Source organism: Xanthomonas sp. BRIP62418, from assembly GCF_003993495.1.
Lineage (GTDB): Bacteria > Pseudomonadota > Gammaproteobacteria > Xanthomonadales > Xanthomonadaceae > Xanthomonas > Xanthomonas euroxanthea.
In genome coordinates this window covers 115,344-171,991 of the sequence record NZ_QEZG01000045.1, presented here as the reverse complement: position 1 = coordinate 171,991, position 56,648 = coordinate 115,344, and the positions used below count along the sequence as shown (strand labels likewise).

The following is a 56,648-nucleotide window of genomic DNA, read 5'->3' as shown; positions in this document are numbered from 1 at the left end:
AGCCGAAATGCTGAAGGTTGGGGATGGCGGCTTCCGGGCCGCCGAAACTGAAGCGGCGCATCTCACGCCTCAAGGCAGCGGGCGAGCTGTCTTGCAACGCTTCCATGGACTCCCTGGCTTGTTCCTCGTTTACCTCGGGAGTGAAGCTGACGCTCTTGGCCAGTGTCTTGGGGTGGACGAAGCGCGGGTGATTGGCATCGCGAAGATTTTCGTAAGCGAGTTTCCAGTTGTACCGGCCACGCCACGTGGTCACCATGACCTCGGTGTCATAGGCATTGGAACTGCTTTCCAGCAAGGCGATGAAGTCTGCCGAAAACTGTTCCTCGATCGGCATCGGGTCGGGATCGAGGTTGACGAACAGCAGGTTGCCCACCTCGCGCAGGGCGAACTCCCGCAATTTCAGGCCGCGTCTTTCTTCCTCGTCGAAGCCATACACAGCCGCGCACTCGGGGATGTTCTCAACCCGACCGTCTGCGTCGTACTTCCATGCATGGTAGGGACAGACCAACGGGCGCTTTCCCACCGCAGTGGTCTGCAGCAGCGCGCTGCGGTGCAGGCAGACGTTCTCGAACGCGCGCAGGCGGCCCTGGAAGTTCTGGATCAGCACCGGAATGCCAGCGAGCCTGCGGGTGATGAAGCAGTTGTTGTCGGGCAGCAGCGTCTTCAGCCCGGCAAACAGCCAGGCCTTGCGAAAGATCTTGCGCTGTTCGCGGGCGAAGATGTCCGTCGACAGGTAGTAGCTGGGGTGCATTCGCGATCGCATCGGCGCGGCTTCCTCAGGAATCCTTGTGGTAGATGACCCGGGCCGGGTTGCCGAACACGCTGGCGCCGGCCGGCACGTCCTTGACCACGACCGCGCCGGCACCGACCACGGCGCCGACGCCAATGTGGATGCCGGGCAGGATGGTGGCGTGCGGGTGCACGATGGCGCGCTCACCGATCCGCGCGCCGCCGCCGATGAAGGTCATCGCACCGATCTGCGCGTAGTCACCGACATGGACGTCGTGCCCAAGCATGGTATTGGCATGCACATTGGCGAAGTCGCCCAGCCACACGTCGGGGCTGAGCTGTACGCGATGGCACAGGAAGCAGCCCTGGCCGATGCGCACGCGCGGGCTCAGGAATGCACCGGTGAGGACCGGAATGAATTGCGCGCCTTGCGCCAGCAGCGGCTGCGCATAGCGCTGGCGCGCATGCGGATCGCCGATCGCGCAGACGAAGCGCTCTTCGTCCCGCGGCTGGTACGCGAGCGGGCTGCCGACGATGGCCAGATCGCAGCCGTGACCGTCCAGCATCTGCGGGCGCGTGTCGAGGAAGCCCACCGGACGCCACTGCGTTCCGCACGCCGGATCGCCCTGCATCTGCGCCAAGACCTCGCGACCCCATCCGCCGGCACCGATGATCAAGACCGGATGGGTCATAGGATCGAGCCGCCGTCCATGACCAGACTGGTCCCGGTGACCCAGCGGCTGGCGTCGGCCAGCAGGTAGATCGCGGCGTTGGCGACGTCCTGCGGCTCGCCCAGGCCCAGCGGATGCCGCGCCTTCTGCGCCTCGAGTTGGGCGGCGCCCCACATCGGCGTGACCACGGCCGAGGGGGAAATGCCGTTGACCCGGATCCTGCGCTTTGCCTGTTCGAGCGCCAGGCACTTGATGATGCCGATCAGGCCGGCCTTCATCGCCGAATACGGCCCCACGCCGCGCGTGCCAAGGTGCGCGGCAGTGGACAGCATGAACACGATCGAGCCCTGCGGGGCGATGGCGTTTGCCTGCAGCAGGCGCTGCGTCAGCATTACCGGAGCGAGGAAATTGACCGTGTACATCTCGGTCATCGCCGCCTCGGTCAGCTGCCGGATCGGGCAATGCTTCTGCATGCCCGCGCAGTGCACCACGCCATGCACCGTCGCGCCTGCCGAGACAACCAGCGCCTCGCGGTCGGCGGCGCTGGTCAGGTCGCCGAGCACGCCGACATGGCCCGTGCCCTGCAACTGCGCCTGGGTCTGCGCGAGGCGGTCCGTGTCGCGGCCGGCCAGGATGATGCGGGCGCCTCGCTGTGCGCAGGCAATGGCGATCTGCCGGCCGAGCCCCGACGACGCTCCCGTCACCAGGACCGTCTTGCCCTCGAGCGAGAACGCAGTGCGTGCCGGTGTAGTCATGCGTAGATATCCATCGGCACCGTGAGGCCGCCGTCCACCACGAAATAGGTACGCGTGATCCAGCGGCTCGCATCGGCCAGCAGGAACGTGGCGGCGTAAGCGACATCCTCCGGCTCGCCCATACCCAGCGGTGTCAGTTCGAACAGCCCTTCCATGTTGCCGCCGCTGCCCTGCAGGCCGTCCAGCAGCGGTGTGCGCACGTAGCCCGGGGCGATACAGTTGGCACGGATTCCGTTCTTGGCAACTTCCTGCGCCAGCGATCTCACCATGCCGAGCAGGGCACTCTTGCTGGCCGCGTACGCGCTGCTCGCCATTGGCCCGATGTGCGAAGCGACCGAAGCGACGAACACCAGCGAGCCGTTTGCGGCGATGCGCTTCTTTGCCAGCAGGCCGCGTGTCAGCAGCATCGGTGCGAAGGTGTTGCTGGAGAAGATGGTGTCCAGATGCGCCCGGTTGACCAGGCGCAGCGGCACCAGCCGGGAGATCCCGGCCGCATGTGCCATCCCGTCCAACACGCCGACCTCGGCGACCAGACGGTCGATGTCCTCCTGCCGGTCCAGGTCTGCCGCGATTGCCATGTGCCCGTCGCCTGGCAACGCCTCCAGGGTCGACGTCAACCGCACATGGTCACGTCCGTTGATCACCAGCTGGGCACCCAGCTCGGCGCAGGAAATCGCGATCTGGCGGCCGATACCCGAGGAAGCGCCGGTGACGAGGATGCGTTTGCCGGCAAGCGCGAAGGGGTCGGGAGCAATGCTCACGATTCGATGAGATCTGGAAAAGCGGCCCCTTCGATGTCGAGCAGGCAGGTGCCCCACGACAGCCCGATGCCGAAGCCGCATAGCAGCACGCGCTTGCGCCCTGATTCCAGGTCCTTGTTGATGCGTGCGGTCATGGTCACCGGCAGCGAGGCGCCGCTGGTATTACCGAAATCGCGCAGCGTCGAGGGCACCTTCTCCACCGGCAGGCCGAGCTTCTTGCGGATGGTCTCATTGATCATGCGGTTGGCCTGGTGGAACACGAAATAGTCGATCTCCTCCTTGGACACGCCCGCATACTCAAGCAGCTTCTGCACTGCCGGCGGGATGCGCTGGGTGGAGAAGCTCAGCACCGCCACGCCATCCAGGATCAGGTCCACGCCACGCTTCCAGGCACCATCCGCCTCGTCGCGGTACGGCACCAAGTGCTGGATGCCGACCGGTTCGCGGTGGCCGCCCACCGGCAGGATGATCGCCCTGTAGCCGCTCCCATCGCTGTTGAGGTCGAAATGCATCGGCGGCGCGTCGGCGCTGAATTCCAGCGCGGTGGCGGTGCCGGAATCGGAGAAGATCGGATCTTCCAGCGTGGCGCTGCGGTCACCGACCAGCAGCAGCCCTTTTTTGACGCCGCCGGCGGCGATCATCGAGCCGAGCAGGTTGATGCCGAACGGGTAGGCCGAGCAGCCCAGGTTGACGTCGAAGGCAACCGTGGCGTGCGACAGCCCCAGCCGGTCCTGCAGGATGATCGCGGTGGCCGGGATCGGATAATCCGGCGACTGGGTCACCACGATCAACGCATCGATCTCTTCGCGCTTCCACTGCAGCTTTTCCAGCAGCACCTGCGTCGCATCGAAGGCCATGTCGGAAAAGCACTGCCACTCCGACGCCATGCGGCGCGTCTCGATGCCGATGTTGCGCACCAGCCGCTCGCGCTCGGAGCGGATCTGCGGCCGGCAATCGGTGAGATTGGACACGACCCGCTTCGGCACGCAGGTCGCCATGCCGGCGAAGCGGACGTTGTGCAGCGTGGAGGTCGGCATGCTGCTTACGCCTCGGTCAGTTTGTAGAGATCGCCGACGGTGACGGCGGCGGTCAGGTCCTCGCCGGTGATGGTCTTGCCGTACTCCATGTCGAACATCACGATCACGCCCAGTGCGGCCAGCGAATCCCATTCCGGGAGTTCGAGCAGCACGGTGTCGGCGGTGACCTCGACCGGCTCCTGGAAGTCGGTGGCGGCGATGAAGTTCTCGATAAACGTTGCCTGGGTCATGCGATCTCGCCTGGTTGCCTGTTGAAGATGCGGGAGTCTGAAAAAAGCGTGGAGCGGGTTGCCGTCATGTCGCCTGTTGCCTGGCGATCAGATCGGCAATGGTATCGACCTGGTCGCGGGTCAGGCCAGGAAAGATCGGCAGGCACAGTACCTGTGCGGCCACCGAGCGCGCGACCGGCAGCCGTGCCGGCGCCGAGGAGGGCAGGGCGCGATACATCGGAAAATCGCTGATCAACGGATAGAAATAGCGCCGTACCAGGATGCCGTGCTCGCGCATCAACTGATACAGCGCATCGCGCGACAAAGGGTAGTCGTCCTGCACCAGAATCGGAAAGTACGCGTAGTTGGCACTGGCATGATCTGGCCGCGCCACGCAGCGCACGCCGCGGATATCGCTCAGGCGCTGCCGATACTGCGCGTCGATGGCGCTGCGCTGGGCGATGGCATGGTCGATGTGCTTGAGCTGCAGCAGGCCGAAGGCCGCGCTGATCTCATTCATCTTGCCGTTGATGCCGGGTGCCACCACCGTGGTCTCATCGACGAAGCCGAAATTCTTCAGATGCCCGATGCGCTGGTAGGTGCGTTCGTCGGGGCAGACGATGGCGCCACCTTCGAAGGTATTGAATACCTTGGTGGCGTGGAAGCTCAACGCGCTCAGGTCGCCGTGACGCAGGATCGAGCCCCCCTCGTCGCGCACCCCGAACGCATGCGCCGCGTCGTAGATCACCTTGAGGTTGTAGATGTCGGCGATGCGGGTGATGGCGGTGGTGTCGCAGGCAGTGCCGTAGCAGTGCACCGGCATGATGGCGGTGGTCTGGGGGGTGATGGCCGCCTCGATCTTGGACGGATCCATGTTGAGCGTCACCGGGTCGATATCCACGAACACCGGCGTGATGCCTTTCCACAACAGCGAATGCGCAGTGGCCACGAACGAGTAGGGCGTGGTGATCACCTCCCCGGTGATGCGCAGCGCCTGCAGGGCGGTGATCAACGCGGTGGTACCGTTGGTCAGCAGGGCCAGGTGCGGCACGCCCAGGTACTCGCACAACGCGCGTTCGAAGGCGCGATGCATGTCACCCCCATTGCTGACAATGCGGCTGTCCCAGATCTGCTCCAGGTAGGGCAGAAATTCTTCCAGCGGCGGCAGCAGCGGGCTGGTGACGGGGATGGGCATCAATGCCTCGGCAGGTGCTGGTGAATGTCGGGATTGCGCCGCAGCCGACGGCTGCGGACGGGGTGATCCTGCTGAAGCAAGTGCCGTGCCAGCAGGCGGGGCCAGGCAAGCGCCCCGCTCAGTTCGCCAGCTCGGTCTGCTCGCGATCGATGCCGTACTTGCGCAGCTTTTCCACCAGCGTGGTGCGGCGCAGGCCGAGCAGCTGCGCCGCATGCGCAACCACGCCCTGGGTGCGTTCCAGCGCCTCGTTGATCAGCGCCAGCTCGATGTTGGCCATGTGGCCCCGCAGGTCGATGCCATCGTCAGGCAGGCTGGAACTGGTCGCCGGCTCGGCATCGGCGGTCGCAGGCTGCAGGGTCACGACATTGCCCGGCAGCGCGACGGCTTCGACGGGGGCGGCAACCAGTGCCGGCTCCGGCACGGGCTCGACCGCAAGGGCCGAGGCAAAATCACCGCGGTAGCGTGCCGGCAAGTCCTGCACGCGTACCAAACCGCCTGGATGCAGCACCGCCAGGCGCTCGACCAGATTGGTCAGCTCGCGTACGTTGCCCGGCCAGTCGTAGCTGCGCAGCGCCTGCAGGGCCTCGTCGGCAAAGCGCACTTCGCCGCGTCCGGTGCGTGCCAGTTGCCCGGCGATGGTCTGCACCAGCATGGCCAGGTCGTCGACGCGTTCCCGCAGCGCCGGCATCTCGATCGGGAACACGTTGAGGCGATAGAACAGGTCCTCGCGGAACTGGCCGTCGCTGATGCGGGTTTCCAGGTTGCGGTGGGTCGCGGCGATCACGCGTACGTTGCAACGGATGGTCTGGCCCCCGCCGACGCGCTCGAAGCTGCGTTCCTGCAGCACGCGCAGCAGCTTGACCTGCATCGGCAGGCTCATGTCGCCGATCTCGTCCAGCAGCAGGGTGCCGCCCTCGGCCATTTCGAAGCGGCCCTTGCGGGTGCTCAGCGCGCCGGTGAAGGCGCCTTTTTCGTGGCCGAACAGCTCGCTTTCCAGCAGGTCCGGCGGGATCGCACCGCAGTTGATCGCCACGAACGGTCCGTCGCGCCGTGGCGAATGCTGGTGGATGGCGCGTGCCACGACCTCCTTGCCGGTCCCCGATTCGCCCAGCACCAGCACCGTGGTGTCGAAGGCGGCCACCTGGTCGATCAGGCGGCGCAGGCGGGTCACCGCCTCGCTGTTGCCGGTCGGGCCGGTGTCCTGCTGCACGCCGGCCTGGTGCTCGGCATCCAGGCGCTTGAGGCTGGCACGGCGCAGCAAGGCTTCCAGCTGTGTATGCCGCAGCGGCGTGTCCAGCGTCCAGACATTGGCTTCGTGCAGGCCGTGGGCCTGCGCAAACGCGCTCGGGCTGCCTTCCATCAGCAACACCGGTGGCGGCAGCTTGGCATCGGCCAGCCAGTCGAAGAACTTGTCGGCCTGTGCGGCATCCTGCGCCGAGCCCACCATCACCGCCATCCACTCGTCATGGCGATGGCGGCCAGGATTGATGTCGGCGCCGTCGGTGACCCAGCGTGGATTGAAGTCCATGAACTCGAGCAACGAGACGGTGCGCTCGGCGCGCACGGCATCGCTGTCGATCAACAGAATGCGGGACTCACTCATTCCTGGCTCCTTACCGTCAGGCCCTCCAGGATTGGCATGACTTCCTGGATATAGGACAGCTTGCTAACAAAATTGTCAGCACCCGCGCGAAGAGCGTGTTCACGATGCTCTGCATCGTCGAAGTGGCTCGCGATGACAATATACGGCGGATCGTCCTGCGTCTTGATCAGACGCGTTGCCTGCAGCCCGCCCATCTCCGGCATGGCCAGGTCCATCAGCACGACATTGGGGCGCAGCGACTCAGAGCGCTCGATCGCTTCCAGTCCATTGGCGGCACTGCCCACGATATCGAGCCACTCCACTTTGCGAAAATGACGCATCGCAGCGTTGATGAAGCCCTCGTGGTCGTCGACCAGCAGCACGGTGAGTTTGCTCATAGTAATCCTTATCCTGCCCGGGCAAGCGGCGGTTTGTTGGTGCGGCGGCGCTCGCGTGCCGGGGCGATGTCGAGTTGTTCGCGGTACTTGGCCACAGTGCGACGGGCAATGTTAACGCCCTGGCGCGACAACAGCCCGGCGATGGCTTCGTCGGCCAGCGGCCGGCCGGCCGGCTCGCTTTCGATCAGCCGGCGCACCATCGCCTTGACCGCCTGACCGGAAACGCTGGCGCCTTCCAGGCGCACCGCAAAGAAGTGCTTGAGCTCGAAGGTGCCGCGCGGGGTCTGGATGTATTTGCCGGTGGTGATGCGCGAAATCGTCGATTCGTGCATGCCGATCTCATCGGCGATTTCCTTCAGCGTCAGCGGTGCCATCGCTTCCTCACCGCGCACCAGGAACGTGGCCTGGCGTTCGACGATGGCGCGCGTGGCACGCAGCAGGGTCTCGTAGCGCATCGACAGGCCGCGGGTCAGCCAGCGCGCTTCCTGCAGCATGTCGCGCAGCGGCTGGGCGGCGTCGCCGGCCTCGGCCAGTGCACGCTCATGCACGGGGTTGATGCTCACCCGATGGGTGGTGGCCGGGTTCAATGCCACCCGCCAGCTGCCGTCGGCATGCCAGGCGAGCACGTCCGGAATCACGCTGGCGTTGCTTTCCTGCAGCAGGTCATCGCCGGGGCGCGGTTGCAGCGACAGGATCAGCCGGACCGCCTCGCGTGCATCGTCCACTTCGGCATCGTGCGCGCGCGCCAGCAGCGGATAGTCGTGGCTGGCCAGCAGGTCCAGGTCGCCGGCAAGGATGCGCGCGGCCAGATGACGCGCCGGCACGCGGCCGGGCAGGGCGCCCAGCTGGGCCTGCAGGCACTCGCGCAGGTCGCAGGCGGCCAGGCCGGCCGGGTCGCCGTGCAGCAGGCGCTGGCGGACCGCTTCCACTGCCTGCACGGTCATACCAAGCCGGGTCGCGCCGAGCTGCTGCAGCGTCGCCAGGGCCTCGGTCAGATAGCCGGCCTCGTCGGTCTGCTCCAGCCAGAACGCGGCGGCCCCCAATGCGGCCTCGTCCAGGTCCAGTGCCAGCTCGCGCAGGATGCGCACGTGCGGGTCGGTGGATTCGCCGGCTGCCACGCGCTGCATGCGGTCGTCGTCGCCATCGTTCCAGCTGCTGCTCGGCACGTCCCACATCGTGCTTTCCGGCAGTTCGTCGAAGGCGGCGACATCGGAGGCGCCATCGTCGCTGCTCGCGACGGCGTCGCTGTCGGCCAGCTCTTCCAGCTCCAGCAGTGGATTGGTTTCCAGCGCGCGACGGATTTCCAGTTCCAACTGCATGCCGTCCAACTGCAACAGACGGATCGACTGCAGCAACTGCGGGGTCAGATGCAGTTGCTGGCCAAGCTGGGCGGAAATGGTCGTCTTCATCGAAGCGCTTCCGGAAGGCGCCGCACGTGGCAGCGATGGAACGCATCTTGCAGGACAAGGCGACGGGTTTCTAATCAGGGAATCGCGTGAGGCAATTCGTGATTTTCCTGACAGCGCGTGGGGAATTCCCTGACGTACAAGACGGACTCAAGCGTGCTCGCCGGAATCCCGTCACTGTTTTGTTCGCTGGCGGCCGTTTCCGGTCATCGCCCGGCGGCCGGCCCTCAGACCAGTTCGTTGTGATGCTTGGCCGCCAGCAACACCAGATCGTTGGCACGCCGGCAACCGAGCGATTCCATCATGCGCGCGCGGTGGGTCTCCACCGTCTTGACGCTGATGCCGAGGTCGGCGGCGATTTCCTTGTTGCTCTGGCCGCGGCCGATCTCGCGCAGGATCTCGCGCTGGCGCGGCGACAAGGCGGCAATGCCGACCGGTTTTTCGCGGCCCAGCATCGGCGCGATCATCTTGGACGAAATCTGCGGGCTCAGGAACACCTGGCCGGCCGCCGCTGCACGCAGTGCCAGCTCCAGCTCCAGCGGCGCGGCATCCTTGACCACGAAGCCGACCGCGCCGCGATCCAGCGCATCGCGCACGTGCACCGGGTCGTCGTGCATCGACATCATCACCACGTGCGTACGCGGCGCAGCGCGCAACACATCGGTCATGGCATCCAGGCCGCTGCGGCCGGGCAGGGACAGATCCATCAACACCAGATCAGGCCGGTGCAGGGATGTCATGTCCAGGGCTTGCTGTGCGTTGCTGGCCTCACCCACGACATCGATGCCGGCGAAGGTTTGCAGCAGCCTGGACAAGCCGGCACGGACAAGGGTGTGATCGTCGACGATGATGACTCGCACGGCGCAGAAGAGACCTTTTTCAGTAAAGGGCACCTTAGCCGACCCGGCGCCCCGCGCCAACAGGCGGTATCAGCGCTGGCGGCGGGCGTCGGCGATCTGACGGCGATGCAGACGGAACAGATGACGTTCCAGCGCCTCCTGCAAGCCTGGCGAAAGCGGCGCAAACCGCAGCCAAAGCCAATGGTCGTGACCATCACTTGCGCTTGCCAGCACCTCGGCAGGAAGCTGTACCAGTTCAGGAAGCCAGTCGGACGGTTGCAGGCAAACACTCCCCAACGTGCCCGGCGGATGGCTGCTTGCGCAGCTCAGGCGGATTCCGCGCACCGACCACTGTACGTTCGCCTGGATCAGTCCGCTATCGCTATGCTGCACCAGACGGCCGATCAGGGCCAGCATCAGGTCGAGCTTGGCGTCCATGCGCTGCACCAGCAGCGGCAACTCGCCACGGTCTTCGCTGGTGTCTTCGCTGCGCAGGTCTTCCACCTGGCCCAGGCTGCGCAGCAGGGTTTCCGCAGCGCCGTGCGGGCCGGCATCGCTGCCGGCGCGGAAGCCGGCCGGCAGACGCACTTCGCAGCTGAGCGTGTCGGCGAACAGCGCGGCATCGGCCGATGGCGCGAGTGTGCCGAGCGCGGGCATCAGATCCGCCCGACCCGGGCGTAGGCGCGGCTGGCCGAGGAGGACGTGCGCTGCGCGCGGATCAGGTCCAGCAACTTGCGGCGGCGCTCGAGCATCATCCGCATCAGATCCTGCTGCATGGCCTGCAGCGCCTGCAGTGCGTCGCGGTCCTGGTCCAGGTCCGCCTGCTGCGCGTACTCGCGCAGGTGCAGATCGTGGGTGTCCAGCATGAACGGCATTACCTCAAATTCCTCCTGCGCCATGGCCAGGCGGATGTCGGCGATTTCGGCTTGAAGGCTCTGCGCGCTATGCATGGTCTGGCTCACGAAACGGCAGAAAGGCCGCGTTGATCGAGGGGGATGGAATTCCACGCCGAGTCGATTTCGCTGAGCAACTCCAGCGCTTCGGTCAACGCGGTTTCGTCGTTGTGCAGGTTGGCGGCAGTGAGCCGCTGCATCACGTAGTCGTAGAGCGCCGACAGGTTACCAGCGATCTCGCCACCGGCTTCGTGATCGAGCGAGCCGTTCAAGTGACCGACGATCGCGCAGGCTTCGCCGATGGCCTTGCCCTTGCGCGCCTGGTCGCCCTGCGCCAGGCAGGCCTGGGCCAGGCGGATGCGCTGGCAGGCGCCGGCGAACAGCAGCGACACCAGCTTGTGCGGGTCGGCTTCGGTCACGCTGGTGGACACGCCGACCTTGCGGTATTGCTCGGCATACTGACGATTGGAACCGTACATGGATGACTCCTCAATGGGCTGACCTTCGCGGGTCCCGGAGCGCTGCGCTCGGGCGACGACGCTCCTGCCGGAAGGCAAGGCCGATATCACGATAGGCCCTTCTTGTATCGGCAAGACCATTGCGGGACTTGAGGATCGTGATCACGAAAATCAGCCTGTCAGCAGGCTGCTGAGCGAACTGGTGCTGCTCTGCAGCTTGCTGATCATGGTTTCCATCGCGGTGAACTGGGCGGTGTAGCGATCGCTGAGCTTGGTCATGCGCGCGTCGAGGTCGTCCAGGTCAGACTCGTAGCCCTTGATCTGCTTGTTCAGGCTGTCCGAGCGCATGGTCAGGGTGCCGTCGTTGGCGTTGACGTTGCTGTCGAGCAGCTTGGTCATGGCCGAGCCGAACTTGCTGTCCTTGCCGAACACCTCGGCGGCGGCACCACCGTCCTCGGCGATGGCGGTATCGAACTTGCCGCCATCGAAGCTCATCACGCCATCCTTGTCGATGGTCAGGCCGAGCCCCTTGAGTTCGATGAGGTTGCCGCTGACCTGGCCGCGCAGCTGCTGCTGCAGGCCGCGCACCAGCGAGTCGCCGGTGAGTGCCGCGGCCGTCTTGGTGGTGGCGTCGTAGGCGCTGCTCTTGGCCAGCAAGGTGTTGGCGGTGTTGTAGGCGGCGGCGTACGCAGTCAGATTGGCCTTGAGGCTGCTGGTGTCGGCCGCAACGCCCAACGTGACCTTGGTGCCTTCGGCGGCCTTGGTGAGGTTGAGCACCACGCCCGGCACGATGTCGGTGACGGTGTTGGAGCTGGAGGTGCGTTCGAAGCCGTCCACGCGCACCAGCGCGTCGGTTGCGGCCACGGACTGGGTCAGGCCGCCGCTGACGCCGGGGCCGTAGGTGAGGCTGCTCAGGCTCGGGTCGCTGGCACTGACGGTCAGCGCGCCCTTGGTCCCGGAGTCGACCGCGTTGAACACCAGGTGCTGGCCGTCGTTGGCGGTCACCACGCTGGCGTTGACGCCCTTGCCGCCGGCCGCCTTGTTGATGGCCGCAGCGATGTCGGTGAGCTTGTCGGTGCCGCTGATGTCAACGGTGATCTTCTTGTCGCCATACCCGATCGTCAGCGTGCCGCTGCCGACAGTGGCATCGGCGACGAACGCGCCAGAGGCGAGCTTCTGCGCGCTGGCCAGCGAGACCACTTCCACCGAGTAGTTGCCCGGCGCGGCCGAGCTGGTGGTGGTGGCGGTGAAGCCGGTATCGGTGGGCACCGTTGCCTTGTAGGCATTGGTGTCGGCGCTGCTGATGACCTTGTCCAGCGCAGACTTGAGCGTGGTCATGCTGCTCTTGATCTGGCTGATCGCCGACAGCTGCGTCGTCGCAGCGGCTCCGGCCTTGTTGATGCGCGCCTGCTCCGGGTCTTTCTGCCGGGAAACCAGGGTGGACACCACGGTGGGGATGTCCAGACCGGAGCCGGAAGTGCTGATCACCGATGCCATGTTGCATTCCTCGTCTGGGCGTCCAAGCAAGGATGGACGCATGGGATTACGAGACGGGTATCGGCCGCCTCGGCGAGGACTTTAGCGGCGGCGAGCCCGTCTCGCTCACGAGGTTGGGTGATGCAATTTCCGTGCCGGCGATGCGTCAAGAAACCCGCGCCAGAAACCCGTGCTGCGCGATCGTGTCGAGTCTCTGCGGCTGAAAACATCGGCGCGCACAAAAAAGCCCCTCCGGAGAGGGGCTTTGGACTTGCTGCGACGCGCTGCCGATTACTGCAGCAGGCTCAGCACGTTCTGCGGAACCGACTTGGCCTGGGCCAGCATCGCGGTACCGGCCTGCTGCAGGATCTGCGTGCGGGTCAGCTCGGCGGTTTCCTTGGCGTAGTCGGTGTCGCGGATACGGCTACGCGAGGCCGACAGGTTTTCCGAGGTTGCGCTCAGGTTGGCGATGGTGGAGGTGAAGCGGTTCTGCACCGCACCCATGTCGGCGCGCGAGGAGTTGACCGCGGTCAGCGCCTTGTCGACGATTTCCAGGGCCTTCTGCGCGCCGGAGAACGTGGAGATGTCCAGGGTGCTCAGGGTCGAAGCGGTGGAGCCGGAAGCGGCCGAGGCGGTGGTGATGCCGGCGCCGACGGTGATGCCTGCGGCACTGGAGGTACCGGCGGTCAGCGAGGTGAAGTCCTGGCCAGCCTTCAGCGATTCGATCTGCACCGTACCGTCGGTCTTGATCGAGGCGTACATGCCGGTCTGGTCGAGCTTGTCGTTGATCGCCGCAGCCACCTTCTTGTTGACGTCGGCAGCGCTCTCGCCGACGCCGACCTTGACGTCCGCGATGGTGACGCTCTTGGCCGCACCGCTGGCGTCCTTGAACGACAGGCTCATGCCGCTGATCGAGCCGGAGGCGGTGGAGGTGCCGCTCACGCCAGCGCCGGAAACGGCGGCAGCGAAGTTGGCCTTGCCCAGCGAATCGACGTTGGCGTCGACGATGCTGTTGATGCCGATGGTCTGGCCGGCGTCGGCGCCGACCTGGAACAGCGCGCCGGAGAAGTCGCCGTTCAGCAGCTTGGTGCCGTTGAAGTTGGTCTGGTTGGCGACGCGGTCGATTTCGGCGGTGAGCTGCTTGACTTCGGAGTTCAGCGCGTCACGGTCGGTCGGCGAGTTGGTGGCGTTGGACGACTGCACCGACAGCTCGCGGATACGCTGCAGGTTGCTGCCGATTTCGACCATCGCGCCTTCAGCGGTCTGGGCCAGCGAGATACCGTCGTTGGCGTTGCGCGAGGCAACGTCCAGGCCGCGGATCTGCGTGGTGAAACGCTCGGAGATCGCCAGACCTGCGGCGTCGTCCTTGGCGCTGTTGATGCGCAGACCCGAGGACAGACGCTGGATGCTCGTCGACATGCTCGCGCTGCTGGTGTTGAGGTTACGCTGAGCGTTCAGCGACATTACGTTGGTGTTGATTACCTGTGCCATTTTGATTTCTCCTAAGCGATTTTTCCGGCAAGGGGGACTTGCCCGGAGCCTCCGCAGGGGGGCCATCAAGTTGGCCGTTGCCGCTGCTGAGATGAATAACGGCGTTGCGTCGGGAACCTTTAGCGAAATCCAGTGTTTTTTTGCTGTCTTTCTGCTGCAGGACGAAATACGGAAGCGTTGTGTAGCAAGGGGTTTGGTTTATTCGGCAGCACCCCGTCGATCTTTAGCGTTGGTATAACTTTTGACGAATAAACTCCGTCGGCCTGCGCAGGTGCGCGCGCGCAGGCGTGCAGAAAATGTGGGTTTTCTGCGGAAAATCAGCGGATCAGGTTAAACAACGACGACGACTGCATCTGCTGAAAAATCGTTTGGGCGGCCTGCAACGAGGCCTTCTCCAGTTCGTATTGCCCGAGCGCCGAGGCGAAATCCAGGTCGCGGATCGACGACAGGGTGGTCTTGAGGGTGACCTCGTTGGATTCGAGCAGCGAGTTGGCGTTATCGATCGCCGACAGCTGCGCGCCGCCGGAGGCGCGCGCATCGATCATCTTCGACGAGGCCTGTGCGATGTCGCGCATCGACGACTGCAGCGTGTTGATCATCGCCGCCTTCTGCGGCGGGGTCTGGGTGTCGGAATTGAGCGCGCCGATCAGGTCGTCGATGGTGGAGAACACGTCCTTGGTGGTGGAGGCGCCGATCTGGAAACTGTCGCCCACCGCCGGTGCACCGCTGATGCGCATGCGCACACCGGCCGCGTTGATGTCTTCGCCATCCTTGTAGGTGCCGGTCCCGACCACCGTATTGGTGCTGTCGCGCACCTCGTAGGTGTCTGCGGCGGTGAACTGCACGCTGTAGCTGCCGCCGTTCCAGCTGCCGGTGCTGGCATCACGGCTGAAATCCAGCAGCAGGCCGGTGCCGGTATTGGCGTTGTCGGGGTGCGCATCCACGGTGCCGTCGCCGGTGCGGATACGCATGAAGATTTCGCTGCCGGGCAGGGTGTCGCTGACAAAGGTGTCCGGCGCCACCTCGACCTGTTTCTGGGTCTGGTCGCCGTTGTAGGTGACGCCGCCATTGCTCTTGATGAACGGTGCGCTGCCATCGGCGCTGCCGCCGAACAGATAGCGCCCGGTGCCGTCGGTGCTGTTGGCCAGGCTGACCATGCTGTCGCGCAGCGCGGTCAGTTCCGAGGCGATCGCCTTGCGGTCGTCGGGGCTGAGCGAGGAATTGTTGGCCTGCACCGCCAATTCGGTGACGCGCGCCATTTTGTCGCCGGCCTGCGACAGGGTGTTTTCCTGCAGGCCGAGCCGGTTCTGCACGTTGTTGGCGTTCTCGCCAAAGCGCGTGATCGCCGCCAGCGCGCGATCTAGGCCGACCGCGGTGCCGGCGGCGACCGGGTCGTCCTTGGCGGTGACCAGGCGCTGCCCGCTGGCGAGCTGGGCCTGGATCTGGCTCAGCCGGGACTGCTTGGCCGTCATCGACGACACCGACTGGCTGTACATCATGCTGGTGGAGATACGGTCGGTCATCAGCGTACGGCGCCCAGGATGGCTTGGAAGATGGTGTCGGCGGTGGAAATCATCTGTGCGGCGGCCTGGTAGGCCTGCTGCAGCTTCAGCATGTTGGCGGCTTCCTCATCGAGGTTGACGCCGGAAATCGAGTCGCGGCTGGCCTGCGCCTGGTCGTTGATGACCTTCTGCGCATCCGAGGCGTAGCTGGCCGCGCGCGCAGCCGAGCCGACCGAGGTGGTCAGGCCCGACAGCGCGCCGTTGAGCGTGACCGTGCCGCCGCTGAGCGCCTTGGCGTCGTCGATCTTGGCCAGCAGCTTGACGTTGCCGTTGTCGCTGGAACCGGCGCCGGTGGGGCCGACCCCGAAGGTGTCGCCGGCCTTGGGCGCGCCGTCCAGCGCAAAGCTCCAGCCATTGGCGCTGATGGTCTGGCCGGCGGTGTAGGCGAACGGGCCGCTGCCATCGATGGTGTACTGGTTGGCGTCGATGAACTCCACCGAGGCCGGGGTCAGCAGCGCCGGGTTTTGCGCGTTGGTGACCTTGACGTCGCTGATCTTGCCGGTGCCCAGGTTGGCGAGCGTGGCGGTCGCCTTGACCGGGGTGGCCGCGGCAATCCGCGAGGGGTCGGTGATGGCCACCGACAGGCTGCCGGCCAACCCCGCGGTGGGCTGCAGCAGGAACTTGTCGCCGTTGGCCGGCGTGCCGCCCACCACCAGGCTGACGCCATTGAGCACCAGCGGATTGGCCGGGGTGCCGGCGCCGCTGATCGGCACCGCCGACCCGGTGCTGGCGTTGGTGGCCTTCCACGCAGTGCCGTCGAAGCTGAGCGTGACGTTCTGCCCATCCACCGCCGACATGTTGCTGAAGCTGGCGCTCAGCGACGCGCTGCCGGTATTGCTGGGATTGGCGGCAGTGGTGGGCGTGCCGATGTTGAAGAAGTTGCCGCCCATCGCGCCGTACAGGTCCATGCCTTGCGCGTGACCGGCGTTGAAGGTGCTGGCCATGCCCACGGCCAGGCGACCGAGTTCGGCCTGGGTCGGTTCCAGCACGCTGGTCCGGAACTCCAGCAGGCCGCCGATCTGCCCGCCCAGCGAGCTGGTGCTGAGGCTGACATTCTGGCCCTGGGTCTGCATCGCCACCTGCAGCTTGGTCGGCTGATACGGGTCGGCGACGGTGGTCAGCTTGGACGAGGTGGTTCCCACCACCAGGGCCTGGCCGCCGGCGGTGAAAACGTTCATGAAGCCGCCGTCCTGCATCACCGCGGTGCCGCCGGTGTAGCCGACCAGCTTGGACACCAGCGCATCGCGCTGGTCGAGCATGTCGGGCGAGGCGCTGTCGATGCTGCTGCCGATGGTGCCGTTGATCTTGGCGATCTGCTGGGTCAGGCGATTGACTTCGTCCACCGAGGAGGTCAGGCCGCTGTTGACCTCGTTGCTGAGGCTGTCCATCTGCCCGTTGAGCTGCTTGAAACGCGTGGCCAGCGAGTTGCCGCTGTCGAGCATGCTCTGCCGCTCGGCCGTGGACGAGGCATTGGACGACACCGCGCTGGTGGAATCGAAGAAGTTCGACCACAGCCCGGCCACATTGGTGGCGGTGTTGGAGTACAGGCTGTCGACGCGGTTGGACAGCGAGGACAGCTGCTGCAGCCGCGAGAGCTCGCCGCCGCTGTCGAGCAGGCGCGAGGTGGCCAGCTGGTCGGCCACACGGCTGACGTCGGTGATCTTGGCGCCATTGCCCACGAACGCGTAGCCCATGTCGGTAGGCGTGCGCGTTGCAAATTCCACACGTTGGCGGCTGTAGCCTTCGGTATTGATGTTGGCGACGTTATGGCTAACGGTCGACAACGCCCGTTGGAAGGCGATCAGCGCACTGGTCCCGGTGGACATGATGGACATGGGCGTTTACCTCAACGACGGATGGTGCCGAGCCCGGCAGGCTCGGCGGTGCTGGCATAGCGGTTGGACAGGTCGGCCGCCGCGTTGCCGATCGCGGCTACCGCACGGTCGATGGTCGGACCGTTGGCGATCGCCGCGATCTTGGCTGCGTAGCCCGGATCGGTGGCGTATCCAGCCTGTTGCAAGCCGCGTGCAAAACCCTTGATATCGGTGCCGGCCTGCAGCGCGGGCTGGTAACGACTGTTGTTCTTCAGCAGCCGCACGTAGTCGGCAAAGCTTTCCTCGGCCGAGCCGTAGGCACGGAAATCGGCGGTTTCGGTGGTTTTGACGCCATTGACGTATTCGTGGGTGCCGGTGGTGACCTTGTCGCCGCTCCAGCCGGTGGCCTTGATGCCGAACAGGTTGTTGGAGTTGCCGGCATTGCCGATACCGCGCCGGCCCCAGCCGGTTTCCAGCGCCGCCTGCGCCACCAGTGCACGCGGATCCACGCCCAGTTCGCGCGCGGCCTTCTGCGCATGCGTCCAGATCTTGGCCACGAAGCCTTCCGGGGTGCGCTCGCCCAGGCTGGCAGCGGCGCTGCTCGCCGCGCTCGCATTGACCGCGGCGTTGGCATCGGCGGCGTCGCTGGCGGCCACGTCGGCCCAGCGATCGTTGGCCGAGGGCCAGCTCAGTGCGGCCGCATCGTCGCTGCCGGCTTCGCTGCTGCCGGTACGCCCGGCGATCAGATCCAGCACCTGGCTCATGCCGATGCCGCCCAGGCCGCCTGCGCCGATGCCTGCCGCGCTGCCGATGCCTGCACCGACGCTGCCCGCAGCCCCATCACGGGCCGGCAGCGGCAACGAGGCGTCGCGCTTGCCGGCCACCAGCGCATAGGCCTTGGCGGCATCGGCGGTGCTGAGCGAGGTATTCAACGCCGGGCCACCGGTGTCGCCGCTCAGCTGCTTGGAGATCATCGCCGACAGGCCCAGCCCCTTGCCGTCGGTCAGCGACTTGGCCATCTGCTGGTCGTACATCTCGCGGAACATCTGGTTTTCGCCCGGAAACATCGGGTCGCCGGAGCTCGCATCGCGCATGCTCTTGACCAGCATCTGCGCGAACTGTCCTTCGAGCTGACGTGAGACCTTGTCGATCTTGGCGGGATCGGCCTTGGTGCTCGGGTTGAGATCAATGGGCGAGGCTGCGATACGCATGTCAGATCACCTCCAGCTCCGCCGTGAGCGCACCGGCTTGCTTGAGCGCTTCCAGGATGGCCACCAGGTCGCCGGGAGCGGCGCCCACTTCGTTGACCGCGCGTACGATCTGATCGAGCGTGGTGCCGCCTTCGAACTTGAACATGCGGCTGCCTTCGGAGGTGGCCGTGATCGTCGATTGCGGGGTCACCGCGGTGCGGCCGCCGCTGAAGGCGCCCGGCTGGCTGACATTAGTGTTCTCGCTGATGGTCACGGTGAGCGAGCCATGCGCGATCGCCGCCGGCATCACCCGCACCAGCTGGCCGATCACCACCGTGCCGGTGCGTGCGTTGACCACCACCTTGGCCGGCGCGTCGCCCGGAGAGAGTTCGACATTTTCCAGCCGCGCCAGCAGGCCGATACGCGCGCCGGGATCGGTCGGCGAGCGCACTGCCACGGTCACGCCGTCCACCGCACGCGCGGTCCCGGCACCGAAGCTGCTATCGATCGCCGCGACCATGCGCGAGACGGTGGTGAAATCGTTCTGGTGCAGGTTGAGGGTGATCTCGCCGCTGCCGGCAAACACGTCCGGCAAGGCGCGTTCGACGGTGGCGCCGTTGGGAATGCGACCGACGCTGGGAATGTTGACCGACACCCGCGAGCCGTCCTTGCCCTGCGCGCCGAAGCCACCGACCACCAGGTTGCCCTGCGCCATCGCGTAGACCTGGCCGTCGGCGCCTTTCAGCGGTGCCATCAGCAGCGAGCCGCCACGCAGCGACACCGCGTTGGCGATCGAGGACACGGTGATATCGATCGGCTGGCCGGGCTTGGCGAACGGCGGCAGTTCGGCATGGATGGCCACGGCCGCGACGTTCTTCAGCTGCGGATTGACGTTTGCCGGAACATTGACGCCCAGCTCGCCGAGCAGGTTCTTCAGGCTCTGCACGGTGAAGGGCGCCTGGCTGGTGCGGTCGCCGCTGCCGTCCAGGCCGACCACCAGGCCGTAACCGACCAGCGCGTTGCCGCGCACGCCGCCGACCTGGGCAAGATCCTTGATGCGCTCGGCCGAGGCCGGCGCGGCGATCGCACAGACCGCCACAGCGGCAGCCAGCAGACGGAAGGGCAGGGAAGACAGATTCATGGTCGCAGGCTCAGTAGGGCGACAGACGGGAATTGAAGAAGCGGCTCAGCCAGCCCATCGCGTTGGACTGCGCGATCGCGCCGCGGCCGCCGTAGGCGATGCGGGCGTCGGCCACCTTGCTCGAAGGCACGGTGTTGTCCGGGCCGATGTCGGCGGCGCGCACGATGCCCTGTACCTGCACCAGTTCGTCGCCCTGGGTCAGGCGCAGGTTCTTCTGCCCCTGGATCACCAGATTGCCGTTGGGCAGGCGCTGCATCACGGTGACGGTCACGCTGCCCTGCATGCGATTGCTCTGCGCGGTGTTGCCCTTGCCGGCAAACGTGCGGTCGCCGCTGGTGGAGTTGCGCAGCACATCGGTGCCGTTGACGGTGAGCGGAACGCCGAGCAGCGTGGGCGTGCTCATGTCCACGGTGTCGGCCTTGCTGACGCTGGTGTTGGCGGTGGACGAGGCGGTGGTGCTTTCCACCAGGTTCACCGTCAGCAGATCGCCGACATCGCGGGCGCGGCGGTCACCGTACAGATTCAGGCTCGGGCCGGCGGCATAGATCGCCCCGGCGGTGGGCTGCGCCACCGGCGCGACCACCGGCACGATCGGCGCCAGTTCGGCGAACGGCCGCACATCGCCGGCCGCCACGCAGCCGCCCAGCAGCGCGCTGCAGGCGATGGCGAGGCACAGGGAGGAAAGGGAAGGCAGGCGTGACATGGCGTGGGTTCCTGAGAGGGCAGCGACCGGCGGGCCGATCAGACGTTGTTGTTCAAGTAACCGAGCATCGAGTCGGTGGTGGAGATCGCCTTGGCATTCATTTCATAGGCGCGCTGGGTCTCGATCATGCTCACCAGCTCTTCCACCGTATTGACGTTGCTGCCTTCCAGCGCGCCCTGCACGGTGTTGCCCAGGCCGTTGAGGCCAGGGGTGCCGTTCTGCGCGGGGCCGGAGGCGGTGGTCTCGACGAACAGGTTCTCGCCCTTGGACTGCAGGCCCGAGGGATTGATGAAGTCGGTCAGCGTCAACGCACCGATTTCCTGCGCGGCGGCCTGGCCGGCCAGCGTCACGCTGATGGTGCCGTCGTTGCCGATGGTCAGCGACTGCGCGCCTTCGGGGATCTGGATGCCCGGCTGCAGCGGGTAGCCGCTGTTGGTGACCAGCTCGCCCTGCGCATTGATCTGGAAGGTGCCGTCGCGGGTATAGGCCGAGGTGCCGTCAGGCATCTGCACTTCGAAGAAGCCGCGGCCGTTGACCATCACGTCGAGCGCGCGGCCAGTCTGCTGCTGGCTGCCCTGGTCGAAGCCCTTGAAGGTGGAGACCACCCGCACGCCGGTACCCAGCTGCAGGCCGGTCGGCAGCTGCGTCTGCGCGGAGGTGGAGCCGCCCGGCGCACGCACCTGTTGGTACAACAGGTCTTCGAACGCCGCACGATCGCGCTTGAAGCCGGTGGTATTGGTATTGGCCAGGTTGTTGGAAATGACCGACATGCGCGTCTGCTGCGCATCCAGTCCGGTTTTGGCGACCCACAAAGCCTGATTCATGACCCGATTCCTCGTTAGACCCGGGGATGTGTTCCGGGTACGGGTGGGTATATGCACGTGCCGTGCCAAACCCGCGTCGGATTTTTGCCGGCTGTGCACTGGATCACGCGAAGCGGGCGCGACGGCCTGCGCGGGGCAGGGCTGGCGGCGGACAGGCAGCGGCTAGGCCGAAGCGGTGGAAACCTGCGCGGCAGATCAGGTGCGGAAGATCGGTCGCCGGTCAGCGATGTGTTCGACGACGTGTGAACCCTTGCCGCTGCGTGCGGAAGGGTTCCCGGGATTTGCCGGCTGGCATTGCGACGCAGTCAACAGGCTGGTTGGTCGAGCGCGCGGTGGCCTCACCGCTCGCGGGACACGCCGTGAACCCATCCCTGGGGGCTCGGTGGCGGCATCCATGCCGCCACACGGTCCCGCAATCGGCGAGGCCACCGCCCCAGAGAGTGAGTCGGTGGTCGTGTGAAAAGCTGCTTGTTGCTCGGGTTGAATCGGGAAGCGGATCGGAAGCGATGCGATCCAAGCAACACACCGCATGCTCTGCTCGCAATCCTGCGTACCGACTATCTCGCCTGGTCCTTGCCCGCCCACCGTCGCGGGACCTTACGCGGCATGGATGCCGCGCAAGAGCCTACAGGGATGTACTTGCGGCGTGTCCTGCGAGGGTGGGCGGGCAAGGGCCCTGCAGCCAAGTCACAAACCAGCCGCTCTGCAGCGAACCCAGGCGGCCGCCATCCAGGTGCTCGCCAGCGCGGCAAGCCAACCAGCGTTCCGTCAATGGGCGCCAGTGACGCTTAGCCGCTGACCCGCAGCAGCGAATTGGCCGATTGCGCGTTGTCGTCGCCGTTCTTGATGATCTTGACCTGCATTTCGAACTGGCGCTGCAGCTGGATCATCTCCACCAGTGCGCCGGCGGCATCCACGTTGCTGCCCTCAAGCATGCCGCTGTTGATGGTCTTGCCGGTGGCCACCGCAAACGCCTGCGCCGGATCGGTGCTGGTGTTGCGCATCAGCCCGTCCGGGCGCCGCGTCAAACGGTCGGCGGGGGCGTCGACCACCTTCATCTTGCCGACGATGGCCATGGTCTGCGGGCCTTCGCCCTGTGGAATGATCGAGATGCTGCCGTCGCTGCCGATCTCCATCGCCTGGTGCGGCGGGATCGTCATCGGATTGCCGCCCTCATCCAGCACCGCATGGCCATTGGCGGTGACCAGCTGGCCATTGGCAGTGAGCGCCAGCTCGCCGTTGCGGGTATAGGCCTCGCTGCCGTCTGGCGACTGCACCGCCAGCCAGCGGTCCTGCTGCAGCGACACGTCCAGCGGGTTGCCGGTGACCTTCTGGTGGCCCTGGCTGCGGTCGAAGCCCTGGTCCACATGCAGCGCATCGATCCGCGACGGATAACCCTTGCCCTGGATCTTGAACGCCTCGGTGTTGGCCAGCGCAGCCTTGAACCCCACCGTATCGACGTTGGCGAGATTGTGCGACACGGTGCCCTGCGCCTGCAGGGAGGCGCGGGCGCCGGTCATCGCAACGTAGAGAGCTTTGTCCATTGGGCACCGGGATTGGGGAGTCGGGATTGGGGATTCGTAAACGCGGGCTGTTATGACCTGGGAGAGGAGGGGACATTGCGGGCATCGGTTGGATGCAATGCCCGCTCTTGCCAATCCCTAATCCCCAATCCCTAATCCCAGCCGTTAACGGATATTGATGATCGTCTGGGTGACCTGATCCTGGGTCGAGATCATCTGCGAGTTGGCCTGGAAGTTGCGCTGGGCCACGATCATGTTCACCAGCTGCTCGGTCAGGTCCACCGTGGAGGATTCCAGCGAGCCGGATTCGATCTGGCCCAGGTCCGAGGTGTCCGGTGCGCCGGTGCGGGCGGCGCCGGAGGTGTAGCTTTCGGCCCACATGTTGTTGCCCTGCGACTGCAGGCCCTGCGGATTGACGAAGCTGCTCAGCGCGACCTGGCCCAGCGGCTTGTCGGCACCGTTGGAATAACGGGCGAACACCACACCACTGGTGTCGATGCTGATCTCGTTGAGCTTGCCGCTGGCATAGCCGTCCTGGCGGGTGTCGCGCAGCGCGAAGGCCTCGCCGTACTGGGTCGAGCCGCTGACGTTGAGCTGCATGCTCAGCACGCCGGCGCCGGTGCTCGGGGTGAACGGGTCCATCGTGATGATGCCGTTGGCCGGGGTGGTCAGTGCGCCGGTATCGGAGAACTGCAGCGTGGTCGGCGCGCCGACTGCAGCGCCGTCCACGTAGTTGTGCACCTGCCATTCGTTCGGGTTGGCGGTCTTGACGAAGTAGGAGGTCTGCACATGGCTGACGCCCAGCGAATCGTAGACATTGATGCCGCCGGTGGAGTGGCTGTAGGTCTTGTCGTCGGCCGGGCTGAACGGGGTCACCACCGGCGCGGTGGCGTTGCCGGGCAGGGTGAAGGCCAGGTTGACCGTGGAGGTCGACTTGGGCGGGCTGTCGGTGGTCAGCAGCTGCAGGTCCGACAGGCGACCGACGTCGAAGCCGTTGCCGCTCGGGTTGGGGGCGAAGACCTGCAGGCGCGCGCCCTGTGGATTGATCACATAGCCGTTGGCATCGGTCTGGAAGTTGCCGGCACGGGTATACATCTTGGCGCCGTTGGAGGACACGGTGAAAAAGCCTTCGCCGGAGACCGCCAGATCCAGGCTGCGCCCGGTCGGATCGATGTTGCCCTGCGAGAACTGCTGCGCCACATTGCTGACGCGCACGCCCGAACCCACCGCATTGCGCGACAGGCCGTAGCTGGTGCTCTGGAACATGTCGGCAAACTCGGCGCGCGATTCCTTGAACCCGGTCGTGTTGACGTTGGCGATGTTGTTGGAGGTGACGTTCAGATCGGCATTGGCTGCGTTGATGCCGGACAACGAGGTATTGAAAGCCATGGATGAGGTCCTTTGAGTGTCGGTTGCCGGCTCAGCTGACGCGGAGCACGTTGGCGAGCGGGGAAGTGCCTAGCCCGGTCAGGTTGAGATACAGGCCGTCCGAGCCGATCGTGACGCTGTCCACCGGTGCGTCGACATAGGTGGACAACTTGCTTTTGGCACCGGCGGTGTCGGTCTGGGTGGCGGTCACGCCGTACTTGCCGGCGGCCATGCGGTTGCCGTTGGCATCGGTGCCGTCCCAGGCGAACGACACCTCGCCGGCGGCGCTGGCCGGCACGCTGAGCTGCTTGACGAATGCGCCGTTGGCATCGGTGATTTCGAAATTGACGGTGCCGGCCGAGGTTGCCGCAACCACGCCCTTGGCCGAGTTGGTGGCATCGATGGCCAGTTGCGCGGAGGGCACCAGCACGTTGTGCCCGACCAGCGAGGCGCCCTTCAGCACCTGATCGCTGCTCTGTGCTGCGGAGAAGCTGCTGACCTTGGTATTGAGGTCACCAATGCCCTGCACGGTGGAGAACTGCGCCAACTGGCCCAGAAACGCGCTGTTTTCCATCGGTTTGAGCGGGTCCTGGTGCTGCAGCTGCTCGGTCATCAACTTGAGGAAGTCGGCCTGGCCGAGCGATTCCTCCTTCTTCTTGGTCGCTGTGGCGCTGCTGGAGGTCAGCCCGAGGCTGGTGTAGAGGTCACTACCGATCGTGCTCATGTGAAAAGGTCCGTAAGGGAAGGGTCAGCTAGGCGGGTCAGCGACCCATGGTCAGGGTGGCGAGCGCCAGTTCCTTGGCGGTGTTGAGCATTTCCACGCCGGCCTGGTAGTTGCGCGAGGCCGAGATCATGTTGACCATCTGCGAGACCGGATCCACGTCGGGCGAGAACACGTAGCCGTCGGCATCGGCCAGCGGATGGCCGGGCTCGTAGCGACGGATCGGGGGCGCGTTGGTGGTGGTGATCTCCTTGACGTTCACCGAGGTCAGGCTGGGGTCCTGGCGACTTTGCTGGGCCTGGAAGATCGGCTCGATCGGCTTGTAGGTCGCCTCGGCCGAGCCGGCGACCGAGTCCGCATTGGCCAGGTTGGAGGCGATGGTGCTCAGGCGGACCGACTGCGCGTGCAGCGCCGAGCTGGCCACATCGAAGATGGGAAGATTGCTCATGACTTATTGGCCGGTGATCGCGGTGAGCATGGAGCGCACCTTGGATTCGAGGAAGCTCAGCGAGGCGCGGTATTCCAGCGCGGCGCGGCCGTAGGCAGCACGTTCGGCATCGGGATCGACGGTATTGCCGTCCAGGCTGGGCTGATCGGATTCGCGGGTGATCTGGAACGGGTTGAGCCCGCCGCTGCTGCCGATCTCGAAATGCTTGGCGTCGGTGGTCTGCAGCAGGGTGCCGTCGCGCACGCCTTCGGCCGATTTCAGCGCGGCCTCGAAGTCCATGTCCTTGGCTTTGTAGCCAGGGGTGTCCACATTGCTCAGGTTGCTGGCAATGAGCTTCATGCGCTGCTCGCGCAGCGGCAGGGCATCGCCGTGGATGCCTAGAAAGGACGAGATGGAATTGGACACGGTGCTCTCCCGCGAAGTGTTGTCAGGGAGAAAGCAATGTTTGTGCCAATCGGGGTGGTGCGGGTCGGGGAACTTGGAGACTTATCGGCGCCGCCGACGAACGGCAACTTGGCCGTCCGGGATACAGGGTGGACCTGTGTAAGTCGCAGCGTTGGCTCACTCAGGTGCGCCAGGCCGGAAGGCCCCGCATGACCCTGAGCGCTGCCCGGCGTCGGGGCGTCACTTCAAGTCGGGGGTGTCACTTCAACAGGTGTCGACCCACCGACCCCAACCGCGCGATCTTCCATGACGCCGCACCTTTGCAGCGCGGCGCTCATCGCTACTGTCGGCTCCGACCCGGCAGCCGCTTTGTGGCCTGCTCAGGCCGCTTCGGCGACCACTTTCAGGCGGGCCAGCACGTAATCGGCCAGTTCGTGCGCGCTGTACTTGGCCACGAAGGCATTGGCGCCGACCTGTTCGACCATGGCGTTGTTGAACACGCCCGACAAGGAGGTGTGCAGCAGCACGTACAGGCCCTGCAACCCCGGCGTGCGCCGGATTTCCGTCGTCAGCGTGTAGCCGTCCATGGCCGGCATCTCGATGTCGGAGATGACCATCGCATAGCGGTCGGCCGGATTCTCGCCTGATGCTGCCACCTGCAAGAGGTGGTCCAGCGCCTGGCGGCCGTCGGACAACAAGGTCGCCGCCACGCCGAGCTGGTCGAGCACGCTGCGGATCTGCTGACGCGCCACGCGCGAGTCGTCCACCACCAGCACCTGGAACTGCCGGTCATAGGCGACCAGCTGCAGCGAAGGATCCAGCTGCACGTCCTTGCTGACCTTGGCGATGTCGGCCAGCACGCTTTCCACGTCGATGACCTGGATCAGCTCGCCCTGGAACCGCGTCACCGCCGTCAAATAAGTGGCTTCGGCGCCCAGCTCCGGCGGCGGATGGATATCTTCCACCGCGATATTGACGATGCGCTCCACGCCGCTGACCAGAAAGCCCTGGACCGAGCGGTTGAATTCGGCCACCACCAGGTAGCCGGGGCCGTTCTCCGAGTGCGCATCGCGCTCCGGGTGGCCGATCGCCAGGCCCAGGTCCAGCACCGGCACCGAGCGCCCGCGCACGTCGGCCACGCCGGCGAACTCGGTCGGCAGGCCGGGCACCTGGAACAACTCCGGGCGGCGCAGCACTTCCTGCACCTTGAAGACATTCACGCCAAAAAGCTGGCGCCCGCCCAGCCGGAACAGCAGCAGGGCCAGTCGGTTGTGGCCAGCCAGACGCGTGCGCTGGTCGATGCGGTTGAGCAGATCGTGGGTCATGGGGCAGATATCGACAGCGCCAGCTGGAAACTTGAGGGCTTTATGGTTGGTCGGGGGGGCGCTGTCGGGATTGGGGATTCGGGATTGGGGATTCGCAAAAGCGCCGGGATCGGGGGAACTGGGATTGGGGATTGGCTCAAAGGTGCAGGAGCGAGTTGGTCAGGCCGCTGCAGCTACCTCTGCGTGCATGAAAGCTTCAGCGACAGTTGGCTGGATGGATGCGGGTGAAAGGGCATCGCCAACGGGATAAATGAATCACCCGCCAAGCCGCTTTTACCAATCCCCAATCCCGACTCCCCAATCCCGGCAAAAAACAGGCACGCCACTTGCACTGCCTATTCCGTCTTCCTCCGGATCTGGTCCCATGCGCCTGCTCCTGCTTGTCATCTTGTTGGCTGCCGCTCCGGCCTGGGCCCAGAGCTATCAGTCTGTCGATTCCATCCGCGCTGCGGCACTGGCCACCGTTGGCCCGGATGCCGAGGCCGAGGCCACGCTCGATCCGGGCTTGCGCATGCCGGCCTGCCCGATTGCGCTGCAGGCGCAGCCGACCGGCACCAATACGGTGGAAGTGGCCTGTCCGCAGCCGGCTGGCTGGCGCCTGTTCGTGCCGCTGAAGGTGCGCCGCAATCAGGACGTGTTGGTATTGCGCCGCGGCATCAGCGCTGGAGAAGTCATTTCGCTGGCCGATATCAGTATCGAGAAGCGTGACGCCGCACGCATCGTCGGCGCGGTGCTGGCCGATCCGGTGGCTGCGGTGGGCAAGAGCGCCCGGCGCATCCTGCCGGCCGGTTCGCTGCTCTCGGCCAACGATCTGGTGACGCAGCGGCTGGTCCGGCGCGGCGACACGGTCCCGCTGGTGTCGCGCAACGGCGGTCTGGAGGTGCGCATGAGTGGTCGCGCGCTGTCCGATGCCGGTGAGAACGAGCGGGTGTCGGTGGAAAACTCCTCGTCGCGCCGGGTGGTGCAGGGGATTGTCGAAGCGAGCGGGACCGTTTTGGTCTCCAGATAGAAATTCGCTATAAAGTTTTTTTTTGGCATGCCGTTATCCCCTACGACCTGTAGAGGAGTTCCTGACATGACACAGAAAATCGAAGGCAATCTACCGACCGCTGCCACCCTTCGCACCGCGGCCACGAGCAGCAAGATCGCTTCGGCCGGTGAAGACCGCGCGTCCCCGATCGCCGCATTGCCGCCGACCGACAGCGTCAAGCTGACCGGTGAGGCGACCAACCTGCAGAACTTGCAGCGCACGCTGTCGCAGTCCTCGGCGATCGACACCGGTCGCGTCCAGGCCGTGAAGGATGCGTTGCAGAACGGCAGCTATTCCATCAATCCGGATGCCATCGCCAGCCGCATGATGGATCTGAATCAGCAACTGGCGGGTTAATTCCCGACCCAAAGGATGAATGTGAACGAGTTCCTGCAACGTCTCGGCGATGCGCTGGCCGGCGAACGCCAGGCATTACTCGAGAACGACATCGATGGGTTGATGCGGCACACGCAGGACAAGCTGTCGGCGCTGCGCGCGCTGGAGGTGGCAATGCCCCAGGGCGAAGAAGAGCGGCTGCGCGAACTGGCCGAAGCCAACCGCGCCAACGGCGCGCTGCTGGCACGCCGGCGTCGCGAGGTGAACTGGGCGTTGCGTCATCTGGGCCGCACCGAGAGTGCGCCGTCCTACGATGCCAAGGGCCAGTCGAGCGTGCTGCGCGGCGGTCGTTCGCTGGCCGTGGCCTGACGCGCCGCAGCGTGCCCGAGCGCACGCACAGGCCGCGCCGGCGGCGTGGTGGTGCAGCCTTGACGGGCCCGGTGTGCAGGAGCGTGGCGCCGCGCAATACGGGGCCTGGGCGGTTCGGCGTATATTGAAGCGTCCTCTACGCCGCCCTGTCCCGTGACTGCCAAGTTTTTTCTCAATCAAGCCTTATTACCGTCCTCGGCCATGCTGCGCGCTTTCGGCGACCAGATGCTTGAGGGCGTGTTGCTGTTCCGCGCAGACGGGCAGCTGATCCTGGCCAACGCCATCGCACGCCAGAGCCTGTGCAGGGAAGATCCCGCCGACGACCGCAATCTCGGCGAGCGGATCTCGCAGGTGCTGCCATCGGATGCGCTGAATCAGGCGCGCAGCAAGGGCAGCTGGACCGGCAGCCTGCCGGTTGCCGATCGCGTGGTCATTGCGCATCTGTACTACAACGAAGAACAGGGCGTCGGGCACTTTCTGGCGCTGTTCCACAACATCGAAGGCCAGCAGGATTACGAGCGCGAGCTGCAGCAGCGCCACGCCGAACTGCGCCAGGCCTATCTGCGTCTGAACGGTGCCCAGGACAAGCTGCTGCAATCGGAGAAGATGGCCTCCATCGGCCAGCTGGCCGCCGGCGTGGCGCACGAAATCAACAACCCGATCGGTTACGTGCACTCCAATCTGGGCAGCCTGCAGGAATACCTGCGCAGCCTGTTCACGCTGATCGAAGCCTACGAGCGCGCGCTGCAGGCGCCGGATCCGAAGGCGTTGATCCCGGAGATCGACGAGATCCGCAACCGCGCCGACATCGACTTCATCAGCCGCGACCTGCCGCAGTTGATGGCCGAGTCGCGCGAAGGCATCGAGCGGGTCACCCGCATCGTGCGCGACCTCAAGGACTTCTCGTATTCGGACCGTTCCGAGTCGTGGAAGATGGTCGACCTGCATGCCGGGCTCGAATCCACGATCAACATCATCTGGAACGAGCTCAAATACAAGGTGACGCTGGAGCGCAACTACGCCGAGCTGCCATTGGTGGAATGCCTGCCGTCCGAGCTCAACCAGGTCTACATGAACATGCTGCTCAACGCCGGCCAGGCAATCGTCGAGCGCGGCACGATCACCGTCACCACCGGCCGCGACGAGGCCGAAAACGTCTGGATCCAGTTCCAGGACAGCGGCGCCGGGATCGCCCCGGACCTGCTGCAACGCATCTTCGACCCGTTCTTCACCACCAAGCCGGTCGGCAGCGGCACCGGCCTGGGCCTGTCGATTTCCTACGGCATCATCAACAAGCACCACGGCCGCATCGATGTCGAAAGCGTCCCGGGGCAGGGGGCCAGTTTCAGGATCGTATTGCCGGTGCGGCAGCCGCGGTAGCGCTTGGCGCTGGGATTGGGGAGTCGGGATTAGGGATTGGCAAGAGCGGTTTTGCCGCGCTCTTGCCGTCTGCCTTGCTCAGCGAATCTTTGATTGCGGCTCAGGAATATCGCTGTTGGCTTTTGCTTTTACCAATCCCCAATCCCGAATCCCTATTCCCGGCCGTTACGCAGCTCATCGTGCGTCCGGAAGGCCTGACGAATGTGCTCGCGCAGCTCGTCGTCGTTCCAGGGCTTGGTCAGGAAGCGGTAGATCGCGCCGCGGTTGATCGCTTCGGTGACGGTGGCCAGGTCGGTATAGCCGGACAGCACCAGGCGCACCGTGTCGGGGTAGAGCATCTTGACCCGGCCCAGGAACTCGGTGCCGCTCATGTCGCTCATGCGCTGGTCCGACAGGATCACCTGCACGTCGTTGGTGGCGAGCAGGTCGAAGGCGTCGCGCACGTTGCCGGCGGCCAGGATGCGGTAGCCATCGCGGCGGAACAGCCGCACCAGCGAGCGCAACACGTTTTCTTCGTCGTCCAGCAGCAGCAGCGTGCGGTCGGGGCGGCTTTCAGCGAACGATTCCGGGCGCAGATAGCGGCGGCGTAGCGCCATGCCGGCCGACTCGGCTGACATCGGTTCGCCGAACAGATAGCCCTGGAAGATGTCGCAATCGTTGCGACGCAAAAAGCCCAGTTGCGCCTGCGATTCCACGCCATTGGCGATCACCGTCATGCCCAACTGATGACCCATCGCGATGATCGCGCGCGCGATCGCCGCCTCGCGGCTGCCGGCCGGCGCGCTCTTGATGAAGCTGCGGTCGATCTTCAGCCGGTCCACCGGATAGCGCACCAGCGCACTCAGGCTGGAATCGCCGGTACCGAAGTTGTCCAGGCTCAGGCTGATGCCTTCGTTGCGCAGGTTGGCCATCGTCTCGTGGACGAAGTTGACGTTGTTGGTCAACGCGCTTTCGTTGATCTCCAGCGTCACGAACTGCGCTGGCACGCCGGCGGTCTGCAGCATCGCCATCACTTCGTTGAAGAAGCCCGGCCGCAGCAACTGCAGCGTGGACACGTTCACGGCGATGCTGAAATCGTCGAAGCCCTGGTCGCGCCAGAGCCGCGCCTGACGCACCGCGTTCTGCAGCACCCATTCGCCGATCTGCACGATCACGCCCAACCGCTCGGCGGTGCGCATGAAGCGTTCCGGCACCAGCATGCCCAGGGTGGGCGATTGCCAGCGCAGCAGCGCCTCCATGCCGACGATGCGGCCATCGCGCGCGCTCACCAGCGGCTGGTAGCGCAGGCGCAGTTCGCCATGCGGGATCGCATCGACGATCTGCCGCGCGATGATGCTTTCGCTATGCGCGTTGGTGGTCGAGTTGCGGGTATACAGCCGCACCGTATTGCCGCCTTCGCGTGCGGCCTGGTAGCTGGCTTCCTCGGCGTAGTCGAGCAGGATCGACAGCGAGGTGGAGTGTTCCGGGCACAGGCTGATGCCGACCTTGCCGGTCATGAACAAGGTGTACGGCAGCACCGACAATGGCAGCTCCAGCTGCTGGCGGATCTCTTCGGCAAAATCTTCCGGCAGCGGGGTGTCTTCGCGCCGCACCGCCACCACCACCATCTCATCGCTGCCGTGGCGCCACAACTTGCCACGCGCGCCGAGGAAGTCCTGCAGCCGGCGCGCGACCAGCGTCAGCGCCTGATCGCCGACCTCGGCGCTCATGTTCTCGTTGATCGAGGCGAAGTGGTCGATATCGATATGGAACACCATCAACGGCGGACCGCCGGAGGCGGCAGCGTCCACCAGATGCAGCAGTTCGGGGTTGCCCGCGCCCAGGCGGGTGGGCTTGACGATTTCCAGGCCGGGCGGGATTACGGGGCTCCACATGACTTAACGTCCACCATCGTCGTGGACGGACTCGCCGACCGGGTGATAGGGCAGGCGCAACGTCACGCGCGTGCCTGCTCCGGGGGCTGATTCTATCGCGAGCGCACCGCCGACGGTTTGCGCGCGCTCACGCATCACGATCAGCCCGAGCCCGCGCGGGCCTTCCGGTTCGAAGCCATCGCCGTCATCGCTGACTTCCAGGCGAAAGCTCTCGCTGTCGATCGAGTGCAGGCGCATGCGCACTTCGCCCGCGCAGGCGTGCCGCAGCGCATTGGTCAGGCTTTCCTGCGCAATCCGGAAACACGCTTGCTCGATCTCGTTGCCCGGCCGCACGTCCAGTGCCTGGATGTCCAGCTCCAAGCGCACCGGCGATGCGCGAAACAACATCGAGGCCTGCCAGCGCAAGGCCGCTTCCAGACCCAGCGCATCCAGCTGCGGCGGACGCAACAGCATCGACAGGTTGCGCAGCTTGGTCACGGTGCTGTCGGCCAGCGACACCACTTCCAGCAGGTCCTCGCGGCGCGCGTCCGGGTCCGGTTCGTCCAGCGCGGCATGCGCGGACAGCTTCATCGCGGTGATGGCCTGGCCGATGTCGTCGTGCAGATCGCGCGAGATCGCGCGGCGTTCGTCCTCCTGCAGCGAGAACAGGCGCTTGGCCATCGCCTGCAGCTCGGCGTTGCTCTCGGCCAGCGCATCGCGCATGCGTTCGGGTTCGCTCAGGTCGCGCACCACCAGCAACTTGCAGCTGCGTCCGCCATAGCGGATGTCACCGGCCGACAGCCCGGCATAGAAGGTGCTGCCATCGCGACGGCGCATCGCCCGTGCGCTGGACACCGGCTCGTTGCGATCGCTGCCCGCGCGCAGGTACTCGCGCACCACCGGCAGGTCGCTGTCGCTCACCAGGGTCTGCAGCGGTTCGCCCAGGATGGTTTCGCCCTGGAAACCGAACTGCACCGACCCGGCGGCATTGGCATACATCACGTGCTCGTCGGCCAGGATCAGCACGCCATCCGGCAGCACCCTGACCAGCTCGCGGAACTGCTCCTCGCGCTCGCGCAGCAAGCGGCGCGATTGCTCGCGTTCGCTGACGTCCTGCAGCGTGCCGTGGATATGCCGGGTACCGTTCGGGCTGGCCACGCTTTCGGCGCGCAGATGGACGGTGCGCGGCTGCGAATCGCCGCCGGTCAGCGGTAGCAGCACATCGATCTGCACTTCGCCGCCGGTGCACATGTCCTCGATCATGCGTTCGATCCGCGTCTGGGTGGCGGTGTCCGAGGCGGTCAACAGCTCTTCCAGCCGGTGGTCGCGCCGATGCATCGGCACGCTGCGGCCGAGCAGGCGATACACCGCCGGCGAGTAGCGTCCCAACCCGGTCGCGCAATCCAGCTGCCACGAGCCCAGCCGCGCGATGCCTTGCGCTTCTTCCAGCCGCTGCAGCGCCTCGTCGCGCAAATGCTGCGCCTGGCGTTCTTCGCTACGGTCCACGGTGACCACCAGGCGGGCGGGGCCGCTGGCCAGATGCAGCTGGTTGCTGCGGATCTCGACATGGCGCGAGCCGCTGCGGGTCAGCAGATCCTCGTGCAAGGTGCAGGTGGCGTCGCCCTTGGCGCGGATCTGGGTGATGATTTCCTCCAGGCGCGCGCCATCGGCGTTGGGCCAGATCGCCTGCAGCGTCTGCTGCAGAAATTCGTCGCGCTCCCAGCCGAAGAACTCCAGCGCCGCCGGGTTGGCATCCAGGATGCGCAGCGTGGCCAGGTCGTAGACCAGGGCCGGGCTGGGCAAGGCCATGAACTTGGCCTGCAGCACTGCCTCCGACTGCGCCAGTTGTGCGTGCTCTTCCACGATCAGCGCCACGAAACGGCGCAGCACCAGATGGATCACCACGCTGGACAGCAGCAGAAAGCTCGCGTCCGACCAGCGCTCCGGCATGGCGGCGCCGGCCAGGTGCAGCAGCCGGTTGCCCAGCAGCAGCCAGATCACGCCGACCAGCAAATACAGCCCAGTCAAGGTCCACAGACCTTGCTGCAGACGCTCGGCGAGGCGAAGACGGGACACGGGAGCGGACGAAAACGCGGGCGCGGCGACAGGATGGGGCATGGGTCCGCGGACGACCTTTGGTGCTGGCGATGCAACCATCTTAGCCGCAACTCGGCCCGGTTCGGTCGAGCCCGAAACACGCGCCTCAACTAATCCAGGAAACGGCCGTTATCCATTGCGACTCCGAAGGCAGGGGTCGATTCTTCGGAGTGTTCCAGAGTGGACTCAGGCGTCATTGCAAGCATGCTGCAGCACCCGCTGACCTCGGCGGTGGTGTTGTTGGATGCGCATGGTCAGCCTCTGGCGGCCAACCGTGTTGCGCAATCGCTGGGATTGCCGGCCACCCTTGGCGCCTATGTGGAAGTCCTGGAAAGCAGTCGCGCCCAGGTGGCCAGCAGCGGCGGCATGACCGCCTGCGTGCTGCCGGGGACCGGCGGCGGGCGCCTGGAAGGCTGGCTCCGCGCGGTCTGCGACGAGCATGGCCAGGTCATGGCCTTCACCCTGAGCATTCCCGAGCCGATGGGCGCCGACGGCACCAGCCGCTGGGAAATGGGCCTGGACAGCGCCGATCACGGACTGTGGGACTGGGATATTCCGGCCGATGTGGTCTACCGCTCCGAGCGCTGGACCCGCATGCTCGGTTACCCCGAGCAGCCGCTACCGAACAATCTCACCGCGCTGTCCGGGCTGATCCATCCGGACGACCACGCGCAGGTCAGTGCTGCCGTGCAGGCGCACCTGGACGGGCGCACCGATACCTATACGGCCGAATTCCGCCTGCGCCAGCACGACGGCCAATGGCGCTGGATCCTCGACCGCGGCCGGGTGGTCTCGCGGACAGCCGACGGCCGCCCGTTGCGCATGGTCGGCACGCATACCGACGTGCACCACCAGAAATTGCTCGAGCAGCAGCTGCGCGAGCAGCAGGCCCAGCTCGAAGAGGCTCAGCGCATCGCCAGCATGGGCAGCTGGAGCTGGGACACGCTCAAGGACGCGCTGTGGGTGTCGCCGGATTTCCTGCAGCAGCTCGGCATGACCGAGCTGCGCCTGCAGGGCATCCGCGACATCCTGCGTCTGCTGGGTCGGCCATCGGTTGCACATCTGCGCAGTGCCTGGCGCAAGATCAAGCACGAAGGCGTGCCGGTGCATTTCGAGCTGGAGATCAACGGGCCTGCCAGCATCAATCCGCATCACCTGCGGGTCTGGGCGCAGCCGGTGTTCGACGGCAATGGCGCCATGGTGCGCCTGCTGGGCCAGTTGCAGAACGTCACCGAGCAGCGCCAGACCGATGCATTGATCCGTTGGCGCACCGAGCTGCTCAACCGCGTGTCTGCGCTGGGCAAGATCGGCGGCTGCGAGATCGAGGTCGACACCCGGCGCATGCAATGGACCGAGGAGTGCTACCGCATCCACGGCCTGCGCAAGGAAAACATCACCCTGGAGCAGGCGCTGTCGCTGTACACGCAGGATTCGCGCGACGCCTTCGAGGCGGCGCTGCTGCGTATTTCCGACGGTGGCCTGCCCGAACAGCTGGAACTGTGTTTCTACCGCAATTCCGGCCAGCGGATCTGGGTACAGGTGCTGATCGAGCTGGACCGCCGCGAAGGCCTGCCGCCGCGTTTCGTCGCCTTGTTCCGTGACGTCACCCGCGAACGCGAGGCCAACGAGCGCATCGAGCTGCTGGCCCACTACGATCGCCTGACCGGTCTGCCCAACCGCTTCCTGCTGCGCGAGCAGGCGGAGAACGCGATTCGCGAGGCGCACGAGCGTGGCCAGGTACTGGCGATGCTGCTGATCGATCTGGATGGCTTCAAGAGCATCAACGATTCGTTCGGTCACGCCACCGGCGACAACCTGCTCAAGCTGGCCTCTGCGCGCCTGCATCAGCATCTGCGCAACAGCGACCTGTTCGGTCGTTTCAGCGACGACGAATTCATCGTGCTGCTGCGCGATCTCTCCGAACCGGAAGACGCCGGCCACGTTGCGCGCAAGTTGATCAGCGCCCTTGGCGAGCCGCTGCGCAAGGACCATGTCACCCTCAAGCTCGGTGCCAGCATCGGCATCGCGCTGCAGGGCGAAGGCCTGTCGGATTTCGACAGCCTGTTGCGCGCCGCCGATGCGGCGATGTATGCAGCCAAGGAATCGGGCCGCAACACCTTCCATTACTACAGCCAGGACGTGCTGATGCGTGCACAGCGCCGCCTGGAGCTGGAACACGCACTGCAAGGCGCGCTGGAGCGCGAAGAGTTCACCCTGGTCTACCAGCCGCTGGTCAATACGGTGGGCGAATCCTCGCCTGCGATCGAAGCGCTGATGCGCTGGAATCGCCCCGGCCATGGCCAGTGCAGCCCGGTCGAGTTCATTCCCATTGCCGAGGAGTGCGGCGAGATCGTGCGCCTGGGCGAATGGGTGATCGGCGAAGCCTGCCGCCAGGCCGTGGTCTGGGATCGCGCCGGGCTCAATTTCAGCCGCATCGCCGTCAATGTGTCCGCGGTACAGCTGCGCGAGCGCGGCTTTGCCGAGCGTGTACTGGAAATCTGCCGCGACAACGGCTGGTCGCCCTCGCGCCTGGAACTGGAATTGACCGAATCGGCATTGATCCGTGATTCGGATGCGCTGCGCCGCTGCTTCGAGCTGTTCGAACAGAATGGCGTGCTGTTGGCGGTGGACGACTTCGGTACCGGCTTCTCCAACCTGCATTACCTCAACCGCTTTCCGGTGCAGCGCCTGAAGATCGACCGCAGCTTCGTCCAGGGGATGCTCGACGACGCCAACACCGCCGAAGTGACCCAGGCCATCGTGCATCTGGGCCATGCGCTCGGCATGCAGGTGGTGGCCGAAGGGGTGGAGACGGTGCAGGAAGATGCACTGCTGCGCCAGCAGGGCTGCGACGAAATCCAGGGCTACTTCTATTCGCGGCCGCTGTCGCCGCGCGACATGGCGCAGTGGCTGCGCGAAGCCGAAGCCGGCATGCGCCTCGGTGCACGCCTAGTCATCGCCGGCTGACGCAACCTGTCGCAGCGCCTGGCGTCGTCCGGCTGTTCACTCGTCTGACGGTCCGCATACGCAAGTCAAAAGCTCGGTGAGTCGAGGGCGCGATGCCTTCGTCACTTGCGGGACACGCCGTGAATCCGTCCGCGGAGGCTCCTTGGCGGCATCCATGCCGCCAAGGATCCGGCAACCGGCGAGGACGCCGCACCAAGAGTTGGTCGGTTACTTTAAAAACCTGCCCGCTGCTCGGCTTTCGTTGGGCAGATGCCCTAACTCCCGGCTATCCGGAGAGCGGACGTCATTCACGGCGTGTCCCGCGATGGTAGGCGGGCAAGGACCCTGCAGCCAAGCTGCAAAGCTAGACGCTCTAGACCCCACCTACCGGACTACCTGAAAGGCACACGCTGCAATTCAGAGCAGGAGCTGCGTCGTGCCGGTGCAGCCCGCTCAGCATCCTGGGGACCTTGTGCGGCATGGATGTCGCTGAAGCGACTTCAGGAACGGACTCATGGCGTGTCCCGCAATGGTGGGCAGACAAGGGCCCTGCAGCCAAGCCACAGCGCCAGGCGCTCTACACCTGAGCTATCACGCGCCAAACTACCGAAGGCACATGCGGCAGCTGCGAGCAGCAGGGGCGTCTCGGTGCAGCCCGCTCACTATCTCGAAACCTGCGGCACGGATACCGCATAAGAGCCTCGAGCGATGGAGTCGCGGCGTGTCTCGCGACCGGGAGCGGGCAAGCGCCTTGCAGCCAGGCCGTAGATCAGCCGAGCGAAGCGGTACATTGTTTCGTGGGATTCTTAGAGTGGGATTCTTAGAGGTCGTCGAGCAGACGGGCAGGGGAGAGGTCACCCTGGTGCTGCAATCGAATGGTCGCCCATGCTCGGGGCCACGCCTGGTGGCACGGCCTGGCGTACCAGCGCCACAGGTCGGGCAGTGGAAACAACTGGCGGGGCGCCTGCCGAGGCACGCCCCGCCGTTGCACAGATGTCAGGCTCAAGACACGCCGACAGCGGCGCCATCCAGACCCAGATCCCAGGCCACGGTCGCAAACAGCAGGTCTTCTTCGCTGCAGCTGCGGCGGGGGTTCTGCATTGCCTGCACTTCCGCACGGGCGGCATGCTCCAGCCGTTCCAGCGCGGCCGGCATGCGCACGCTGCGCAGCGCAGGCCGGGCAGCGTCGCTTTGCGCGATGCGCTGGGCATGTGCAGCCGCCAGCGCGGCTGATTCCAGCACGGCGGTGGATGCATCGGTGGGCGGGGCAAGTAGCGTCATGAGCGGAATACCAGGTTGTTGCGGAACGACAAATCCCCGGAAGGCCGGGGAATGTCGGAATCAGGCAGTGCGTGGCAGCGGTCTTAGAACAGTTCGACCGTACCGGCACCCATGCCTTGCTGCGCCACCGGCTTGTGCGGCGGGCGCTCCCACTCCACACGCATGTCGCGCAGGCGGGTGGACACCTTCTGCAGCGCGGCGACCAGATCGCTGTCGTACACGCCGCCGTTGCGATGCAGCAGTTCCTGCAGCGCCACCGCTTCACGGTTGATCGCGGTGAGACGATCCAGGTGGGTATGGATACCGCTCAGCGTCTGCGTGGCGATGTCCTCGAACTGCAGGGCACGCACCGCTTCGGCCACGCTACCGTCGATGGAACGCGCGCATTCGGAGATTTCGCGCATGCCGTCGCCCAACGAGGCGTTGATCTGCGCGACATTCTCCAGCATCGCCGCCGATTCATGGCGGGCTTCGCGGGAGCGATCCATGTGACGCGAGGCCAGCTGCGAGACCGTTTCACGGACCTTGGCGATCGATTCCTTGGAGCTGTGTGCCAGCTTGCGGATCTGTTCGTTGAAGGTGGTGGAACGCTCGGACAGATTGCGCACCTCGTCGGCGACCACCGCGAAGCCGCGACCGGCTTCACCGGCACGGGCTGCTTCGATGGCGGCGTTCAGGGCCAGCAGGTTGGTCTGGTCGGCGATCGACTTGACGTCTTCCAGCAGCGCGAAGATGCCATCCAGGTGCTGGGCCATCTCATCGATGTGGTGCACCGTGTTGGTACTTTGACCGCTCACCTGTTCCAGCGCTTCCACCAGCTGCTCCATCCGGGAGCTGGCGTGCTGGGCGAAGCGGGCGACGTCGACCCCGGCGCTGCCGTCGTCACCGGCACGGTCGACGATGCGGGCCAATGCCTGGCTTTGCTGGCGCGACTTGCGGTTCATCGCTTCGAAGCTGCCACCAAGACCGGACACGGCCTGGCGGATCAGTTCACGGGCACGCTCGACTTCCGAGCGCGAACCGTCGACTTCGTTGCTGACGAACGTACGCAGTTCGTTGAGCAGTTGGTCCTGCTCGCGCAGGATGCGGGTCTGGTCCGGATTACGCCGGAACTGGGAGTAGGTCACCCAGGCAGCGAAACCGAGCCAGCTGAGCGTCATGGTCGCCAGGATCGCCCAGCGCACCGAAGCGGGCCAGTCGAATCCGACAGCGAAGGGAAACAGCAAGGTCAGGGCCAAAGGGGCGGCCAGACGGATAAGTGGACGTGAATACATGGGCGTTCTCGGCAGAGTCACGGTTGCTGTATCGGCCGTCCCCCCTGTGTCTTTAGCGACGATCGCCACATCGTCTCGCCCGTTCAACCGATGTTGACACGCGCCAGCGACCGCTGGCGCATGTGGCAACCCGAATTGTCAGGTGGTTAACGCAGCGCGCGGTCCACCGCCTCGATCATTGCGCGCTTGGCGAACAGGAAATCCCACAGGCTGCCACCCATCTGCCGCCACAACACCGCCGAGCGGACAGCGGCCAGCAGCAACGCGCGGATTTCCGCAACCACGCCGGCCTGGCCCAGGTAATGCGGATTGCCCTGCACCATGACCTTGGGGCGCAGGTGGCTGATGGTCTGCGCATACAGCCCGCCGAGCGAATTCAACACGTCCGGATGGCCGCTGTCGCCGAGGCTCTGTGCCTGACGCGCGGCCGCCTCGATGCCCTTGGAGACCGTGGCGACGGTGGTGGTGTCGCGCACGAAGCGGCGCTCCAACTGCAGCACCGCCAACGCCAGCCGCGGCAGGACCTCGTCCTGGCCCTGATTGTGGAAATAGTTATGCAGCAGCCGCAGGCCCGGTGCCAGGTCCGCTGGCGAGCCGTACACGGCCTCCGGCGAGGCCGCATCCACCCGGAACACGCTGTCCATGGCGGTACGCACCGTCGCAGCCTCCGAGTGCCCGGTTTCGGCGATCCGCCGCACCTGTTGCAAGGCCTGGGCGACACCGGCAAGCGCCAGCACGCGGTGATCCATGGAAGAACTCATCAAGCCACTACCTCAGATGAAAAAGAAGATCCCGCCAATTGGCGTTCCAGCGGCGCATCGGTGGCGGCAATGACCGCGCCGCCCAGGCATTCCTCGCCGTCGTACAACACCAGCGACTGCCCGGGCGTTACCGCCCGCTGCGGCCGCTCGAAACGCACCTGCACGCTGCCATCGTCCTGCACCTGCACCGTGCACGGCTCGTCGGGCTGCCGGTAACGGGTCTGTGCGGTGCAAGCGAAGCTGCGCGCCGGCGGCGCGCCGGTGACCCAATGGGCCTGCTCGGACTGCAACCAGCGCGATTGCAGCAGCGGGCTGTCACGGTCCTGGTCCACATACAGCACATTGCTCGCCACATCCTTGCCGACCACGTACCACGGCGCGGCGGCGCGTCCACGCACGCCGCCGATGTTCAGGCCTTCGCGCTGCCCCAGGGTGAAATAGAACACCCCCGGATGCTCGGCGATGCGTTGCCCCTGCGGGTCGCGGATCTCGCCGGTGCGCGCGGGCAGGTAACGGCCCAGGAACTCGCGGAAATCGCGCTCGCCGATGAAGCAGATGCCGGTGGAATCCTTCTTGGCATGCGTCGGCAGGCCGGCATCCTGGGCGATCCGGCGCAGCGTGCTTTTTTCCAGGTCGCCGATCGGAAACAGCGTCGCGGCCAGCTGGGTCTGTCCCAGCTGATGCAGGAAATAACTCTGGTCCTTGCCGCGGTCGGCGCCGCGCAGCAGGCGCCAGCGCCCGCCGCTGTGCGCCACCCGGGCGTAGTGGCCGGTGGCGATGCGCTCGGCGCCCAGCGCCTGGGCCGCATCCAGGAAATGCTTGAACTTGACCTCGCGGTTGCACAGCACATCGGGGTTGGGGGTGCGCCCGGCCGCGTATTCGGCCAGGAAGTGCTCGAACACGCCGCTCCAGTATTCGCCGGAAAAATCGCGGAAATGGAACGCAATGCCCAGCACCCCGCACACCGCCACCGCATCGCGGCGGTCGTCCTCGGCGCGGCAATCGCCGCTGCCATCGTCGGCCCAGTTCTGCATGAACAGTCCGGCGAGCGACTCGCCTTGCTGGGCCAGCCGCCAGGCCGCCACCGACGAATCCACGCCGCCGGAGACCCCGACCACGATGCGCGGCGTACTCATGCGACGTGCCGCACCAATGCCAACGGATGGCGCTGGCCGGCCAGGTAATCGGCCACCACCTCCCACACCAACGGGCTGCGCATCCGCTCGGTGGCGCTGCGCAATTCTTCCGGCGTCATCCACAAGGCGCGCACCACGCCGGTGTCCAGGCTGCGCTCGGGATGGTGGGTCAGGGCCTCGGCGACAAACGCAAACCGCAGGAAGCACTGGCCGCTCGGGGCGACCCACTGGTAGGTGCCGATGAAGTGGGTCGGGCGCACATCCCAGCCGGTCTCTTCCAGGGTCTCGCGCACCGCCGCGTCGAGCAGGCTTTCGTCCGGTTCCAGGTGTCCGGCAGGCTGGTTCAACAGCAGCCGGTCACCGATGTGCTCTTCGACCTGCAGGAAGCGCCCGTCGCGCACCACCACGGTGGCCACGGTGACATCCGGATGCCAGCGTTGTCCGGAGGCGCTCATCGTTGCAGGTCCTGCTCGATCGAAGGGTTGCTCGCCTTGCCGGCGAGGGTCAGGGCGTGAAGTCGGCCCAGACGGCCGTTGGACCCTGCTTCGCGCATGGAGCTGGACAAGTCGGCGGTGAACGACGGCGCCAGCAAGGGCGCGGTCAGGGAATCGGTCATCAAGGGCCAGCCATGGAATCGGAGACAAATTGTGCGGGGCGCGGCGTAAATCGTCCAATGCGTGCGGCGATGAACCGTATAATGCCCGGATGCCTCGTAAGACCTCACACGAACACGATCACGGCCTCACGGTCGAAGCCAGCAAGCCTGAAGTGGCGCCACCGCCGCGCTATCAGGTGCTTCTGCTGAACGACGACTACACCCCGATGGACTTCGTGGTGACGGTGTTGCAGCAGTTTTTCAACCTCGATCTGGAGCGGGCCACGCAGGTCATGCTGCATGTCCATACCCGTGGACGTGGCGTTTGCGGGGTCTACAGCCGCGAAGTCGCCGAGTCCAAGGTCGCCCAGGTCAACGAATTCTCGCGCATGAACCAGCATCCGCTGCTGTGCACGATGGAACAGGCCTGACGGGTCGATTGGATCATTCCAGCAGCGCAACACTGTGGCTGCAATCACATGCTAACGCCGTCTGAACATGCCTATCCGATAGGGTTGTGGTAAATCCCAACAAAAGCCGCATATTGTTGGCAACAGCCGTTCGGAGTTACCAATGTTCAGCAAAGACCTAGAGCAAACCATCGGCCAGTGCTACAAGCGAGCACGCGAGGCGCGTCACGAGTTCATGACCGTCGAGCACCTGCTGCTCTCGCTGCTGGACAACCCGTCCGCCCAGGCCGTCCTCAAGGCCTGCGGCGCTGACCAGGTGCGTCTGCACAATGATCTGGAGCAGGCGATCGAGGCCTCGGTCTCGCGCCTGGCCGAAGACGATGGCCGCGACACCCAGCCCACGCTGGGCTTTCAGCGCGTGCTGCAGCGTGCGGTCTATCACGTGCAATCCTCGGGCAAGAAGGAAGTCACCGGCGCCAATGTGCTGGTGGCAATCTTCGGCGAGAAGGATTCGCACGCGGTGTATTTCCTGAATCAGCAGGACATCACCCGTCTGGATATCGTCAACTACCTCTCGCATGGCATCGCCAAGCTGGGTGAGGACGGCGAGCAGCCGTCCACCTCCGATGGCGAGCCCAAGAGCGAGGGTGGGGAGGGCGAGGCCAAGGGCGATGCGCTGGCCGAGTTCGCCACCAATCTTAACGAGCAGGCCCGCAACGGCAAGATCGACCCGCTGGTCGGCCGTGGCGACGAAATCGAGCGCACCATCCAGGTGCTATGCCGCCGCCGCAAGAACAATCCGCTGTACGTGGGCGAGGCCGGTGTCGGCAAGACCGCCATTGCCGAGGGGCTGGCCAAGCGCATCGTCGACAACGACGTGCCGGAAGTGCTGGCCGACGCAGTGATCTTCTCGCTGGACCTGGGCGCGCTGGTGGCCGGTACCAAGTACCGCGGCGACTTCGAGAAGCGCCTCAAGGGCGTGCTGGCGGCGCTGAAGAAGGTGCCTAATGCGGTGCTGTTCATCGACGAGATCCACACCATCATCGGTGCCGGTTCGGCGTCGGGCGGCACGATGGATGCCTCCAATCTGATCAAGCCTGCGCTGTCGTCGGGCGAGCTGCGCTGCATCGGCTCGACCACGTTCCAGGAATACCGCGGCATCTTCGAAAAGGACCGTGCGCTGGCGCGTCGCTTCCAGAAGATCGACATCGTTGAGCCGACCGTGGGCGAGACCTTCGAAATCCTGCAGGGCCTCAAGCCCAAGTACGAAGCGCACCACGGCGTGACCTATGCCGACGATGCGCTGCAGGCCGCCGTGGACCTGTCGGTCAAGCATATCGGCGACCGCCTGCTGCCGGACAAGGCGATCGATGTGATCGACGAAGCCGGTGCGCGTCAGCGCCTGCTGCCCGAGGGTAAGCGCAAGGAGCTGATCGATATCGAGGAGATCGAGACCATCGTCGCCAAAATGGCGCGGATTCCGGCCAAGCAGGTCAGCGCGACCGACAAGGACGTGCTGCAGCATCTGGAGCGCAATCTGAAGATGGTGATCTTCGGCCAGAACCCGGCGATCGAGACGCTGGCTGGCTCGATCAAGCTCGCGCGCTCGGGCCTGGCCAATCCGGAGAAGCCGATCGGCAATTTTCTGTTTGCCGGTCCCACCGGTGTCGGCAAGACCGAGGTCACCAAGCAGCTCGCGCTGCAATTGGGGATTGAGCTGGTGCGCTTCGACATGTCCGAATACATGGAAGCGCATTCGATCAGCCGCCTGATCGGTGCACCTCCAGGCTATGTCGGTTTCGACCAGGGTGGCCTGCTGACCGAGAAGATCGTCAAGACGCCGCACTGCGTGCTGCTGCTGGACGAGGTGGAGAAGGCGCATCCGGACATCTTCAACATCCTGTTGCAGGTCATGGATCGCGGCATCCTCACCGACACCAATGGTCGCGAGGCAAACTTCAAGAACGTGATCCTGGTGATGACGACCAATGCCGGCGCCACCCAGGCGTCGCGGCGGTCGATCGGCTTCACCAAGCAGGATCACTCCACCGATGCGATGGAATCGATCCGTCGCGGGTTCACGCCCGAGTTCCGCAACCGCCTGGATGCGATCGTGCAGTTCCAGCCGCTGGGCTTTGACCACATCCTGCGCGTGGTGGACAAGTTCATCATCGAGCTGGAAATGCTGTTGCAGGAAAAGCACGTGTCGTTGTCGGCCACGCCGACTGCGCGCGACTGGCTGGCCCAGCACGGCTTCGATCCACTGATGGGTGCGCGCCCGATGTCGCGGGTGATCCAGGAGAAGATCAAGCGCCCGCTGGCCGACGAACTGTTGTTCGGCAAGCTGGTGGAAGGCGGCCGGGTCAATATTGACGTCAAGGATGGCGAACTGGTGGTGGAGGCGCACCCGGAACCGGAGCGTCTGCTGCCGGCGACCGTCGACTGATCGCTCTGCAGTCCTGAAGTGAAAAAACCGCTCGAAGGAGCGGTTTTTTTATGTCCCTGGAGATGCACAGCGGGAAGGGCGCACAGCCGCGGCGATCGCGGAGGAGCGGCAAATCACCAGCGACACCGCACGCTTCGGAACCGAGGCTATGGATCGGCTGGCCACAAACGCCAATGACACCAGCGACGGCAGGGCAAGCCGACGACATCGGCCAGCCATGCCTGCCAACTGCCCAGATTCCGGCCACGACAAAAAGCGGCCATTGGCCGCCTCGCGTCTCACACCAGAACCGCTTACTTCATGCGGTAGGTAATACGACCCTTGGTCAGGTCGTACGGAGTCATCTCAACTTTGACCCGGTCGCCGGTCAGGATGCGGATGTAGTTCTTGCGCATGCGGCCGGAGATGTGGGCGATGATTTCATGCCCGTTTTCCAGCTTGACCCGGAACGTGGTGTTGGGAAGCGTCTCGCTGACGCTGCCTTCGAATTCAATGGAGTCGTCTTTCGACATGTAATCCTGTGCAATCACGGCTGGCCCGGGAGGGCCGTAAGGGACAGCATTTTACGCTCCATCTCCCCTCGGTGCAAATTTTATGTTAAGCGGACTTCAGCAAGCGCGCTGGCAGGCCGCTCGCCGTAGCGCTCGGACCAGCTGCCCGGCAGCGCAGTCTGGCCAACCTGCAGCCGGACCTGCTGCAGGAAATCTGCACGTGGCAGGCGCTGCGCGCCCAGGCGCATCAGGTGCGGATTTTCCACCTGCGCATCGAGCAATGGCCAACCGCAGGCGTGCAGATGCGCGGCCAGCGCCGCCAGCGCCACCTTGGAGCCACCGCTGACGGCACTGAACATGCTCTCGCCGAAGAACATCTGGCCGATCGCCACTCCGTAGATGCCGCCGACCAGGCGTGGGCCATCGAACACTTCCAGCGAATGCGCATGGCCCAGCCGATGCAGTTCGAGGTAGGCCTGCTGCATCGTGGGGGTGATCCAGGTGCCGTCCTGGCCGGCGCGCGGAATCGACGCGCAGGCCGCGATCACCTGTGCGAAGGCGGTATCGGCGCGCAGCATCCAGCGGCTGCCGCGCAACTGGCGCCGGAAGCGCGAGGACAGGCGTACGCCATCGGTACGAAACACCGTGCGCGGGTCCGGGCTCCACCACAGGATCGGCTGGCCGTCCGAGAACCAGGGGAACACGCCACCGGCATAGGCCTTGAGCAGGCGTTGCGGCGACAGGTCGCCGCCGATGGCAAGCAGGCCGTCCGGCTCGCGCAGCGCCTGTTCGGCCGGCGGGAAGGGCGCGGCCGGGTCGGTCGCAAGCAGGTAGGGAAGGGTGCGGGACATGCGCGCAGTGTAGAGCCTGTCGTCCATGGCGCACCCGGGCACGCAGTCCCCGGCACGCTGCACTGCGTCCTCGATACGCGCCGCGGCATGCGTGCACGAGCACGCGCTGCCGGGCGTGCAGTTCTTACCGGGCTGACGACTGTCCCTGGACGGGGCGCGTCGCGTGTCGCCTGCAGGAGGCCAGCCTGCGATCAGGGCGGGTGCAGCCGGCCTGGCTGCCGCGCGGGTTCAATCGCGGAACGGGCTGTGCTCGGACAGCTCGCGTGCGTGCCGGGCGACTGCCTGGCGTTCGTCGGCGCACCAGTGCGCCAGCGGCTCGCGGAAGCCGGGGTCGGCGATCCAGTGACGGCTGCGGACCAGGGTGGGCAGAAAGCCGCGCGCGATCTTGTGCTCGCCCTGCGCGCCGGGCTCGAAGCGGGTCAGGCCTTCGCGCAGGCAGTAGTCGATGCCCTGGTAGTAGCAGGTTTCAAAATGCAACCCAGGCAGGGCTTCGCCGCCCCAGTAGCGCCCGTACAGCGTGTCGCGCCCGCGCAGGCACAGCGCGCCGGCGATCGGGCGCCCGTCCAGCTCGGCCAGAAACATCACCAGCTGGCGCGGCAGGTGCCGGGCCAGATGACGCAGGAATTCCGGCGTCAGCGCAGGCGAGTTGCCGTATTCGTTGAAGGTCTTGAGATAGAAGCCATACATCGCTTCCAGGTCGGCAGCGCTGGCTTCATCGCCATGGACCACGCGCAGCTGCACACCGGCCCGCTGCACCTTGGCGCGCTCCTGGCGGATGTTCTTGCGCCGTTTGTGGTCCATCGCGGCCAGGAAGGTTTCGAAGTCGCTCCAGCCGCTGGCGTTATGCCAGTGGTACTGCAGGTCGTTGCGCTCCAGCCAGTCGACGTCGAAGGCCGCATCTTCGCCGGCCGGGTAGAAGTTCACATGCGCCGACGACAGCCCGCTGCGCTCCACCAGCTCGCGCATCGCTGCGAGCAACTGCGGGTGCCATCGCGGTGCCCCCAGCAGGCGCGGGCCGGTCACCGGCGAGTAGGGCACCCCGCACAGCCACTTGGGGAAGTAATCCTGTCCATAACGCGCATACGCATGGGCCCAGGCGTGGTCGAACACGAACTCGCCATGCGAGTTGTTCTTCAGGTACCCCGGCGCCGCAGCGACCAGCGTGTCGCCGTCCCATAGTGTCAGGTGCAGCGGATTCCAGCCCCAGTCGGGGCGCAGGCAGCCCTCCCGTTCGAGGCCCTCCAGGAAGGCATAGGAAATGAACGGGTGCGCGCCGTCGTGCAGCGCGTCCCAGGCACCGGCCGGGAGCTCGTCCAGCCGGCGGCACCAGCGGGCGGTGACGCTCATGCGCCCGGCCCGCCGGCATCGGCGCTGCCCGCGCGGCGCGGCCGGCGGTCAGCGGCCACCTCAGGCGCTCTTGTCGAGATAGCGCTCGGCATCCAGTGCGGCCATGCAGCCGAAACCGGCCGAGGTGATCGCCTGGCGGTAGTGCTGGTCGGCAACGTCGCCGGCAGCGAACACGCCGGCCACCGAGGTCTCGGTCGCTGCCCCGTTGAGGCCTGAGCGGATCTCCAGGTAGCCGTTGTTCATCGCCAGCTGGCCGTCGAACAGCTGGGTGTTGGGGTGATGGCCGATGGCGACGAAGAAGCCGTGCGCGACGATCTCGCGGGTGCTGCCGTCGAGGGTGGACTTGACCCGTACGCCGGTGACACCGGCATCGTTGCCCAGCACTTCGTCGATGGCGTGGTGCCAGACGGTCTCGATCTTGCCGGCGGCGACCTTGGCGAACAGCTTGTCCTGCATGATCTTTTCCGCGCGCAGGGTGTCGCGGCGGTGGACCAGGTAGACCTTGCGGGCGATGTTGGACAGGTACAGCGCTTCCTCGACTGCCGTGTTGCCGCCGCCGACCACCACCACGTCCTGGTCCTTGTAGAAGAACCCGTCGCAGGTGGCGCAGGCAGACACACCGCGGCCCTTGAAGGCTTCCTCGCTGGGGATGCCCAGGTACTTGGCGGTGGCGCCGGTGGAGATGATCAGTGCGTCGCAGGTGTACTCGGCACCGTCACCGATCAGCCGGAACGGGCGCTGCGACAGGTCGGCGGTGTGGATGTGGTCGAAGATCACCTCGGTCTCGAAGCGCTCGGCATGGGCCTGCATGCGGCTCATCAGGTCCGGGCCCATCAGGCCGTGGGGGTCGCCCGGCCAGTTGTCGACTTCGGTGGTGGTCATCAGCTGGCCGCCTTGCTGCAGGCCGGTGATCACCACCGGCTTGAGGTTGGCGCGGGCGGCGTAGACCGCGGCGGTCCAGCCGGCCGGGCCGGAGCCCAGGATCAGCAGGCGGGAATGCTTGGCGGGACTGGCAGAAGAGGCGCTCATGTATACTCGCGATCTAGGAATTGGCAGGGCAGGCGAGTGAATTCGCGCCCCTGTGGCGGCATAGAGTGGCGGTCCCCACCCGGTGAATCAAGGCGGCGCGATGGAACTGCTTGAACCGCAGATGGCATGGTCCACCCCGTACGCGTAATCGACGCCGCCTCGTGCGGCGTTTTTTGTTGACCGGCGCGTGCCCGGGCAGGCGACGCTCATACAACAGCTGAAACCGCGGCCTCGGTCGTTTATTATCAACCACTAACAGCATTTTTCTAAGGTCTGGCTACAGGTGGCAAAGCAGGTTCCCGAACGCAGCAAGCCCGCTGAGGGCAAGACGTCCTCGCGCAAGACAGCGGTGGCGGACAATCCGCGTCGGCAAAAGCTCTGGCGCGATCTGGCATTGATCGCGGTGGCGCCGCTGCTGCTGTATCTGCTGGCCAGCCTGTTCACCTATTCGAGCGCCGATCCCGGCTGGTCGCAGACCGGCAGCGTGGTCGCGCCGGTGCACAACATGGGCGGCCGCGTCGGCGCCTGGACGGCCGACGTACTGCTGCAGCTGTTCGGTTATGTGGCCTTCCTGCTGCCGGTGGTGCTGGGTGCGGTGGCTTGGATCGCCTTGTTCGGCATGGACAAGGAAGGGCAGGCCGAAGCCGACCTGGGGCCGGCATTGCGGCTGGTCGGCATGGTCGGGTTCTTGATCGCCTCGACCGGCTTCCTGCATCTGCGCCTGTTCAACGGCGATGTGGCCGGGGCCGGCGGGATCCTCGGGCGCTTGGTCAGCAATTCGCTGAGCGCCGGGTTCGGGGCGCTGGGTGCCAACCTGTTCGTGCTGGTGCTGCTGCTGGTGTCGATCACCCTGGCCACCGGCCTGTCGTGGTTTGCGGTGATGGAGCGCATCGGCACCTGGGTGCTGGCGCTGGGGCCGTTGATGCAACGCAAGACCCACCAGGCCAGCGAGTGGCAGCAGACCCGCGTGATGCGCGAAGAGCGCGAGGAAGTGCGCAAGGTCGATGCGGTCAAGCAGGCCAAGCGCGAGCCGGTCAAGATCGAGCCGCCGCCGGCACCGGTGGTGGAAAAGAGCGAGCGCGCCAAGCGCGATACCCAGATCCCGATGTTCCAGGGCGTCAGCACCGACGGTTCCGACCTGCCGCCGCTCGCGCTGCTGGACGACCCCAAGCCGCAGGCCAAGGGCTATTCGGAAGAGACGCTGGAGACGTTGTCGCGGCAGATCGAGTTCAAGCTCAAGGACTTCCGCATCGAGGCGCAGGTGGTCGGGGCCTATCCGGGCCCGGTGATCACCCGTTTCGAGATCGAGCCGGCGCCGGGCATCAAGGTCAGCCAGATCAGCTCGCTGGACAAGGACATCGCGCGCGGGCTGTCGGTCAAGTCGGTGCGCGTGGTGGATGTGATCCCGGGCAAGTCGGTGATCGGCCTGGAGATCCCCAATGTCAGCCGCGAGATGATCTTCCTGTCCGAACTGCTGCGCTCCAAGGAATACGACAAGTCGGCCAGCCCGCTGACGCTTGCCCTGGGCAAGGACATCGCCGGACGCCCGACCGTCGCCGACCTGGCGCGCATGCCGCATTTGCTGGTGGCCGGTACCACCGGCTCGGGCAAGTCGGTGGCGGTCAACGCGATGGTGCTGAGCCTGCTGTTCAAGGCTTCGCACAAGGAACTGCGGATGCTGATGATCGACCCGAAGATGCTGGAACTGAGCGTCTACCAGGGCATCCCGCATCTGCTGGCGCCGGTGGTCACCGACATGAAGGAGGCCGCCAACGGCCTGCGCTGGTGCGTGGCCGAGATGGAGCGCCGCTACAAGCTGATGAGCGCGGTGGGCGTGCGCAACCTGGCCGGCTTCAACAAGAAGATCAAGGACGCCATCGACGCCGGCCAGCCGATGATGGACCCGCTGTTCAAGCCCAACCCCGAACTGGGCGAAGCGCCGCGGCCGTTGGAAACGCTGCCGTTCATCGTGATCTTCATCGACGAATTCGCCGACATGATGATGATCGTCGGCAAGAAGGTCGAGGAGCTGATCGCGCGCCTGGCACAGAAGGCGCGTGCGGCCGGCATCCATCTGATCCTGGCCACGCAGCGGCCGTCGGTGGACGTGATCACCGGCCTGATCAAGGCCAATATCCCGACCCGCGTGGCGTTCCAGGTCAGCTCCAAGATCGACTCGCGCACCATCCTGGATCAGTCCGGCGCCGAAGCGCTGCTGGGCAACGGCGACATGCTGTACCTGCCGCCTGGCACGGCACTGCCGGACCGCGTGCATGGCGCCTTCGTCAGCGACGAGGAAGTGCATCGGGTGGTCGAGCACCTCAAGGCCAGCGGGCCGGTGTCGTATGTCGACGGCGTGCTGGACGAAGTGCAGACCATGGGCGACGGCACCGTAGTCGGTGCGACCGGCTTGCCCGAGAGCAGCGGTGGTGGCGGCGACGAGTCCGACCCCTTGTACGACGAAGCCTTGCGTATCGTCACCGAAACCCGGCGCGCCTCGATCTCCGGCGTGCAGCGGCGCTTGAAGATCGGCTACAACCGCGCCGCACGCCTGATCGAAGCGATGGAAGCGGCCGGCGTGGTCAGCCAACCCGAGCACAATGGCGACCGCACCGTGCTGGCGCCGCCGCCGCCCAAGTAACCGGCGGCCGGCAACGCTTCGCGTGTCCGCCTGCCGGTGGCAGAGCGGGATTCCACGCTGATCCGGGCTGCCTGTGCATGCCCGCGCGCAGGGATGCGGTGATGTTGGAGACCGGTGCCTGACGCTGCGGCGTGCACCGGCTACCCTGTTGCACGAGGGCCGCTCCGGTCCGCCGCGATTCAAGGCCCATGCTGCGTCGTTCCGTCTTGCTGCTCCTGCTGCTGATCCCATTGCCGTTGCTGGCCCAGGCCCAGCAACAGCCTGCCCCTGCTGCGGCTGGCGCGCGCGCGCAGGCCGACACCAACTACAGCTTCGTGCGCTACCGCGCCGACTACGAAGTGCGTGCCGACGCCAGCAGCGTGGAAACCGACGAGTACGAGATCCTGCTGAAGACCAAATCGGCGGTGGAGCAGTTCAGCCAGGTGCGGCTGAGCTACAGCGAGAAGATGGAGACCCTGGAGGTGCTGCATGCCTATACCGTCACCGCCGAAGGACTGCGCCAGGACGTGGCGCCCGACAAGATCTACACCCAGGAAAGCTATTCCAGTGCCGCGGCGGCGATGTATGCCGACCGCAAGGTCAAGGTGGTGGTGTTCCCGAATCTGGCGCCGGGTGCGCGCATCGTCTATCGCGTGCGGCGGGCGCAGAACACGCCGTACTTCCCCGGGTACTTCAGCCTGTGGGAAACCTTCAGCGTGTTCGCGCAATACGACGATGCGGTGGTCACCCTGGTGGCGCCGAAGGCATTGCCGATGCATTTGTCGGTGCGCGGGCTGCAGGGCGGGACCAGGCCGGTGGTGCGCGGCGACCAGGCGCGCTGGGAGTGGCGCTATCAGCGCACCGCGCCGATGAAGAACCAGAACTGGAGTGCGGCGACCTGGGAATTCAGCCCCACCCTGATGGCCAGCACCTTCGACAGCTGGTCGCAGATGGGCCTGGCCTATCACGTCAAGGGCGGCCGCGCTGCCGCGGTGACGCCGGCGATCCAGGCGCTGGCCGACGAAGTGACCCGCGGTATCGACGCGCCGCGCGCGCAGGCCACCGCGTTGTACGCGTGGGTGGCGCGCAATATCCGCTACGTGGCGGTGTACCTGGGCAACGGCGGGCTGGAGCCCAATGGCGCCGACAGCATCCTGGCCAACCACTATGGCGACTGCAAGGACCACACCGTGATCCTGGAAGCCTTGCTGGCGGCCAAGGGCATCGCCAGCACGCCGGTGCTGATCGGTGCCGAAGGCGGGCCGACACTGCCGCCGATTCCGGTGCTTGGCCGCTTCAACCACGCCATCACCTACATCCCGGCGTTCGACCTGTATGTGGATTCGACCAACCCCTATGCGCGCTTCGGCCAGTTGCCGGCCGGCGATCTCGGCGCGCCGGTGGTGCATACGCTGGACGGCAAGGTCACGCATACCCCGCCCAACGACCGCAAAGTCAATCGCTATGTCGCGCGTACCGAGTACCGCTTTACCCCCGAGGGTGGGTTGCACGGCCTGACCACACTCGACAGCGGGCAGACCGGCGAGGTAGGGCTGCGGGCGATGTTCGTGCAGCTCAATGCGCAAAACCGCAATCGCATCGAGGAGTCGATCATTGCGCAGTCCGGCTTCGATGGCACCGGCGATCTGCTGATCCAGGGCGACCCGCTGGATCTGGATGCGTCGTTCAACTATCGCTACGCGTTCCAGGCCGACGACGCAGTGGATTTTTCGGTGGTCGGCGGCATGACCTTGCCGGATATGCCCGGCGCCGAATCCACCCGCGGCATCTACACGACCACCTCGGCCGAAGACAACCTGACCCCGTTCTACTGCAACGACAGCGTGCGCGAAGAGACCTATGTGGTGAGCTTTCCGGCAACGGTGCCGATCATCGCGATCCCGCGCAGCAGCCGCTTTCGCAATGCCGCTGGCGAGTATGCGGTCGAGTGGACGCGCCAGGGCCAGACGGTGACGGCGGTGCACCGGTTGCAGCGCGCTGCAGTGCGTGGGCCGCAGGCGCTGTGTCAGCCGCAGGATTACCGCGCGTTTCGCGAGCTCTACCAGCAGGTACGGCGCGGTTTTCGCGGGCAGATCGTGTATGGCGATCTGTCCAGGGTGCAGACCGCACAGGGAATTGACTGACCGGCCGTCGCCGCGATCTGAACGCATCACGCGATAGCGCTCGCCCATTCATCTACGAAGTATCAGAATTCCCGCATTCCCTTTTTTGGAAACTGCGATGCATCGCCAGCTCCGTTATGCCGTCCTCGCCACCGCTCTGTTTGCCGGCACCGCGTTCGCCGGCGCGCGCCAGGAGCTGGATACGTTCACGCGCGGCCTCAAAGGCCTGGACGGGCAGTTCAGCCAGCAGGTTTCCGATGCCAATGGTCGGGTCAAGGAGCGCGCGAGCGGGCGGGTGGCATTGTCGGCGCCGCGCCAGTTCCGTTGGGAGTACGCCAAGCCCTACCGGCAATTGATCGTGGCCGACGGCAAGAAGGTCTGGGTGTTCGACCCGGATCTGGAGCAGGTGACCGTGCGCGCGCAGGGCAGCGAGGAACAGAACAGTCCCCTGGTCGCGTTGATCGACCCGGCGCGCCTGGACAAGCAGTACGACGTCAGCGAAGAGGCGGCGCCACGTGACGGACTGCAGTGGCTGTCGCTGACGCCCAAGGTCGACACCGAGGCCAGCTTCCAGATGGCCTCGCTGGGGTTCGGCAAGGATGGCCTGGCCAGGATGGAAGTGGTGGACGCGGTCGGCCAGCGCACTGCGATCAGCTTCAGCGGCTGGAAGCGCAATCCGGCATTCGCTGCCGACACCTTCCGCTACACGCCGGGCAAGGGCGTGGACGTGGTCGGCGACGCGCACTAAGCCGTCGCCTGCAGCATCCGCTCAGCCAATGGCGTTCTTCGCAGAAGGTCGCTGGCTGACGCGATACAATGCCGCGTGGCACGAACCAAGCTCCCCATCGCTCCCGAAGCCGATCTGCTCAGCGTAGACGGCGAGCATCTGCGCCCGCTGGCCGAGCGCATGCGTCCGCGCACCCTCGACGAGATGGTCGGGCAGAAGCGTCTGCTCGCCCCCGATAGCGCATTGCGACGCGCGGTGGAATCCGGCCGCGTGCATTCGATGATCCTGTGGGGCCCGCCCGGCTGCGGCAAGACCACCCTGGCGCTGCTGCTGGCGCATTACGCCGATGCCGAATTCAAGGCGATCTCGGCGGTGTTGTCGGGTTTGCCGGAGGTGCGGCAGGTCCTGGCCGAGGCAGCGCAGCGTTTCGCCAGCGGACGCCGCACGGTGTTGTTCGTCGATGAGGTGCACCGCTTCAACAAGGCGCAGCAGGATGCATTCCTGCCGCATATCGAGCGCGGCACGATCCTGTTCGTCGGTGCGACGACCGAAAATCCCTCGTTCGAATTGAATTCGGCATTGTTGTCGCGCTGTCGCGTGCACGTGCTGGAAGGCGTTTCGCCGCAGGACATCGTCGAGGCCTTGCAACGTGCCCTGCATGATCCAGAGCGCGGGCTGGGGCAGGAAACGCTCCAGGTCAGCGATGCCTCGCTGCTGGAAATTGCCAGCGCCGCCGACGGCGACGTGCGCCGCGCGTTGACCCTGCTGGAGATTGCCGCGGAACTGGCAGGCGGCGAGGGTGGCCAGATCACCCCGCAGACGCTGCTGCAGGTGCTGGCCGACCGCACGCGTCGGTTCGACAAGAACGGCGAGCAGTTCTACGACCAGATCTCGGCGCTGCACAAATCGGTGCGCAGTTCCAATCCCGATGCCGCGCTGTACTGGCTCACGCGCATGCTCGATGGCGGCTGCGACCCTGCCTATCTGGCGCGGCGGCTGACCCGCATGGCGATCGAGGACATCGGCCTGGCCGATCCGCGCGCGCAGAGCATGGCGCTGGAAGCCTGGGACATCTACGAGCGTCTGGGCAGCCCCGAAGGCGAGCTGGCGTTCGCACAATTGGTGCTGTACCTGGCCAGTACCGCCAAGTCCAATGCCGGCTATGCCGCCTTCAACCAGGCCAAGGCCGAGGTGCGCGCCACCGGCACGCAGGAGGTGCCGCTGCACCTGCGCAATGCGCCGACCAAGCTGATGAAGACGCTCGGCTACGGGCAGGACTATCAGTACGACCACGATGCCGAAGGCGGGATCGCGCTGGACCAGACCGGCTTTCCGGATGCGATGGGGGAGCGGGTCTACTACGACCCGGTGCCGCGCGGACTGGAGATCAAGCTCAAGGAAAAGCTCGACCGTCTGCGCGCCGCGCGCGAACAGGCGCGGGCTGACAAGGTCGGCAAGCCCACGGCATAATCGGCTGTGCAGGAGATGGCATTCCTCCTTGAACCGCACGCACCCTGCGCGCTGATGATGCCTGCCCACCCCCGCCGGGGCGGCAGGTTTGTGCCCCGGCATTGTTTCTTGCCCAGGAACTGGATGCTGCCGACCATGCACGACACGTCGTTGAAAACCCCTTCGGCCGCCTGCCGAGTGCGCGCATGAACGCACCGGTGTGGTGGCAGCAGCTGCTGCTGGCGATGACCGGCGGCGCATTGGGGTCCGGCCTGCGCTTTGCCATTGGTGCCTCGTTGCTGCAGCGCTTTGGCAACGGATTTCCGTGGGGCACGTTGACGGTGAATCTGCTCGGTTCGTTCGTCGCCGGCGTGCTGCTGGTCTGGCTGGATGCGCGCGGCCCGGCGAGCTGGCCGCTGCGGGCCTTGTTGATCGTTGGCGTGATCGGCGGGCTGACCACGTTCTCGTCGCTGATGATGGAATGCCTGGTGTTTGCACGCACGGATCGGTCCGCGATGATCGGCGTGTATCTGGCCGTCACGCTGGTGGCCGGACTGGCGCTGGTGTTTGCCGGTGCGCGTACCGGTCAGTGGCTGGTGGCGCGCTAGGCTTGCGTCTGCCGTGCGCTCGCGAGAGTGAAGCGAAGACCGGGATGCGGTGGCATTGCGTGCGCGCCACGCTGGCTATCGAACGGCTGGCACGTTCTGGGCGTTCTTGCCGCAGATGCCGCCGGGCGGCAGTCAATGCGCCGATCAGGAGCCCTGCTCAAATGCGATGCTCGGCCGGCGTGCCTGTCGGGCGTGCAACGGATGCATGGTGCCGCTTGCATCCGCTGACGACCGCCCGCACTGGCGCATAAAGAAGGCGTGCTTGCGCACGCCTTGGTTGACTGACAGCCGCGTCAGCGTTGCGAGATCGGCTTGGCAGCCGATCTCGCGATCCGTGACTTACAGCGCTTCGATGATGCCGGCCGCACCCATGCCGGTGCCGATGCACATGGTGACCATGCCGTACTTCTGCTGGCGACGGCGCAGGCCGTGCACCAGGGTGGCGGCACGGATCGCACCGGTGGCGCCCAGCGGGTGGCCCAGGGCGATGGCGCCGCCGAGCGGGTTGACCTTGGACGGGTCCAGTTCGCTGTCGCGGATCACCGCCAGTGCCTGCGCGGCGAAGGCTTCGTTGAGCTCGATCCAG

The 56,648-nt window shown here is 65.7% G+C and carries 53 protein-coding genes and 1 riboswitch (2 of these 54 cut by a window edge); of the genes, 12 read left to right on the top strand and 41 right to left on the bottom strand.

The window, feature by feature from the left end; genetic code table 11:
* The 28 genes from EO174_RS16715 to EO174_RS16575 form a co-directional block, all read right to left on the bottom strand.
* A protein-coding gene (locus tag EO174_RS16715; protein WP_126946009.1) for an aromatic ring-hydroxylating dioxygenase subunit alpha crosses the window boundary here: on the bottom strand, window positions 1–763 show its 5' portion. The gene continues 383 nt to the left of window position 1, outside the view; 763 of the gene's 1,146 nt are visible here — the first part of the coding sequence; its start codon is at window positions 761–763; its stop codon lies beyond the left edge, outside the window.
* 13 nt (window positions 764–776) lie between these two features.
* Entirely contained in the window at window positions 777–1,421 is a 645-nt protein-coding gene (locus EO174_RS16710; protein ID WP_126946006.1) for a NeuD/PglB/VioB family sugar acetyltransferase, read from the bottom strand.
* Window positions 1,418–2,155: an SDR family oxidoreductase gene (locus EO174_RS16705; RefSeq protein ID WP_104582693.1), complete on the bottom strand. Its 738-nt coding sequence runs from the start codon at window positions 2,153–2,155 to the stop codon at window positions 1,418–1,420. Before EO174_RS16705 ends, EO174_RS16710 begins: the two co-directional genes overlap by 4 nt.
* On the bottom strand, window positions 2,152–2,916 hold the full coding sequence (locus EO174_RS16700; RefSeq protein WP_126946087.1) for an SDR family oxidoreductase: 765 nt from the start codon (window positions 2,914–2,916) through the stop codon (window positions 2,152–2,154). Before EO174_RS16700 ends, EO174_RS16705 begins: the two co-directional genes overlap by 4 nt.
* Window positions 2,913–3,953 carry a ketoacyl-ACP synthase III gene (locus tag EO174_RS16695; protein WP_119132006.1) on the bottom strand — a complete coding sequence of 347 codons (1,041 nt, stop codon included), beginning with the start codon at window positions 3,951–3,953 and terminating at the stop codon, window positions 2,913–2,915. The genes EO174_RS16700 and EO174_RS16695 overlap by 4 nt, the downstream gene beginning before the upstream one ends.
* Before the next feature lie 5 nt (window positions 3,954–3,958).
* Complete coding sequence (locus EO174_RS16690; RefSeq protein ID WP_104582690.1) at window positions 3,959–4,183, bottom strand: acyl carrier protein; 225 nt, start codon at window positions 4,181–4,183, stop codon at window positions 3,959–3,961.
* Window positions 4,184–4,247: 64 nt separating this feature from the next.
* On the bottom strand, window positions 4,248–5,357 hold the full coding sequence (locus EO174_RS16685; RefSeq protein WP_104582689.1) for a DegT/DnrJ/EryC1/StrS family aminotransferase: 1,110 nt from the start codon (window positions 5,355–5,357) through the stop codon (window positions 4,248–4,250).
* 118 nt (window positions 5,358–5,475) lie between these two features.
* Window positions 5,476–6,960, bottom strand: coding sequence for a sigma-54 dependent transcriptional regulator (locus EO174_RS16680; RefSeq protein ID WP_104648704.1), 1,485 nt, complete (start codon window positions 6,958–6,960; stop codon window positions 5,476–5,478).
* Window positions 6,957–7,337 carry a response regulator transcription factor gene (locus EO174_RS16675; protein WP_104582687.1) on the bottom strand — a complete coding sequence of 127 codons (381 nt, stop codon included), beginning with the start codon at window positions 7,335–7,337 and terminating at the stop codon, window positions 6,957–6,959. The genes EO174_RS16680 and EO174_RS16675 overlap by 4 nt, the downstream gene beginning before the upstream one ends.
* 8 nt (window positions 7,338–7,345) lie before the next feature.
* The gene (rpoN, locus tag EO174_RS16670; protein WP_126946003.1) at window positions 7,346–8,746 is read right to left on the bottom strand and encodes an RNA polymerase factor sigma-54; all 1,401 of its coding nucleotides are present in this window, start codon (window positions 8,744–8,746) and stop codon (window positions 7,346–7,348) included.
* Between the two features lie 224 nt (window positions 8,747–8,970).
* Window positions 8,971–9,603 (bottom strand): response regulator transcription factor, encoded by a 633-nt coding sequence (locus tag EO174_RS16665; protein ID WP_003482986.1) that lies wholly within the window; start codon window positions 9,601–9,603, stop codon window positions 8,971–8,973.
* Window positions 9,604–9,672: 69 nt separating this feature from the next.
* On the bottom strand, window positions 9,673–10,239 hold the full coding sequence (locus EO174_RS16660; protein WP_126946000.1) for a PilZ domain-containing protein: 567 nt from the start codon (window positions 10,237–10,239) through the stop codon (window positions 9,673–9,675).
* Complete coding sequence (locus EO174_RS16655) at window positions 10,239–10,532, bottom strand: hypothetical protein (protein ID WP_119132104.1); 294 nt, start codon at window positions 10,530–10,532, stop codon at window positions 10,239–10,241. Before EO174_RS16655 ends, EO174_RS16660 begins: the two co-directional genes overlap by 1 nt.
* 8 nt (window positions 10,533–10,540) lie before the next feature.
* Window positions 10,541–10,954 carry a flagellar export chaperone FliS gene (fliS, locus tag EO174_RS16650; RefSeq protein ID WP_104537438.1) on the bottom strand — a complete coding sequence of 138 codons (414 nt, stop codon included), beginning with the start codon at window positions 10,952–10,954 and terminating at the stop codon, window positions 10,541–10,543.
* A 150-nt stretch (window positions 10,955–11,104) separates the two neighbouring features.
* On the bottom strand, window positions 11,105–12,430 hold the full coding sequence (gene fliD / locus EO174_RS16645; protein ID WP_126945997.1) for a flagellar filament capping protein FliD: 1,326 nt from the start codon (window positions 12,428–12,430) through the stop codon (window positions 11,105–11,107).
* 270 nt (window positions 12,431–12,700) lie between these two features.
* Window positions 12,701–13,900 carry a flagellin gene (locus tag EO174_RS16640; protein WP_104648707.1) on the bottom strand — a complete coding sequence of 400 codons (1,200 nt, stop codon included), beginning with the start codon at window positions 13,898–13,900 and terminating at the stop codon, window positions 12,701–12,703.
* Window positions 13,901–14,217: 317 nt separating this feature from the next.
* Window positions 14,218–15,423 (bottom strand): flagellar hook-associated protein FlgL, encoded by a 1,206-nt coding sequence (gene flgL, locus EO174_RS16635; protein ID WP_126945994.1) that lies wholly within the window; start codon window positions 15,421–15,423, stop codon window positions 14,218–14,220.
* Window positions 15,423–17,297 (bottom strand): flagellar hook-associated protein FlgK, encoded by a 1,875-nt coding sequence (gene flgK / locus EO174_RS16630; protein ID WP_104648709.1) that lies wholly within the window; start codon window positions 17,295–17,297, stop codon window positions 15,423–15,425. The genes flgL and flgK overlap by 1 nt, the downstream gene beginning before the upstream one ends.
* An 11-nt stretch (window positions 17,298–17,308) precedes the next feature.
* Window positions 17,309–18,487, bottom strand: coding sequence for a flagellar assembly peptidoglycan hydrolase FlgJ (flgJ, locus tag EO174_RS16625; RefSeq protein WP_104582680.1), 1,179 nt, complete (start codon window positions 18,485–18,487; stop codon window positions 17,309–17,311).
* A 1-nt stretch (window position 18,488) separates the two neighbouring features.
* Window positions 18,489–19,607, bottom strand: coding sequence for a flagellar basal body P-ring protein FlgI (locus EO174_RS16620; protein WP_104582679.1), 1,119 nt, complete (start codon window positions 19,605–19,607; stop codon window positions 18,489–18,491).
* Window positions 19,608–19,617: 10 nt separating this feature from the next.
* Window positions 19,618–20,310: a flagellar basal body L-ring protein FlgH gene (flgH, locus tag EO174_RS16615; protein ID WP_104582678.1), complete on the bottom strand. Its 693-nt coding sequence runs from the start codon at window positions 20,308–20,310 to the stop codon at window positions 19,618–19,620.
* Between the two features lie 38 nt (window positions 20,311–20,348).
* On the bottom strand, window positions 20,349–21,134 hold the full coding sequence (flgG, locus tag EO174_RS16610; protein ID WP_016901723.1) for a flagellar basal-body rod protein FlgG: 786 nt from the start codon (window positions 21,132–21,134) through the stop codon (window positions 20,349–20,351).
* 788 nt (window positions 21,135–21,922) lie between these two features.
* Entirely contained in the window at window positions 21,923–22,678 is a 756-nt protein-coding gene (gene flgF / locus EO174_RS16600) for a flagellar basal-body rod protein FlgF (protein WP_005921307.1), read from the bottom strand.
* Window positions 22,679–22,822: 144 nt separating this feature from the next.
* Complete coding sequence (gene flgE, locus EO174_RS16595; RefSeq protein WP_104582676.1) at window positions 22,823–24,046, bottom strand: flagellar hook protein FlgE; 1,224 nt, start codon at window positions 24,044–24,046, stop codon at window positions 22,823–22,825.
* A 31-nt stretch (window positions 24,047–24,077) separates the two neighbouring features.
* Window positions 24,078–24,749: a flagellar hook capping FlgD N-terminal domain-containing protein gene (locus EO174_RS16590; protein ID WP_104582675.1), complete on the bottom strand. Its 672-nt coding sequence runs from the start codon at window positions 24,747–24,749 to the stop codon at window positions 24,078–24,080.
* Window positions 24,750–24,786: 37 nt separating this feature from the next.
* The gene (gene flgC, locus EO174_RS16585; RefSeq protein WP_126945991.1) at window positions 24,787–25,194 is read right to left on the bottom strand and encodes a flagellar basal body rod protein FlgC; all 408 of its coding nucleotides are present in this window, start codon (window positions 25,192–25,194) and stop codon (window positions 24,787–24,789) included.
* A 3-nt stretch (window positions 25,195–25,197) separates the two neighbouring features.
* Window positions 25,198–25,599: a flagellar basal body rod protein FlgB gene (gene flgB, locus EO174_RS16580; protein WP_104533384.1), complete on the bottom strand. Its 402-nt coding sequence runs from the start codon at window positions 25,597–25,599 to the stop codon at window positions 25,198–25,200.
* A gap of 359 nt (window positions 25,600–25,958) precedes the next feature.
* A complete protein-coding gene (locus tag EO174_RS16575) occupies window positions 25,959–26,903 on the bottom strand; it encodes a chemotaxis protein (protein WP_104582674.1) in 945 nt (314 codons plus the stop codon).
* A 364-nt stretch (window positions 26,904–27,267) separates the two neighbouring features.
* Between EO174_RS16575 and flgA the strand changes: the two genes are divergently transcribed.
* The 4 genes from flgA to EO174_RS16555 all read left to right on the top strand — a co-directional run bounded on the left by flgA (window position 27,268) and on the right by EO174_RS16555 (window position 30,018).
* Window positions 27,268–27,912, top strand: a complete 645-nt coding sequence (flgA, locus tag EO174_RS16570) for a flagellar basal body P-ring formation chaperone FlgA (protein WP_104648710.1) — start codon at window positions 27,268–27,270, stop codon at window positions 27,910–27,912.
* Window positions 27,913–27,978: 66 nt separating this feature from the next.
* Complete coding sequence (flgM, locus tag EO174_RS16565; RefSeq protein WP_104582672.1) at window positions 27,979–28,290, top strand: flagellar biosynthesis anti-sigma factor FlgM; 312 nt, start codon at window positions 27,979–27,981, stop codon at window positions 28,288–28,290.
* 15 nt (window positions 28,291–28,305) lie between these two features.
* On the top strand, window positions 28,306–28,638 hold the full coding sequence (locus EO174_RS16560; RefSeq protein WP_126945988.1) for a flagellar protein FlgN: 333 nt from the start codon (window positions 28,306–28,308) through the stop codon (window positions 28,636–28,638).
* 153 nt (window positions 28,639–28,791) lie between these two features.
* The gene (locus EO174_RS16555) at window positions 28,792–30,018 is read left to right on the top strand and encodes an ATP-binding protein (RefSeq protein WP_104582670.1); all 1,227 of its coding nucleotides are present in this window, start codon (window positions 28,792–28,794) and stop codon (window positions 30,016–30,018) included.
* A 152-nt stretch (window positions 30,019–30,170) separates the two neighbouring features.
* Here EO174_RS16555 and EO174_RS16550 read toward each other — a convergent pair whose 3' ends face one another.
* A complete protein-coding gene (locus EO174_RS16550; RefSeq protein WP_039521514.1) occupies window positions 30,171–31,892 on the bottom strand; it encodes an EAL domain-containing protein in 1,722 nt (573 codons plus the stop codon).
* A 3-nt stretch (window positions 31,893–31,895) separates the two neighbouring features.
* A complete protein-coding gene (locus EO174_RS16545) occupies window positions 31,896–34,028 on the bottom strand; it encodes a PAS domain S-box protein (protein WP_164740242.1) in 2,133 nt (710 codons plus the stop codon).
* A 120-nt stretch (window positions 34,029–34,148) separates the two neighbouring features.
* Here EO174_RS16545 and EO174_RS16540 point away from each other — a divergent pair, with 120 nt between their 5' ends.
* Window positions 34,149–36,935 carry an EAL domain-containing protein gene (locus EO174_RS16540; protein WP_206515081.1) on the top strand — a complete coding sequence of 929 codons (2,787 nt, stop codon included), beginning with the start codon at window positions 34,149–34,151 and terminating at the stop codon, window positions 36,933–36,935.
* Between the two features lie 981 nt (window positions 36,936–37,916).
* Here EO174_RS16540 and EO174_RS16535 read toward each other — a convergent pair.
* The 6 genes from EO174_RS16535 to EO174_RS22990 all read right to left on the bottom strand — a co-directional run bounded on the left by EO174_RS16535 (window position 37,917) and on the right by EO174_RS22990 (window position 41,982).
* A complete protein-coding gene (locus tag EO174_RS16535) occupies window positions 37,917–38,195 on the bottom strand; it encodes a hypothetical protein (RefSeq protein ID WP_126945982.1) in 279 nt (92 codons plus the stop codon).
* 83 nt (window positions 38,196–38,278) lie between these two features.
* Window positions 38,279–39,556 (bottom strand): methyl-accepting chemotaxis protein, encoded by a 1,278-nt coding sequence (locus tag EO174_RS16530; RefSeq protein WP_180496970.1) that lies wholly within the window; start codon window positions 39,554–39,556, stop codon window positions 38,279–38,281.
* Window positions 39,557–39,615: 59 nt separating this feature from the next.
* The gene (gene hflD, locus EO174_RS16525; protein ID WP_104582667.1) at window positions 39,616–40,230 is read right to left on the bottom strand and encodes a high frequency lysogenization protein HflD; all 615 of its coding nucleotides are present in this window, start codon (window positions 40,228–40,230) and stop codon (window positions 39,616–39,618) included.
* Entirely contained in the window at window positions 40,230–41,366 is a 1,137-nt protein-coding gene (gene mnmA, locus EO174_RS16520; protein ID WP_126945979.1) for a tRNA 2-thiouridine(34) synthase MnmA, read from the bottom strand. The genes hflD and mnmA overlap by 1 nt, the downstream gene beginning before the upstream one ends.
* Window positions 41,363–41,821 carry an NUDIX hydrolase gene (locus EO174_RS16515; RefSeq protein WP_104582665.1) on the bottom strand — a complete coding sequence of 153 codons (459 nt, stop codon included), beginning with the start codon at window positions 41,819–41,821 and terminating at the stop codon, window positions 41,363–41,365. The genes mnmA and EO174_RS16515 overlap by 4 nt, the downstream gene beginning before the upstream one ends.
* Complete coding sequence (locus EO174_RS22990) at window positions 41,818–41,982, bottom strand: hypothetical protein (protein ID WP_164739795.1); 165 nt, start codon at window positions 41,980–41,982, stop codon at window positions 41,818–41,820. Before EO174_RS22990 ends, EO174_RS16515 begins: the two co-directional genes overlap by 4 nt.
* Before the next feature lie 89 nt (window positions 41,983–42,071).
* Between EO174_RS22990 and clpS the strand changes: the two genes are divergently transcribed.
* Both clpS and clpA read left to right on the top strand, forming a co-directional pair.
* Entirely contained in the window at window positions 42,072–42,392 is a 321-nt protein-coding gene (gene clpS / locus EO174_RS16510) for an ATP-dependent Clp protease adapter ClpS (RefSeq protein WP_104582664.1), read from the top strand.
* 142 nt (window positions 42,393–42,534) lie between these two features.
* On the top strand, window positions 42,535–44,817 hold the full coding sequence (gene clpA, locus EO174_RS16505; protein WP_104582663.1) for an ATP-dependent Clp protease ATP-binding subunit ClpA: 2,283 nt from the start codon (window positions 42,535–42,537) through the stop codon (window positions 44,815–44,817).
* 293 nt (window positions 44,818–45,110) lie between these two features.
* Here the strand turns inward: clpA and infA are convergent, their stop codons facing one another.
* The 4 genes from infA to trxB form a co-directional block, all read right to left on the bottom strand.
* Window positions 45,111–45,329: a translation initiation factor IF-1 gene (infA, locus tag EO174_RS16500; protein WP_002813418.1), complete on the bottom strand. Its 219-nt coding sequence runs from the start codon at window positions 45,327–45,329 to the stop codon at window positions 45,111–45,113.
* Between the two features lie 80 nt (window positions 45,330–45,409).
* On the bottom strand, window positions 45,410–46,159 hold the full coding sequence (gene aat / locus EO174_RS16495) for a leucyl/phenylalanyl-tRNA--protein transferase (RefSeq protein WP_126945976.1): 750 nt from the start codon (window positions 46,157–46,159) through the stop codon (window positions 45,410–45,412).
* Between the two features lie 228 nt (window positions 46,160–46,387).
* A complete protein-coding gene (locus EO174_RS16490; protein WP_126945973.1) occupies window positions 46,388–47,506 on the bottom strand; it encodes a GNAT family N-acetyltransferase in 1,119 nt (372 codons plus the stop codon).
* A 60-nt stretch (window positions 47,507–47,566) separates the two neighbouring features.
* Entirely contained in the window at window positions 47,567–48,535 is a 969-nt protein-coding gene (gene trxB / locus EO174_RS16485) for a thioredoxin-disulfide reductase (protein ID WP_104582661.1), read from the bottom strand.
* A 283-nt stretch (window positions 48,536–48,818) separates the two neighbouring features.
* Between trxB and EO174_RS16480 the strand changes: the two genes are divergently transcribed.
* The 5 genes from EO174_RS16480 to crcB all read left to right on the top strand — a co-directional run bounded on the left by EO174_RS16480 (window position 48,819) and on the right by crcB (window position 56,062).
* Window positions 48,819–51,176: a DNA translocase FtsK gene (locus EO174_RS16480; protein WP_104582660.1), complete on the top strand. Its 2,358-nt coding sequence runs from the start codon at window positions 48,819–48,821 to the stop codon at window positions 51,174–51,176.
* 188 nt (window positions 51,177–51,364) lie between these two features.
* Entirely contained in the window at window positions 51,365–53,299 is a 1,935-nt protein-coding gene (locus EO174_RS16475) for a DUF3857 and transglutaminase domain-containing protein (protein WP_126945970.1), read from the top strand.
* A 97-nt stretch (window positions 53,300–53,396) separates the two neighbouring features.
* Window positions 53,397–54,026, top strand: a complete 630-nt coding sequence (lolA, locus tag EO174_RS16470) for an outer membrane lipoprotein chaperone LolA (RefSeq protein WP_126945967.1) — start codon at window positions 53,397–53,399, stop codon at window positions 54,024–54,026.
* A gap of 159 nt (window positions 54,027–54,185) precedes the next feature.
* A complete protein-coding gene (locus tag EO174_RS16465; protein WP_221197537.1) occupies window positions 54,186–55,475 on the top strand; it encodes a replication-associated recombination protein A in 1,290 nt (429 codons plus the stop codon).
* A gap of 2 nt (window positions 55,476–55,477) precedes the next feature.
* Window positions 55,478–55,546: riboswitch (Fluoride riboswitch) on the top strand.
* A 114-nt stretch (window positions 55,547–55,660) separates the two neighbouring features.
* Window positions 55,661–56,062, top strand: a complete 402-nt coding sequence (gene crcB, locus EO174_RS16460) for a fluoride efflux transporter CrcB (protein WP_126945961.1) — start codon at window positions 55,661–55,663, stop codon at window positions 56,060–56,062.
* A 339-nt stretch (window positions 56,063–56,401) separates the two neighbouring features.
* On the opposite strand, the gene EO174_RS16455 is transcribed toward crcB, so the two are convergent.
* Window positions 56,402–56,648, bottom strand: the final stretch of a protein-coding gene (locus EO174_RS16455) for an acetyl-CoA C-acyltransferase (protein ID WP_016901771.1). 959 nt of this gene lie beyond the right edge of the window; only the last 247 of its 1,206 coding nucleotides appear in the window; its start codon lies beyond the right edge, outside the window — the gene reads right to left on this strand; it ends in the stop codon at window positions 56,402–56,404.

Bases quoted from the DNA above. Each gene is read 5' to 3' on its own strand.
- EO174_RS16680 (WP_104648704.1), bottom strand. From the start codon at position 6,960: ATGAGTGAGTCCCGCATTCTGTTGATCGACAGCGATGCCGTGCGCGCC.
- EO174_RS16590 (WP_104582675.1), bottom strand. From the start codon at position 24,749: ATGAGCACGATCGGTAGTGACCTCTACACCAGCCTCGGGCTGACCTCC.
- flgJ (WP_104582680.1), bottom strand. From the start codon at position 18,487: ATGCGTATCGCAGCCTCGCCCATTGATCTCAACCCGAGCACCAAGGCC.
- rpoN (WP_126946003.1), bottom strand. From the start codon at position 8,746: ATGAAGACGACCATTTCCGCCCAGCTTGGCCAGCAACTGCATCTGACC.
- flgG (WP_016901723.1), bottom strand. From the start codon at position 21,134: ATGAATCAGGCTTTGTGGGTCGCCAAAACCGGACTGGATGCGCAGCAG.
- flgK (WP_104648709.1), bottom strand. From the start codon at position 17,297: ATGTCCATCATGTCCACCGGGACCAGTGCGCTGATCGCCTTCCAACGG.
- mnmA (WP_126945979.1), bottom strand. From the start codon at position 41,366: ATGAGTACGCCGCGCATCGTGGTCGGGGTCTCCGGCGGCGTGGATTCG.
- EO174_RS16640 (WP_104648707.1), bottom strand. From the start codon at position 13,900: ATGGCACAGGTAATCAACACCAACGTAATGTCGCTGAACGCTCAGCGT.
- EO174_RS16675 (WP_104582687.1), bottom strand. From the start codon at position 7,337: ATGAGCAAACTCACCGTGCTGCTGGTCGACGACCACGAGGGCTTCATC.
- EO174_RS16490 (WP_126945973.1), bottom strand. From the start codon at position 47,506: ATGAGCGTCACCGCCCGCTGGTGCCGCCGGCTGGACGAGCTCCCGGCC.
- flgF (WP_005921307.1), bottom strand. From the start codon at position 22,678: ATGGACAAAGCTCTCTACGTTGCGATGACCGGCGCCCGCGCCTCCCTG.
- EO174_RS22990 (WP_164739795.1), bottom strand. From the start codon at position 41,982: ATGACCGATTCCCTGACCGCGCCCTTGCTGGCGCCGTCGTTCACCGCC.
- fliD (WP_126945997.1), bottom strand. From the start codon at position 12,430: ATGGCATCGGTGATCAGCACTTCCGGCTCCGGTCTGGACATCCCCACC.
- lolA (WP_126945967.1), top strand. From the start codon at position 53,397: ATGCATCGCCAGCTCCGTTATGCCGTCCTCGCCACCGCTCTGTTTGCC.
- EO174_RS16475 (WP_126945970.1), top strand. From the start codon at position 51,365: ATGCTGCGTCGTTCCGTCTTGCTGCTCCTGCTGCTGATCCCATTGCCG.
- clpA (WP_104582663.1), top strand. From the start codon at position 42,535: ATGTTCAGCAAAGACCTAGAGCAAACCATCGGCCAGTGCTACAAGCGA.
- flgL (WP_126945994.1), bottom strand. From the start codon at position 15,423: ATGACCGACCGTATCTCCACCAGCATGATGTACAGCCAGTCGGTGTCG.
- EO174_RS16560 (WP_126945988.1), top strand. From the start codon at position 28,306: ATGAATGTGAACGAGTTCCTGCAACGTCTCGGCGATGCGCTGGCCGGC.
- EO174_RS16465 (WP_221197537.1), top strand. From the start codon at position 54,186: ATGCGTCCGCGCACCCTCGACGAGATGGTCGGGCAGAAGCGTCTGCTC.
- hflD (WP_104582667.1), bottom strand. From the start codon at position 40,230: ATGAGTTCTTCCATGGATCACCGCGTGCTGGCGCTTGCCGGTGTCGCC.
- EO174_RS16620 (WP_104582679.1), bottom strand. From the start codon at position 19,607: ATGAATCTGTCTTCCCTGCCCTTCCGTCTGCTGGCTGCCGCTGTGGCG.
- EO174_RS16710 (WP_126946006.1), bottom strand. From the start codon at position 1,421: ATGACCCATCCGGTCTTGATCATCGGTGCCGGCGGATGGGGTCGCGAG.
- flgE (WP_104582676.1), bottom strand. From the start codon at position 24,046: ATGGCTTTCAATACCTCGTTGTCCGGCATCAACGCAGCCAATGCCGAT.
- aat (WP_126945976.1), bottom strand. From the start codon at position 46,159: ATGTCCCGCACCCTTCCCTACCTGCTTGCGACCGACCCGGCCGCGCCC.
- fliS (WP_104537438.1), bottom strand. From the start codon at position 10,954: ATGTACGGTTCCAATCGTCAGTATGCCGAGCAATACCGCAAGGTCGGC.
- EO174_RS16695 (WP_119132006.1), bottom strand. From the start codon at position 3,953: ATGCCGACCTCCACGCTGCACAACGTCCGCTTCGCCGGCATGGCGACC.
- flgM (WP_104582672.1), top strand. From the start codon at position 27,979: ATGACACAGAAAATCGAAGGCAATCTACCGACCGCTGCCACCCTTCGC.
- crcB (WP_126945961.1), top strand. From the start codon at position 55,661: ATGAACGCACCGGTGTGGTGGCAGCAGCTGCTGCTGGCGATGACCGGC.
- EO174_RS16705 (WP_104582693.1), bottom strand. From the start codon at position 2,155: ATGACTACACCGGCACGCACTGCGTTCTCGCTCGAGGGCAAGACGGTC.
- infA (WP_002813418.1), bottom strand. From the start codon at position 45,329: ATGTCGAAAGACGACTCCATTGAATTCGAAGGCAGCGTCAGCGAGACG.
- clpS (WP_104582664.1), top strand. From the start codon at position 42,072: ATGCCTCGTAAGACCTCACACGAACACGATCACGGCCTCACGGTCGAA.
- EO174_RS16535 (WP_126945982.1), bottom strand. From the start codon at position 38,195: ATGACGCTACTTGCCCCGCCCACCGATGCATCCACCGCCGTGCTGGAA.
- EO174_RS16575 (WP_104582674.1), bottom strand. From the start codon at position 26,903: ATGACCCACGATCTGCTCAACCGCATCGACCAGCGCACGCGTCTGGCT.
- EO174_RS16685 (WP_104582689.1), bottom strand. From the start codon at position 5,357: ATGCCCATCCCCGTCACCAGCCCGCTGCTGCCGCCGCTGGAAGAATTT.
- EO174_RS16690 (WP_104582690.1), bottom strand. From the start codon at position 4,183: ATGACCCAGGCAACGTTTATCGAGAACTTCATCGCCGCCACCGACTTC.
- flgC (WP_126945991.1), bottom strand. From the start codon at position 25,194: ATGAGCAATCTTCCCATCTTCGATGTGGCCAGCTCGGCGCTGCACGCG.
- EO174_RS16550 (WP_039521514.1), bottom strand. From the start codon at position 31,892: ATGTGGAGCCCCGTAATCCCGCCCGGCCTGGAAATCGTCAAGCCCACC.
- flgH (WP_104582678.1), bottom strand. From the start codon at position 20,310: ATGTCACGCCTGCCTTCCCTTTCCTCCCTGTGCCTCGCCATCGCCTGC.
- EO174_RS16660 (WP_126946000.1), bottom strand. From the start codon at position 10,239: ATGCCCGCGCTCGGCACACTCGCGCCATCGGCCGATGCCGCGCTGTTC.
- EO174_RS16655 (WP_119132104.1), bottom strand. From the start codon at position 10,532: ATGCATAGCGCGCAGAGCCTTCAAGCCGAAATCGCCGACATCCGCCTG.
- EO174_RS16515 (WP_104582665.1), bottom strand. From the start codon at position 41,821: ATGAGCGCCTCCGGACAACGCTGGCATCCGGATGTCACCGTGGCCACC.
- flgA (WP_104648710.1), top strand. From the start codon at position 27,268: ATGCGCCTGCTCCTGCTTGTCATCTTGTTGGCTGCCGCTCCGGCCTGG.
- trxB (WP_104582661.1), bottom strand. From the start codon at position 48,535: ATGAGCGCCTCTTCTGCCAGTCCCGCCAAGCATTCCCGCCTGCTGATC.
- EO174_RS16545 (WP_164740242.1), bottom strand. From the start codon at position 34,028: ATGGTTGCATCGCCAGCACCAAAGGTCGTCCGCGGACCCATGCCCCAT.